Genomic DNA, 57671 nt, shown 5'->3' on the forward strand with positions numbered 1-57671 from the left:
TCCGGATGACTTTTTGTGGGGAGCTTCTACGTCCGCATATCAGGTCGAAGGGGCTTATGATGAAGATGGTAAAGGCCTGTCCGTACAGGATATCTATGAGACCCCGGAAGGGATCACCGATTTCAAAGTGGCAAGTGACCATTACCACCACCGGACGGAAGATGTTAAGCTGATGGCGGAGATGGGGCTGAAGGCATACCGGTTCTCCATCGCATGGACAAGGATTATTCCGGATGGAGACGGTGAGGTCAATACGGCAGGCATTGCATTCTATAATGATCTGATTGATGAATTGATTTCCAACAGGATTGTCCCGATTGTAACGATGTATCATTTTGATCTGCCGCTTAAACTGCATGAGAAAGGCGGTTGGAGCAGCCGGAACACGGTCGATGCGTTTGAACGGTATGCGAGAGTATTGTTTGAGAACTTCGGTGACCGGGTGAAATACTGGCTGACCATAAATGAGCAGAATGTGATGATCAACCATCCAAACGCCATGAACCCCGGAACGATTCCCTCGAAAAAGGAACTGTATCAACAGTGCCATCACATGTTCTTAGCCGGGGCAAAGGCAGTCATACTCTGTCACCAGTTGTGTAAAGATGGCAAAATTGGCCCGGCGCCAAATATCACGGCCATATATCCGGAGACGTGTGCCCCGGCGGATGTGATTGCTGCCGATGACTGGGAAAGTATCCGCTGCTGGCTTTATCTGGATATGGCGGTTTATGGAAGATACAACTCCCTGGCGTGGTCTTATCTGGAGGAAAAGGGATATGCACCAGTGATGGAACCGGGGGATATGGAGCTCCTTGAAAAGGCAAAGCCGGATTATCTCGGCGTCAATTACTATGCCACAGCCACCGTGAGCGCAAGCCGGAATGATGGAACGGACTGCCAGCCGCGTGGCGGCGACCAGCAGGTCATGATCGGTGAGGAAGGCGTCTACCGTGCGGGCCAGAACCGGTATCTGGAGAAAACGGAATATGGCTGGATTGTAGATTCCATCGGCCTGCGTGTCACACTCCGGCGCATCTATGACAGATACCATCTGCCGCTCTTAATCACCGAGAATGGGCTGGGAGCCCGGGATTTGCTGAGCGAGGATGGCAGCGTACATGATCCATATCGGATCGATTATTTGAAGCGCCATTTTGAACAGGCACAGATGGCTATAACTGATGGCGTGGACTTGATTGGTTACTGCCCGTGGTCTTTTCTGGACTTAGTCAGTACACATCAGGGATATGGAAAGCGGTATGGGTTTGTGTATGTAGACAGGGATGAAAGTGATTTGAAAGATATGAGAAGAATAAAAAAAGACAGCTTTTACTGGTATCAGAAGGTAATTCGGTCGAATGGGATTTAGGTTTTTGCATCGGTAACCGGAAAAAGGAAGGTGTTTGAAAAAGATTGGGTGAGCGTTTTCTCCTGGTCTTTTTTATTTCACAATTTCACAGGAAAGTTCATCTTATGAAATATCCCCGGGGGATGCATACTACGCGCTATGGAAATATGGCCGCTGAAGCGACCGCGCTCCGGCGCGCAAGTCCGGTTTGCCGGACTCTTTGTTTTTGCAGTTGAAGATAGAGGAAATACTTCCCCTTAAATTGCCTCATGAATGAAGGACAGAGGCGTTGGAGTGCCGACAATAAATTCTTATGCCATATACCACAAATATGGAACTCTGTATTTAAAAATAACTGGAAATAGCATATAATTGCAGTAAGGAATAAGAAGGGAACTTACATTTATTCAGGTGCGGTGTACCGGGAACAGCGGCTCCTATATGAAGAATAGCACTTTAAAGAAGCGTCTGCCTGTTGGAGATGGATGGAGGAATGGATGGAGCGGAGAAAAAGATGGGATGCAGCAGCTGCTAAGGAAACCGTGGTTTTCAGAAAATACGAAAAACGGTATTTTCACAAAAAACTGGCGTACAGGATCGTATTGGGACTATTTTTGTATGGCTTCGGGGCATGCCTTATTCTGTCCCTCTATCTGACGGCGGAAGAGCAGTATAGGAACCGAAGATACGAAAATATATTTATGACCGCATTGTTAAATCAGAAAAATATGAACGGAGACACGGAGGTTCAGGAGACACAGGGATCGGTCGATCCAGGCAGTTATATCGCCGGGACGGTCATCTGGAGTGTACTTTTCCTGGGCGGGTACGGTTACTATCTTTGTTCCCTGGTTCAGAGCCATCAGGAATTTCAGAAAAGATCCCTGTATTGCAGGAGAACAGCCTGCGTTGGAAAAGAAGATTTCAGAATCAGCGCCTGTGTGGATTTGATGACAGAGGAGGGGAAGATCCTGGAGGGACTCACAGTTCCGCTGTATGTGCTGTCGGAACTTGAACTGCATAAGCCCGTTTATCTGGTAACCACTGACCCGAAAGCTTTCTATGAGCAGGCAGACATTTACCCTTCGCCGTATTCAGAAAAAAATCCGTTGGATTTACCGGATGCCGCTGAGTTCTTTTTCCGGAGGTGATCATATATGGGAAAAATAGTGCTGTTTCTTACCCTGCTGTCGATATTTTCCTGTGCAGTACCGATTCGGACCTCCGATTGGTTCATGGGAAATGCGGAAGCAGTTCCTGAATACAAAGATCCCCAATTCTCCGAATATCGTATCCTGGCAGTCAACAACCTTCTTCTTGGCGGATATTGCGATGGAAGATGGATCGAATGGCCGGAACTTTATCCCATGATGGCGGAAACGAATGATTATAAAATGTACATAGACGGCCTTTATCAGGGGACCGCATCAGGGCAGAAGGAGATGGAACACAGTGCGGAATTATATTCCGGCGCGGAGGTGCATTTTCCAGATTTCGAGTATACGAGCGATGAGTATCACAGTATCGTGTCATTTTCAGGAGAAGAAGATATGGAGATTTTGAGCGGCAGTAAAATTACTCCTGAAAATGAAAGATATCGTCAGGTACTGAAGGAGTATCTGGCGGGGATCGGTGTGAAAGAAGAATTCCGATTAACGGATGTTACTAAAATTGATTTGGATGGGGACGGACAGGACGAAGTATTTGTCCAAGCATACCATGATGCAGATATGATCGGGAATTCGGAAGGTATCCTTTATATGCGGAAGGTGATGGAGGGGGAAGTTAGATCATTTATAATTCCGATTACCGAGCCAACGGCTGCCGCGGATCATTTGAAAATCGAAGGCTTTTTCGACTTAAACGGCGATGGGATGAAGGAACTGCTGATTTCGACTATGGGAATCGGTTATCACAGCTATCTGGTATATGAGTTTAAAAATAACGGGTTTACAAGAGTATTTGAAAATGGGGGAGATCATTGAAACGAACGGAAAAAAATGAGAAATGTCTGACAGGGTTACGGGGAACTGAGAGTATTTGGCGATTGGAGGAAGATAGATGAAACGTGAGAGTATTATTAAGCTGATGTGGATCTCTTTGGGAATTCATGTGGGACATTTTCTGTTAGAGGGGATCGTGGCTATGGGCCAGAGGCAGATTATGGCGTTGTCCATGGCGCCGGATTTTGAGGGGACCGTGTTCCCTGTGCCGTATCTTTTGGCTGGCAGCGCCGTGTATCTGGTGATCCATGGAATTTTGACGGTCATTTTGGCAGGGCAGTTGAAGAAAGGCGGGAATTCCATTGCGAGTGAGGTGCTTGTAGTTATTCTGTTTGGAGGTGCCCTCGGCTGGTTCTCCATAATTGGAAACGGACTGGTCTCACGTCTGGTCGGGGCATATCTGGGGAGTATCGGACTGGCAAGCTTCTCCATTATCAATCGGGCGCTCTCATTTTTCAGTCCGATTCGTACAGTGGCCATCAGCCTGCTGATACTGGCGAGCGGGATGTCGATGTATTGTAAATTGGAGGATAGAAAGCTGCATATGGGGGAAGTGTGACTGGAGAAACCTGTTTAATGAAAATCTTCAGGTGACGGTGGTAAATGCTGCAAAGGATTTGGATGGTGCAGTTTGAGCGAACATTCTGAAAATGGACCGGCCGGAAGTCTCCCGAAGCCTCTGGAAATCCAGCTGGCTGTGAGGGAGACTTCGTTGGCCGACAGTGCACGATTCCGCTGGCACAGCAGCAGCCATCTTGCCGGGGTGCTTGTCTTTGTTATCCTTCTAATATTTTAATTTCGTAATATCTCTTATCTGTTTATCGCTGCTCACGTGTCTTGCAAAAAATGTAGAATCTCCTGTTCCATGCCGACTAAAGAGTGCCCCTTTTCCGGATATTGTCTGACCGTGCAGTGGCTTATGAAACGAACGGCGCGTTCTTTTGTTTCCTGTGACTGAATCATGATATCTTTTTCACCGAGCAGGATCATACATGGCATTGATAACTTTTTTAGGTCTTCGTCAGTAAACAGGGGAATGATTTCCTGTCTGGCATTGAATACGGACGTAATTAACTTTTGGTATTCCAATTGGTCTTTCGGTATAGCAGTACCGCCATTGATTTCAGTAAATAATTCTGTGACACCGGTATCACCTTTGGGGAGCAGCTGCATCGCTCTAACTGCAAATTCCGGATTCTGTGAGCCAATCCCTGCGGGTGCCAAAAGCACAGCTTTTTCTACACACTCCGGATAAAGAATGGAAAATTTCAGAGCGATCCAGCCACCTAAAGAATTTCCGACCAGAAAAGCCTTGCCGATTTTCAAAAGGGAAAATACTTCAGAAAGCCAATAAGCATAATCATCGCTTTCGAACGAAAGCTGGCGTTCATCACTTTTCCCCGGTTCTCCTGGGATATCAAGCGCAATTACACGATAATAATGTGAAAGCGTCTGAATATCATCTATCCACATGGCCGAGTTCATACTGCTTCCATGCAGCAGTATGACGGTCTGTCCGTGTGCTTTTCCAGAAATCAAGGCAAATGTATCGCCATATTGCGTAGGTAAAAGGAGCTGCTCATAAGACACAGATAGACTTTCCAGGATCCTTTCGTAGTATGCTGTAACAGCAGTCTTTCCTTCTTCCGTTATAAATGCTTTTTTCATAATATTTCTCCCCCTGTTTTTTCATCAGAACTTCCCGTTACGACGGCAATGAGATCCAACATTTCCTGCATAAATGGAAGTTGTCCCCACAGAGCAACGCGAACTTTGCTTTCGTGTTCCAAATACTGCGTATGCATAGTAGACTTCCCATATTTTTCGGGCTTGCAGTTCATGGCCGCTGTCAGCAGGTTTACGATCCCTATTCCCTCGTCGGTCCTATCTGTCAAAATGTCAACCACACAGGAAATATTGATTCTATCTTGCGCACTTTCAAGTGTAGCCTGCCCTGTCAAACCAATATTTTCCGTAAATACACTTAAATCATGTCCTGACACACGCCAGCTCTTCCCGACCTTACTGGCCCGCAGTTTCCCTTCGCGTATGTATCTTTGAATTGTTTTCGGGTGCATCGTAAGCAGCTCAGCTACTTGCTCAACCGTATAATATTTGTCCATTCCTAATTACTCCTCATTATTTCTTAATAATCATTATAAGGTGATTATAGGTAATAATAAGAAATATGTCAAGACTTATTAATAAATGTAAATAAAAACCAAAATAATATTCGCAGATGTCATAACAACACTTAAATTGGCTTTCTGCATTTTCTTTAAAAAAGACTCGATATTTGCAACTTTTTGCCCTCATTATTTGTCTAAAAAAGAAGCAGGAATTTACAAATGAGAGGGAAAACATGGTATTCAGCAGTTTAGAATTTATATTTCGGTTTCTTCCGCTATTTTTGATGATCTATTACATAATCCCATGCAGCTGGAAGAATTTTTGGCTTTTTGCGGGAAGCCTTGGTTTTTATTTTTATGGGGTCAGGGATACCCCTTTTTATTTTGTTCTCCTGGTCCTTTCTATTCTGGTCAACTACAGAATCGGGATTTTGATAGGACGGCGGAGGCTGGGGAGGATGCGAAAGAGGTGGCTGGTCTGCGGTATAATCTATAACCTTTCCTGGCTGATCCTTTTCAAATATTCCGCATTCATCGCCCAAAACGTAAATCTGCTTCTGGGAAGAGCGGGGATTCCATTGCATTTGCCGGTTTTTGCGCCGGTACTCCCGGTGGGAATCAGTTTCTATACTTTTCAGGCAGTTTCATATCTGGCGGATATATATCGAAAAACGGTTCCCTATGAGCGGTCTATGGTTGGCTTCGGCATGTATATCAGCATGTTCCCACAGCTGATCGCAGGTCCGATTGTGACGTATTCCTCTATGCGGGCACAGATTGGCAGAAGGAAGGTTACCTTCCGCGCCATTGAGGAGGGGCTGAGGGAGTTCACCATTGGTTTGGGCTTTAAGGTGCTCCTGGCAAATCGGGTCGGCGGCTTATGGACTGAAGTGCAGACGATTGGTTATGAGAGCATTTCCACCCCGTTGGCCTGGCTCGGTCTTGCAGCCTTCAGCCTGCAGATTTATTTCGATTTTTGCGGGTATTCACTCATGGCAAAGGGACTGGGTACTATGATGGGGTTTAAGCTTCCGAATAACTTCAATCATCCATACATGTCTCTGTCCATGACGGAATTCTGGCGAAGGTGGCATATAACTCTTGGCAGCTGGTTTCGGGAGTACGTATACATTCCCCTGGGAGGGAACCGGAGAGGGGCCCTTTTGACCTTTCGAAATCTGCTGGCAGTCTGGCTTTTAACCGGATTCTGGCACGGAGCCAGCTGGAACTTTATAATATGGGGGCTTCTGCTGTTCCTGATCATGTCCATCGAGCGAATTGGACTGCATCGGGTGCTGGAACGGCGGCGGGTAATCGGACATCTCTATATGATGCTTACGATTCCTTTGACCTGGCTTGTATTTGCCGTTACGGACATCAGACAGATCCTGCTGTATTTTCAGAGACTGTTCCCCTTTTTAATGAAACAGAGCCTTTTCTATTTCAGCGGGGATTATCTGAAGTATGGAAAACTTTACGCGGTCTCCATTGCGGCTGGGCTTGTGTTTATGACGGATATCCCCTGTCGAATTTATAATCGGCATAAATACTCCCTGGTTACGGCAGTTGTGCTTCTGGCCGTATTCTGGGCTTGTGTGTATTGTATACGTATTGGAATGGACGATCCGTTTTTATATTTCAGATTTTAGAATTATGATTGAAGGCGGAGGTGTGGGATGAGAAGATATTGGTACAGTATTCTTTTGACAGGCAGTATGATTGTCATGGCAGCCACGAAACTGTCAATGGATATACCGAAAAACGAACCGATAGACCGGGAGACGGCGGCAATACTTGCGGACAACCGTATGGTGGAGGCACAGAGCACAGAAATGACGGGGGCTATGACGGTGGAAGCGGAAGAGACGGAAAAGATGGAAGCAATGAACGCAGAGGAGAGTACACCATCATCTCCGGAGACAGAAGAAAGGGCTGTAAGTGAGAGTGATATTAATGAAGATTTTTCCAGTGTGTTGTTTATAGGAGATTCACGGACTGTGGGGCTTTCCGAGTATGGTGATTTAGGGCAGGCGGATGTATTTGCGAATTCCGGTATGTCGGTATTTGATCTCTTTGAGGCTCGGGTATCCGTGAAAGGCGGCGAGAAAAAGACGCTGGAGGAAGTGTTCGCGTCGGAAAACTATCGGACGATTTATCTCATGCTGGGTATCAACGAGCTTGGATATGAAGATAAGGCGATTGTCAATCAATACCGCTCTGTCGTGGAGAGAATCCGCGAAGAACAGCCTGCGGCAGCCCTGGTGCTTGAGGCCAATTTACACGTAACAGGGGAAAAAGCCGCCAAAAGCAATATTTTTAATAACCAGAGAATTGATGCCCTAAATAAAGCTATTAAAAATATAGCGGAAGATACCGGCTGTCGTTATATCGATGTCAACAGCCTCTTTGACGATGAGAACGGAAATTTGTCTGTGGCTTACTCCACTGATGGCGCACATATTCTGGGGAAATATTACTCGGTATGGGTGGAGTGGATTCGCAGCGGCGGATGAACTGCGTAATATTCTGCAGTTCCCTGGCGATGCTCCTGGTCTTTAAAAAGTAAGTTTATCCTTGATACAATTCCATATAAAATACTTCCGGCCAGTGATAAGCTGATGATAAAGATCAGAATATCACTGGCTGTCTTTGATTAGTTCCTCTCGCCTGATTATACTCGATTTTGCTTACTTTGGCAGTACATGCCCGGTTTTACTAACAGTTTACGTAAAGATGATTACAGATTTTACTTCCTCTCTCTATAATTAAAAACATAAAAGATGTCTGACAACTATTGCGAGACATAAAACGAAAACAGGAGAGTACAGGATGCAGTACCGTTATGAACAGATAGCAGGAATTCTGGAAAACAAGATAAGAAACGGAGAATGGCAGATCGGCCAGAAGATACCAGGGGAGTTAGCGCTTGCAGGAGAGTTCCATGTGGGGCGATCCACCATAAGGGAAACCTTGAATATTCTGCAGCAAAAGGGAATGGTGGACAAGCGTCACGGTTCAGGAACTTATGTAAAAGAGAACAAGCAGAAGATGGAGAATCCAATAATGTTTTTAAGCTCCATCGGGCAGATGATTGAAAATGCGGGATATGAAGCGGGAAGTATATTCTACAGCGTCACCCATGAAACGCCGGATCTGGTGGTTTCGGATCGGCTGGGGCTGACACAGCAGGATCGGATCGTTGTGATGAACCGAGAGAGAACGGCCAATGGGGTGCCGGTTGTATTTTCCTATAATATATTTCCGGAGAAGCTGGTGGGTGATATCTTCGATGAGGGGTTAAAGGGCAGTATCTTTCAGTTGTTGAGAGATAAATGCGGTGTCACAATTGCCGGTGCGGATACCTTCATTAAAGGAGTTAATCCCAATAACACATGGGACGAGCTGGCGCTTGTGTATCTAAAAGAGCCGGTAGTGCTTCTTGAACAGCTGCATGTAAATGATGAAGGAATCCCTGTCCTGTTTTCCTATGATTATATCAGAACAGATATCATGAATCTTCATCTCAGAAGAAAGATGTAGAAAGAGAGGTATTCAACATGGAAATGACAGAGCGTACGCTGCCGGTAAGAACAAAAGCAGCAGCTGAACGGGATATAAGCCGGGTGAACAGAGGGCTTATGAGAAAAAAATGCATATTTTTATGGAAGGGAATCGGTTTGACCGTCTTACTGTTTGTCACACTGTTTCCGATCTATTGGCTGATAATCATGGCAATCCGTCCGACGGCGGAAACCAGTGCGGGAGCGGGACTATTTCCTCAACAGCTTACCATTTCCCATTTTACAGAACTGTTTACTCAGAAGTCATTTGGTACTGCCCTTCAAAACAGCCTGATCAATGCGGGCACTGCGCTTGTGCTGTCTCTGGCGCTGGGGCTTACCACAGCCTACGTATTGTCGCGTAAACGCTTCCGGTTTCGTCTGAGGCTGCCTGTAACCGGGTGGGTGCTGCTGATCAGAGTGCTGCCGCCGGTAGCATTTGTCATTCCGCTGTATACCCTGTTTACCAGGATGGGGGTGATGGGTACGAGACTTCCGATAATCTTGGCGTGCATGCTGGTTAATATCCCTCTGGTTATCTGGTTTATGGTGTCCTTCTTCGAGGAATTGCCGGAGGAAGTGGAAGAGAGCGGTAAGATCGACGGTGCAACAGAGTGGCAGCTTTTCACCAGACTTGTACTGCCTCTGGTTTTGCCGGGGATTGCGGCGATTGCCATGCTTTCCTTTCTGTATGCATGGAATGAATATACATACAGCGTGATTCTGACACGCTCCCCATCCAATTATACGATTCCTTTGGCCCTGGCGGTGCTGAATACAGAAGATAATGTTACAAACTTTGGATTGGTGGCAGCAGGGGGCGTAAGCTCGTTTATACCGGTGGCAGTCTTTGTGATCTTTGCACAGAATTACCTCATAAGCGGATTATCAAGTGGGGCTGTGAAAGAATAGAGTAAAGAAAAGTGAGCATGAAAGGAAATGAAGAAAATGGAGATGAAAAAGATGAAGATGAAAATGAAAAAGATGAAAATGAAAAATTTGAAACTTCTGGCTGCGGGCCTCGCGATGACGGCCTCGCTGACCGCGTGTGGAAGCAGCGCCCGGGAGACTGTGCAGTCAGCAGACAGCAGCACGGAGACACAGACGAACAGCGCCATGCAGACTGAGAACAGCCAGGCGCAGGAGGCGGCTCCGGGAGAAACAGCAGAGATGACGCTTATATTAAGAGGCGGTTCCTATGCAGAGGTCATTAAAAAGGCTCTCCCGGATTTCGAGGCGGATCATAACTGTAAGATTGAGGTCCTGGAAATGTCATTTGACGACTTACATACGGGAATCGCACTGGATGCGGTCAATGAAACGGGAACTTACGATTTATGTATGGTAGATGGAAGCTGGATGGCAGAATTTACGGAAAACAATGTACTGGCTAATTTATCAGAGATGGGATACCAGTTTGATGATGATATTATTCCCAACACTACCAGAATCTGTATGGTAGGAGATGATATCTACCTGGCGCCGTATTTTGGCAATGTGACGGTTATGCTTTACAATAAGGCAAATGTGGAGGCGGCAGGCTACAAGCCGGAGGAAATTACTACTTTAGAGGACATGCTTGCTGTAGCGAAAGCGTCGAAGGAATCCGGTATTAATGGTTTTGCCTACAGAGGAGATACCGGAGATAATATTGTATCTGATTTTCTGCCGATCCTGCTGGCATACGGCGGCTGGGTAGTCGATGATAACAATAAGCCATCGGTAAATACAGCAGAATTTTCAGAAGCTGTGAATTACTATACAGAACTGATTAAAACCGGCGCCGCAATGTCCAAGGATGATGTGACAGCAGCCGTAGATAATGGTTCCGCAGCACTTGCGATCGGCTGGCCTGGCTGGTACGTGCCAAGCGCGGACAGTGCGGCCAATTACATGGTCAGCCCTGCAAAGGCATCGAAGGATGGCCAGGTATACAATACCTCGGAGTATGGCACATGGACAATCGGGATTCCGGCAAACAGCCCCCATCCGGATCTTGCATATGAACTGCTTCAGTACATCATGGATCCTCAGGTACAGCTGGAGAGTATTGCAAACGGAGGGGTACCATGCAGATACAGCTGCCTCACCAATGAAGAGATACTGAATGAATACCCACACCTGGAAACCGTATGCAAAGCGCTGGAGAGTGGAGTCTATCGCCCGGCCATCGCTGAGTGGACAGAATTTACGAACATTCTGGGCGCTGAAATAGGAAGCATTATGGCAGGCGTCAAGACGACGGAACAGGGGCTGGCGGATGCACAGGCACAGCTGGAGCTGTTAATGCAGTAAACCGTACAAAATTAGAATTATGGAAAGGCATGGTAATACATATATGGTCAGACGGGAATTTGGAAAGAGGGAAAAAGGAATCTTCGTCAGTCAGATGACGGCGCCAACGATTGTTTTCCTGCTGGTTATGACGGTATATCCGGTACTATTTACAATATATTACAGCTTTACAGATTATAACTATTTAAAGGGGACGCACCCGTTTTCCGGCCTTGCCAATTATACCGCACTGTTTCAGAACATGTATTTCCGGCAGGCAGTGTCAAATACGGTGAAATTTACAGTGATTGCGGTGGTACTGGAGGTGGTGCTGGGACTTCTGACGGCTCTCTTTGTCAAAAGTCTAAAGCGGGGGCAGAAGGTGGTCAGAACCCTTCTTCTGCTTCCCTACCTGCTTCCGGCCGTCACCGTCGCGCTGATCTGGCGTATGATGCTGTCGCCGAATTATGGAATTATAACCGATGTATTTACCGCACTTGGACTTCCGGTATATAACTGGTTTTATGATGGAAAGACTGCTTTTGGTACGCTGTTGGTGATTGATGTCTGGCAGAATGTTCCATTTGCCTTTCTGCTGATCTATGCCCATTTACAGGGCGTGCCGGAAAGCCAGTATCAGGCGGCCAGTATCGATGGAGCGGGAGCATTGCAGCGCTTTCGCCATATTACGCTTCCCAACATTGGCGGTGGGATTGCGCTGTGTGCCATGCTTCGTACGATTGATACGTTCCGGCTGTTTGAAAAGGTAAATATTCTGACGGGCGGAGGCCCGGCTAACACGACCACTACTATTACACAGTTCATGTATACATACGGTATAAAAAGCCTGAAATTCGGTTTAGCCAGTGCCTGTGCCATAGTTATGACCGTATTTGTGTTGATTATGAGCAGTATTTATATGAAAAAGGCGATGAAATAAAATGGAAGAATGGACAGCGCAAGTCACTTTTATGAATGTGGGAAATGGGGATGCAATTCTGATCGAAGCGCCGGATCCGGAGCGCCGCGACGGCCTGTTTGTAATGGTCATTGACGGTGGAAGCGGAGAGCAGGCAGAGTATGCGGATCGGTCAACAGGCAGGTTAAGAGCAGTCGATTATATGGAGAAAAGAGGCATTAAGCATATCGACGTAATGGTATGTACGCATATTCATGAAGACCATACATGCGGTCTGCTTCCGATTGCTTTAAAATGGTGTCCTGAATTTCTGTGGCAGCCTTTTCCCGCTGAGTTATCAGAAATCATGAAGCTTCTCAATGACGGGACTGGAGAGGAATCCGGCCGTAAGCTAATTGCTGCTCTGAACGGCTACGCCGCTTTATGCCGTTATGTGAAAGCGCAGGGAGGCCGTGTTATTCAGGCGAAACCAGGTTATCCGGACAGCAGCACCATGTTCCCGGCAAATGGAATCCGGATTCATATTCTTGGGCCGGCAGAAGAGGCTCTGGACCGGCAGACGGCGCGGCTAAAAGCCTTATACCAGGAAGGAAGACGGGATCTGCTGCCGGCTCTTGACAGATGCATGAACAGCTCCAGTATGATTCTGCATATTGCCTGCGGCGAAAAAACATTTTTGCTGGCTGGCGATGCGGAGGCCTCTGACTACGAAGCATGCAGGGGGGATATAAAGGCAGACGTATTTAAGGTGGGGCATCATGGTCAGGCCAATAGCCTGACTCCGGAAATACTGCATGCGGTATCGCCCCAGTATGCCGTGATCTGCGCTTCCAGTGACAGGCGCTATGAGAGTGCGGCTCCGCCAGTTTTAGAGCAGCTTTACAAATCCGGCATACCGGTTTATTACAGCGATTGTCCGACGGTGGCCCCATTTGCGGATAAAATAGAACCGCACACAGCAGCAGTATTTCGGGTAATGCGGGCTGGAAGGCTGTATGCAGCATATAATCAGGAAAGGTGTATTACGGATGGAACTGGCAAAAGTTAATATTGAGGAACTGGAAGCACTTCTTCGGCAGGCGGGGGAACTGTTTCAGGATAGGGAAGCCGCTGGCTGTGTGAAGATAAAAGGAGAGGCGGATTACGTAACCGAGGTAGATTACAGGGTGCAGCAGTTTATACGCGGGCGTTTGGAAGCGGATTATCCCCAGGTTCAATTTTTGAGTGAGGAAAAGACGAATCAGGAGATAGACAAATCCGGCCTTGTGTGGATCCTCGATCCTGTGGATGGAACCACCAATTTGATTCATGACTGCCATGCCAGCTGCATTTCACTGGCACTGATGGAGCGCAGTGAGGTAGTGCTTGGCTTTGTATACAATCCATACAGTGAGGAGCTGTTTATGGCACAGAAGGGCCGGGGCTGCCGGCTCAATGGAAAGAGTACAGCGGTAAGCCGCGCGGCGCGTATGGAGGATAGTCTGATCGCCATAGGGACTTCCCCGTATTACAAAGAGACCGCGGATAAGAACTTTGATATATTCAAGCGCCTGTTTATGGATTGTCAGGATATCCGAAGAAGCGGATCCGCGGCCATGGACCTTGCGTATGTTGCGTGCGGACGATTAGACGGTTATTTTGAACGGAACTTAAAAATATGGGACGTTGCGGCAGGGATGCTTCTGGTGCGGGAAGCCGGCGGAAGTGTTTTAGCTTTTAACGGGGCCCAGGCGGGCAATGATATGGTAAGCGATATTGCAGCAGGCAATTCCGTTATAGCCGGGCTTTTGACGGAAGAGTACTTGTAGAGAGGTATTGGCGGTTCGGAAAAATATTATTTCTGATGATGATTCCTCTTGCGGCAGAATGAAAACCGGGATGTTCGTATTGGCAGGATCGTATTACTCTTAGATGAAGTAAAAGTCTTTCTGGTACAGAGGCATAGATATCTGTTTTGTAAAGAATTCTGGTGAAAGATGTGGTGGGCAGAACTGGCGATTTTCGCCATATCTGTCCACCAGTTGTTATGTGTCCTATTATGTGGCCGGGTTATGCGGTCTGTTAAATGGTCCACTATTCCGTCTAACCAATCCACCGCCGCAGAATTTCCATAAGAATTTCGATATCGATGGGCTTGGCAATATGGTCGTTCATTCCCGCGCTGTGAGCCTTTCCGATGTCGGAGGCGAATGCATTGGCCGTCAGGGCAAGAATTGGAATGGTGCGGGCATCCTCCCGTTCCAGTGACCGGATCATTTTCGTTGCCTTGTATCCATCCATCACTGGCATTTGTATATCCATCAGAATACCGGCATACTCTCCGGGAGCGGAGGCTTCAAATTTGTTGACTGCGATGGAACCATTTTCCGCCGTATCGATCAGGAGGCCGTGTGTTTCCAGCAGTTCGACTGCGATTTCACGATTGAGTTCATTATCCTCTGCCAGCAGGAGCTTCTTACCGTCCAAGGCGGCATCTGACCTCTCACGCAGGGCGCTCCGGGCGTCGGAACGGTCAATTCTGCAAAATTTATGGAAGGTATGTACCATTTTTGATTTAAACAGCGGCTTTGTGATGAAGGCATCTGCGCCCGCCAGACGGAATTTATCCTCGATTTCAGAGAAGTCATAGGCGGATACGATGATAATCGGCATGTCGATGCCAACCTTTTTTCGTATTCGTTTTAAGGTCTCCAGACCGTCGATATCGGGCATGATCCAGTCCAGGATTACAGCAAAGAAATCCGCCGCCGCTTCATGAGCCGCGGCGACACGGTCGACGGCTTCCCTTCCGGACAGCACCCAGCTGCACTGCATACCCAGATCGTTCAGAATTTCGGAAACACTTTCGCACAGGATCTGATCATCATCCACGACCAAAACCGGCAGCCCGGCCAGTTCTGCATCATCTGTCTCTGGCTCTCCGCATAAATCAAAGGTAACGGCAACGATAAACTGGCTGCCTTTCCCCGGAGTACTTTTTACCTCAATGGTGCCATTCATCATGCGGACGATGTTCTGGGTAATTGCCATGCCGAGGCCGGTGCCCTGGATATTGTGAATGCTGGCGTCGTCCGCCCGGGTGAAGGGCTCAAAGAGATGCGGGATAAAGTCTTCATTCATACCGATTCCCGAGTCGGTTACGACGAAGGAATACTGTCCCTTTCCCTTTGCAAAAGAGGGCGTTTCCTGGATTCGCAGTCCGATGGTTCCGCCTTCCGGCGTATATTTGATGGCATTGGACAGAAGATTGACAAGCACCTGCTGCAGGCGGCCGCCGTCTGTCACCACCTTTTCATGGCGGACACGATTGGCATTTACCTGAAGCGTCTGATGTTTTTCCCCGACCAGGGGACGGAATACATCCATCACATCTTCAATCAATTTTGGCAGCGAGACTTCCTCCGATGACAGATCGATCTTCCCGCTTTCAATTTTAGACATATCCAGCACCTCATTGATCAGATTCAGAAGATGGCGGCTGGCTGTGTTGATTTTTGTAAGGCAATCCTGTGTCTTTTCCGGAGAGTATAAGTTTGCCTGGGCGATGACGGACATGCCTATGATGGCATTCATCGGCGTACGGATATCATGAGACATGGAGGAGAGGAAGTTAGTCTTGGCCTCGTTGGCAATCTGGGCTGTCTTGCAGGCATCCTCCAGCACCTGTCTCTGCCGCGCCTGCTCCATGCGTTCCCTGGTCACATCGAGTCCCACACTGTAGTAGGACGGGATGCCATCCCAGCTGTCCTCGGCACTGACAAAGCTGAAGGACAGCGCCAATATCTTAAGAACCCCATGAAAGGTGACGATACGTCCTTCTGCCGCCGTGGGCCTGCCGGTGAACCGTGACTGCTCCATGATATCGGAGATCTGTTCAATATCCTCCGGATGTACATAGGTACATTGGGAATGCAGCTCCTGTTCAAATTCTGTCTTCGTATAGCCGATCAGGTCGAGGAACCCGCCGCCATACCAGAGGATTGTCCTCCTGTCTCTGGCGTCTACCCGCGCAAATCCGCCGTGAACACTGTTAATCAGCGCGTCCCGCTCCTGATCCTTCTTTGCCAGCTTGTATTCCGCGCTGAAGGTGTCATGGGAGAGCTCGAGGCGTGCCCGGCGTCCCTCCCAGTTAATTTCCAGATTTCTGATCATAAATGTCCGGCCTAAAGTGGGATTATAGAATTCCCATTGATAGAATTCTTCCCTGCATAGTTTGTCGTTGGTACAGAAGGGACAGGGGGAGGTCCGGCCCTGAATGATCTCATAGCACTTTTGGCCCAACACTTTTGAGGCCGGCATGCCAAGCACCTCGCAGGAGGTCTGGTTCAGATAAAGAAGCTCATAGGTGTCGATATCACTGACATAAGCATTGCCTTCGTAGGTATCCAGCACCGATCGAAAGCAGTGCTGCTTCTGTTCACACAACCGGGCCTGTTCTTCTTTTTCGGCAGCCAGAGCACTGATATCGGCTAATTCCATTTGGAGTACCGGTCCCTCTGCCGCCGGATCAGCGATTACTGACCCCAGAAGGCGCACCCAGGAATAACCATCTGTCTGCCGGGGCAGCCGGATGGTCATATCGATATCAGATCTTCCGGCTTTCACTGCCTGCTCCGCCTCACGACGGATCGCTGCAAAATCATCAGGAAACTGAATATAGTATTCCTGCAGGCTCGGGAAGAGACTCAAAAATTCTTCCATTGTATAACCTGTAAGGCGGAAAAAGCTGGAGTTTCCCCATAAGAATGTGAGAGGGTCATCCATCAAACAGCAAATAACGCTGACTTTCATGAAATCCATTCCTTCTGGACATTTCCCTGCTGGATATTTCCTTTCTGGACATGTTCCGCCTGCCGTCTGCGGCAAACAGGAATTGCTTTGTTTCTTTCTTTCGTTGAAATCCATACTGTTTACACCTGTCCTAAAATTTCATTATTCTTTGCTCACATACATAATAATATAGAAGTACATTTTTTGTTACCGCTTAAATTGTTCCGGCGGAACAGGTTTTCCGATGAGATATCCCTGGATATAATCACAGCCAATATCCTTAAAGAAACGGTATTGTTCTTCCGTCTCGACTCCCTCCGCACAGCATTCGATGCCCAGCTCATGGCACATTTCCACGATATGTTTGACTAAAATCTCACATTTGCCGGCTGTTCCGTACCGCTGTACGATACTTTTGTCTATTTTCAGGAGATCAAAGTCCGTCATCATTAAAAATTCATAGGAGGAGTATTCGACACCGAAATCATCAAGAACGATGCCGAATCCGTGGCTCTTCAGCTGATCGAGGAGCAGGGCCATCTGCTTTTTGTTGAGCGTCTCCTGCGTCTCTGTAATTTCGATCTCCAGCTGTTCCGGTTTGATCTCGTAACGCTGAAAGATATCCCGGAATTTATCGAAAAAGTGATTGTCAAACAGGGTAATCCTTGAGAAATTGATCGCCAGCCTGATGTCTGAGAACGCCGTTCCTTTCCAGCTGGTCAGAAGCCTGCATACCTCTTCCAGGACAAAGAAATCAATATTTGATATCAGCCCCTCGCTCTCAAGCATGGGGATAAACTGATAGGGTGGCATGATGGAACCATCCGTTTCTCTGTAACGCACCAATACTTCGGCGCTGTCGATCCGTCCTGACTTTAAGTTAATCTTAGGCTGAATATAAATCAGGTACTCTTTATTCAGAATTGCGTTTGTCAAATCCAGCAGCATAGGCATTTTTTCGGGCGCAATCGTCAGGAATTTCCTGTAATACTCCTGTTTTCGCAGATACATCAGCCGGTCTGCCTTATGTAACGATTCGTATAAGTCGGTATAGATATCATTCCAGGTGGTGCCGATTGAGATGATACAGAAGCCATTATCTGATAAGGATTCTTCCAGCCGGTTCATCTGCATCATAAATGCTTCATAGGTCAGTCCCTCGGATACAATCAGAAATTCATCCCCGCTGAGCCGGAATTTCCGGGCATTGGGAAAATTCTGTTTCATCTGATCGGATACCCGGGTGATCAGCATGTCTCCATACAGATGGCCTTTTGTATCATTGAGCCGCTTGAGGCCATTGATATCCATGTATAGGACTCCTGTGGGAGCCGGCATACGTTTTGAGAAGTCACCGCAGTATTCCATGAAACTGTTACGGTTTTCGAGCCCCGTCATGGAATCCTGATAAATCATGAACTCCATGCTTTTCTTCAGCGCATTTTTAGCGAGTTCGCTCTCGAGAAAATAGGATAGCCCTCTCAGATAATGGAAATTCTTTTTATTCTGTTTGGGGTCATCCACACCCAGGAATCCGCAGAAGCCTCCCTGTCCGGACAGCGGGATCGCCATAAGGCTGTTGATCCCCTGCTTTTTCAGAATGTCGTATTCCAAATGGCGGTCTTTTCCCAGTTCTTCAACATTATCGATTTTGATATAGCCTCTGACTGCAAACTGTTCCATCCAGAAGGACATCGTTTCAAGCGGAAGATCCTGAAGGATGTCTTTCTGCGGGGCTACGCCTTCCGCGCAGATTTCATAGGTATTGTTTGCGGTATTGTGTTTTACATCTACCTCAATTAAGTACACACGGTCAGACTGGTAATAATTCTGAACGATACGCAGAACGTATTCTATGGCATCCTCCTGATATACGGAGGAGGTCAGCCATTGGAGGCAGTCTGCCAGGTTTTTTTCAGTCAAAATGGCGGAGGTGTTCCCTTCCGGAGCAGTTATTGCGTCGGAATCTGTGCGCAGGGATAAGAGGTACGCGTCATTACCAAGCCATTTCATGGCAGACGCGTGTAAGACTGCCTGCGTGCCGCATTCAGGGAGCTTCAGTAATCCCGATCCTCCATTTAGAAGCGGGCAGAAATCACAGATGTTGTCTTTCCCAAAGATTGCCTGATAGCAGGATTCTCCCAGCTGTACGTTGGGCTTTAATTTCTTGGCTTTTTGACTTAAGTACAGTAACTCAAAGGAATCCTGATCGATGACGTAAATGCAGGAATCGTCCGAATCGAGAATCGTATGCAGCTGATGCTCCATATCGCTGTACCAGTCCATCGCCCTTCGTTTCTGCAGAAAAACAGTCATCATCTGAGCGATCAGCGACAGAATATCCACTTCCTCCTCCGTCCAGAGGCGCAGGCCTGTACATTCGTCAAAACCAATGAAGCCTGCAAGCGCTTCCCCTTTCCAGAAGGCGCACTGCAGTGTGGAACAGATCCCCTGTTCTTCCAATAACTCTCTCTGTGCCGGGTGCAGCGCCGTGATATCACGGCAGTAGAAGATCGACTGATCCTCGAATAAGGTGTGGTAATCCCCAAACTGGCTGTAACTTAAATTCTGCAGAAGATCGATCTGCGGAGAAATGCCGTCATGGCACCATTCGTAAGTATTGGAGGTGTATTTGCCGTCTTCGGTGGATTCAAATATGTAAGCCCTGCTCACATCAAATTTTTTGCCGACGATTTCCAGTATCAGATTAATCGCCTGGTCTGGATTTTCCATGCGGTAAAGAATCTTAAAAATATCAGTCAGAAAGTCCCCGAGTCCCTGAGCCGTTCTCGTTTCGGAATCAATGCGTGCGCCGATGGAAGAGTCTCCTGGCTTTCCCTGCTGATAGTTCTGCTTATCGTTATATATGACATATTTATTTTTTCCGTTGGTCTTAGCGTGGTACAGGGCCTGATCGGCATGCCTGTACAGTGTTTTAAAATCACGTCCGCCTTCCGGATAGACAGCCACACCGATGCTGCAGGATATCTGAACCGAGTATTTTTCATGTTCAAACATGTGGCGGAACAGGTCTGCCAGGCGTTCTGCCTTCTTTTCGGCGGCCTCTCCGGAGGGGATGTTTTTCATAAAAACAATAAATTCGTCGCCGCCAATCCGGCCCACGATATCGGTTGCGCGCATCAGAGATTTCATGGCGCAGGCCGCTTCTGTCAGGACCACATCCCCTACCATATGCCCCTTTGTATCGTTTATCAGTTTGAAGTTATCCATGTCAACCATAAACAGGGCGCTGGGAAGCTCCGGCTTACTGTCCAGAAACTGTTTTATCCGCTTTTCGGTTTCTTTGCGGTTGTATAACCCGGTCAGAGAATCCTGCTGTGCCTGAGAACGCAGCCTGTCCATCGCCTGCATTTCATCATCTATGTTGAAGATAATCCCGATGGCGCTGGAAGACTTTCCCGTATCATCAAATTGTGTGAGGACAAGCAGACGGTACCAGCGGGCTGCCCCGTCTTTTCCAGGAATACGAAATTCTGCCGTAGCATATATTTTTCCCTGCGCGATCCCCGCCTGCAGGGATTGAAATACCGATAGATCCTCTTCGTAAATACACGACGACAGACGGTTCTTAAAACAATGTTCCATATCCTCTGCCGTGTACCCTGACAACTGAACAAAACCGTCGTTCATCTCTTCGATGGAAAGATATTCGTCAACTCTGCATTTCAGTATCCCTACCTGGAGGTTATCTGACATCATTTGAAACTTTAAATTGGCCTGGTTTGTTATTTTAATCATGTTTTCCTTTCCAAACGTCTGAAAAGACTTCTTTGCTCATATACAGAATAATTGTGCTCAGGATAAGTATAACAAAGGAAATTGTAAAGATCAACCGTAAATGAAGACAGAAGAGGCAAGGTATGATATGAAAAAAAGGAGAGCATGTCAGGGATATTGAAACGGCTTTGCCGCCCCTGACACGCTCTTCTTTTTTCTAAGGTCCGGTGGTTTCTGTTACAGGTCTGGAATAAGAAGTCCTTCTGCCTCGACAATCCCCAGCTGAACCAGTTTGGTAATTGTAAGATGAAACTCATGAACCATGAGTTCCTCCAGTTTCCTGGAAAAGCGGATGGAATCCGTTTCTTTCAGCGATTGCAGTAAGGCTTTATAATACGAAATATAAGAATCCGTTGGAGCGTCGTCTTCTTTCCACATACTGCGAAGACCATACCCCCAGAACAGCTGCTTCAGGAGTTCCCCGTAGATCGTGCGGATCGCTTCATAGGGAGCAAACTTCCGCAGCAGATCCAGGCAGTCATAAGAGACCAGCTGATACATCTGACGCGTCTCCATGGTGGTCAGGAACTCGGTGCCTGCCTGTATTCCGGCGGCATCCAGTGACGATATCGTAATCTCGGAAACCGCTTTGCAGGACAGTGTCAGGATTTGCAGACTCTGCGCCATATCCAGGAGGCGTTTGCGGACTACCGGGTTGGTAAAATCACAGTTACCGGCCGTCTCGTGAAACGGAAGAACCCTGGTTCCAATCCGCTTGATTGACTTTACCGCGCCAACACCGTTTAACAAAGAGAGAGTACGGCGCGCTGTGCTCACGGAAACTTTTCTCTCTCTGGACAGCTTGTTCAAGGACGGCAGCAGTGTATCGACCGGATAGCGGCCGAGGCTGATGTCAATCAGTAAGTCCATGGCAAGAGAGTAGCATATCTGTGATGCTTTTTTATAGGAATTCCATGTAAAAGGGATCTCCTCCTGTGACTGCAGCGTGATCCGTTCCTTATAAAACCGGCATAAGGACACGGAAAGGAAATCCTGTGCCTGGCATATTAATTTCTGAAGAGAATCCCAGTCCTGCTTAAGACAAAGGTCCAAGGACTGCGGAGCAAATTCCTGGACAGCGAAATCACACCATGGATTGTCGGGTACACATAAATAAGGGGCTTCAAAAAACATATAGACCTGCCAGAGCAGCCGGGTAAGGAGGTCGTTGCCCAGAGAATCGTATGCCTGCATCATATGATTAAATGCGATAAAAGGCTGCAGGCCATGATCCTTCCTGAGTTCCAGCATGTTGTTGTAGATTTCCGAAGGGGCATTCTTTAAGCCAATCCACTGGGCATTGGTGAAGAGCGGGCGCAGAGATCTGCTTAAATCGATGAGCGCGCTCTTTCTAAGGGAAAAGAAAAGCTGGACATTCTGTTCTATTTCCTGTTCGCTGTAATTTTTTATTACCGTAGACCCTACATTTTGAGAAAGGGTTATATATCCCTCCCGTTCCAGCTGGAGATAAGCACTGCGTATAGTATCGAGTGATACAAGGAAGTTTTCAGTGTTGTTTTCCATCGTAGGGAGCACATCGCCAAAACGATAGGCGCCAAATTGAATATGGGTCTTCAGAACATCATAGACGACATGACACCTTTCCATATCATTTTTCACGTATTCACCTCATTTTTACTATTTAGGATATTGTAACCAGTATAACATGACTGCGGCCGCTTTGCCATAAGAAACAGGCAGGACAGAGGGGGAAATGGATTGTGAATCCTCGTAAAACATTGCTATTCGATGCGGAATTTGCTATACTGAACGTATTATTATGAATGTGAACACAGCAAAAACTCAAGCCTGCAGGGATTCAGCCGGAACGGCGTGAGAGGAGGATTCCAGCAATGACAAAAGATACATCGATCTCCATGGACCAGCTAGAGGCGATCCTGGACAATTCACCAACGACAGTGATCATCAGTGCTCTGGATAACCGGGAGCTTCTTTATGCCAATAAGGCCGCGCGTTCCGGAATTGCTCCGGAATGCCTGGGACGGAAGCTGACCTGTTATCAGGCGTTCGGCCATGACAGCCCCTGTCCGACCTGTCCGGCCGGGACGCTCGGGCAGGAGGACAGCGCACTCCGCGAGCTCTTTAATCCGGGGAACGGCCATACCTACCGGTATGTCGGAAAGGATATTGACTGGTCCGGCCGCCCGGCACATATTGAATATATTTCCGATATCAGCAAACAAAAACTGCTGGAACAGGAATTAGAACACCTTGTAAACTCCATTCCCGGAGGGATTGCAAGCTATGAGATAAGAGAGGGCCGTTTTATCCCTGTCTACTATTCCGACGGCGTGATGGAAATCTCCGGCCACACCAGGGAAGAGTACAATGAGATGGTGAAAAACGATGCATTGGGCGCCATCTATGAAGCGGACCGGGAACGGGTCCTGTCGGCGGCTGCAAAAGCACTGGAAGGCGGGGAGGTTCTGGACGTATCTTACCGGATGCGCCATAAAAACGGCCGTCTCATCTGGATTCACTTAAATGGACGGCAGATCAAAACCTCCTCCGAAGCAGCCATGTTCTACGCAGTCTTCACGGGAATGTCGTCGGAAAGCCGCTTATATCAGAATATTACCAACGAGACGGCGGACAGCATCTATGTCATCGCCAGGGATACCTTTGAGCTGCTCTATGTCAATGAAACCGGCGGCATCTTTTCCCCCGGACCTGACTGTCTTGGGGAAAAATGTTACGCTGCGCTGCATAACAAAAAAGCAGCCTGCGAATTCTGCGGCATTATGGCGGGCAGGCTGGACGGCGAAGAGTATGAGATAAAAGAGGACGGAACCGAGCGGATTACGTATACACGTTCCCGTGAGACGGACTGGAACGGCATTCCTGCTTACGTAAAATACGTAAGGGATGTCACGGAAGCGGTTCAGATCCGGAGGGAAAAAGAGCGTCTCGATCTCTACTTCCGGAGCATCGTAGAACAATTCCCCGGCGGTATTTCCATGATGACGTATCATCCGGATGGAACGATGAGGACGGAGTTCATCTCACCGGGCCTTGCTGCGATGACACAGCGGACCGTGGAGGAGGCCGGACACTTGTATGATGCGGATATCTTTGCGGGGATGCATCCGGAGGACGCTGAAAAGAATCGGCAGAAGTTTCAGGAATTTTTGAAGCGCGGAACAGGAACCTGTGAGCTGACGGGGCGTATGCAGCGAAAGGACGGGAGCTATCTCTGGACGTGCAGTACGCTGTCCATGCTGCCTTCCCCGGATGAGATCCGCCGGATATATATTGTGTATACCGATATTACCAAGACGATCGAGGAGCAGGAACAGCTGCGGCGCCGGTACGAGGAGCAGCTTCTGGAGCATTATCATAAGAACGGGGCCAATGAACTGATTCTCGGGCACAGCAGCATTTCCCGGGACCGGGTGGTGGAAATGCGGGACTCCACAGATTCCGCACTTGTGGAACGGTTTGGGAGGCGCAGGGACGCATTTTTTCAGGGTCTCGCGGGGCTGATTACAGACAGGGAAGATCAAAAGGCATTTTTGAAAATATTTATGAATGAATCCATGCTGGACGCATATGCCCAGAATAAAACGGAACAGGCGATGAGCTGCTTTATCCGTCTTCCCGAGGAAAAATACGGCCGCTTTGTCCAGTTCAAGGTCAATCTCCTGACAGGTCCGGAAGCAGGTGAGATCATTGGAATCCTTACGGTTACTGACATTACGGAGGAAACGATCTCTGAACGGATTTTCCATCAGCTGTCGGTCACGAGCCATGACTTTGTGGTCGATGTGGACCTTCTTCATGATTCCTATGCGATACTGGCCTGCAATGAGAATGCGTCCTACATCCCTGCTCTCCATGGCTGTCATTCGAGACAGACGGCAGAGATGGCTGATTCCATCGTACTGCCAAAGGACAGCAGACAGTTCCGCCATGCGCTGGAAGCGGATGAGATACGCAGAAGCTTAAAAAAGGGCCCCTATACGTTTACCTTTTCCACGGAAAATCATGGAGATATCCGCATAAAAAATATGACGATTGCCTCCATTGAACCTCTTTTAGAACGCTACTGTATGGTGTGTACGGATATCACGGATTCGGTGCGGGAGCAGCAGGGGCTGCTGCATATGATGGCATATACGTTTGAACTTATGGGGCTTTTAGATGTCGGCAGCGGGAGCGTCACCGTGTATACCCGGAATATGGTACTGGAAAATCTGCCGCCGGATACCACAGAAGATTATGCGGAGGCTGTCAGAACGTTTACCGATCACGATATTGCGTCTGAATCCGCTGAGAATGTGCAAAATCAATTCAGGCTGGAAACGATTCTTCAGCGGCTGGAGCAAGAACCTTCAGGCTATGATTTTGTTGCTGCCTGTGTGGGGACGGAGGGGATTCGGTATAAGCAGTTCAGCATGCTTTGGGGAAACCGGAACCACGATACCGTCTGTGTGGTCCGGGCTGATGTCACGGACATGATAGCGGCAGAGCGCGAGGTAAAGAAGGAACTGGAGCATGCGCTGGCGGATGCGGAGGCGGCCAACGAGGCAAAGAGTAATTTCTTATCCGCCATGAGCCATGATATCCGCACTCCGATGAACGCAATTGTGGGCATGACAACCCTGGCTTTCGCCCATATCGATGACCGGGTCCGGCTGGAAGACTGTCTGCAGAAGATTACCGTATCCAGCAGGCATTTATTGAGTCTGGTGAATGATGTGCTGGATATGAGCCGGATTGAGCAGTCGAAAATATCGTTCAATCACATAAGGCTCCAGCTTCCCGACCTCGTGGACCAGCTGACAGCCATCCTGGTTCCCCAGGCCAGGGAGCAGGGCGTGCAGCTGTCCATATGCGCAGAACAGGTTACCCGTACTGCTTTTTACGGTGATTTCCTGAGAATCAACCAGATTCTGATTAATCTGCTGGGAAATGCAGTTAAGTTTACACCTGCAGGCGGCAGAGTGGATTTTCGGGTGGAAGAGATTGTAACGGAACATACACCGTCAACTGTCCGGTACCGTTTTACCGTGCAGGATACGGGAATTGGAATGAGTGAAGAGTTTCTGAAGCATATATTTGAACCTTTCACCAGAGAACAGGCGGCAGAACGTATCGAAGGAACCGGTTTGGGATTGAGCATTGCCAAAAGGCTGGTTGATTTGATGGGAGGGACCATCTCCGTAGAAAGCGGAATCAATCAGGGAACCAGGTTTATTGTAGAACTGGAGTTTGAAGAGGCAGAACAAACCTTGGCTGCGCATAAGGACAGCGGGGAAGAGGCCGATCCGAAAATGGCAGGTATCTTTCATGGACGCCATTTTTTAGTTGCCGAGGATAATGAAATCAACGCGGAAATCCTCTGTGAGCTCCTCCATATGGAAGGGGCGTCCTCCGATCTGCGGGAAGATGGGGCCAGGATGGTGGAGGCATTTACGTCCGCGGAACCGGGGACTTATGATGTCATACTCATGGATATCCAGATGCCTGGTATGAATGGATATGAAGCAGCCCGCGTTATCCGCAGCCTGGACCGCGCAGATGCGAAGGAAATTCCGATCATAGCCATGACGGCCAATGCATTTGCAGAAGATGTCCAGGCGGCATTGGAGGCCGGGATGAACGCACATGTGGCAAAGCCGATTGATATGAATATGCTGCGGGCCGCGTTAGGGCGGGTTTTGTGATGCCCGGGGCCGTAGCTTTCCATAATTATGGAATTGATCCGGGAATGAAAGGACATAGACACTAATATAATGTTTAAAAAGTGTGGAACTGTATGAAGACGAAACGGTACAACATCATTTTTGCAGGCTTGGATCAGGAATTGTTTTCCGAAAACAGATTGTCAGAGATTTGGGAAAAGGAAGCAGATGCTGTTTATCTGGAAAGCGGAATATACATAAGCGCGAGGCTGGACATATCGTATTTCATATGCGGTAAAATACGAAACTGTGATTTAGGCGGATTAAGTGCCAGCTTTGTATCACTCAAGGATCCTCTGGGGGCTGAGACAGAGGAGCAATTTTACAGCGCATTATTAGAGGTGGTCCGGAGAGTCAGGAAAAAACTGGATAACCCATATATGGGGGTATCCGCGGAGGCGATAGAGTTTTACTATTTTGTCAGTGTCTAAGCATAAGGACGCGGATGGATTGTACAGAACATACCGTACATAAAATTGCAATCCAATAAAAAAAGAGTTATAATAGGACTATACGGAGGTGAGCAAAATGAAGGTAGTATTTGATCTTGATGACAAGTTGATCGTTACGGAAGCCCAGGAATTGATTGGGCAGGAAGGAGAGCTTACCATTATTGACAGCCGCCATACCTATTATATTGAGAACCTGAGTGAAGAGAGGGCCAAGAAGCTGGTCATGGAGGCGTATAACAGTAAATGCATGAATCTGACAGGATTTATTACAAAAGTCAGAGATTAATGGTCCCAACAGTGAATGTCAGGAAATCGATTTACGGATAACCGGTTTCCTGACATTTTTTTGTAAAATTTTAAAAATATACTTGACTCCAACCTAAGGTAAGACTTTAGACTAAGGAGTTCCTATGAAGACAGAAAAAATGTTTGCCGGTCTGAATAAAGAAGAGTGGGGAGAGGCCCTTAAGGACCAGAACGAGTATTTACAGAAAGAGTATGGATACTCTATCGACGCGGAGGCGGTTGACGCTGCTGTTATGAATGAAAACGCGGAGGAAGCAGCACAATTTATGGCTTTTATGGCCAGATCGCTGAAAGACGGGCTAAGTGCCCAGGATGAAACGGTGCTGTCTGCAATACAGAAGCATATTGCCTGTTTGAGAAGAACTATGGAGATTGATGCAGCAGGGTTCGCCGCTCAGTCCCGTTTTTTTCTTACAGACGATTTTCACCGCAGTATGCTGGAAGGGCAGCAGACCGGTTTGAACTATTACCTCTGCATTGCCGCCGATCATCTGGCGGCGAGAGAGACGGAATAAATGAGAACAGCGGGCGTCTTTGATTTTTCAAAGCCGCCCGCTGTCCTTACTTAATCCGTACGCAGCTACTATTTTTAGTGTATTCTGCGAATTCTCCGTGTGTCACGCAGAGGTGATAGGATTTTTCACAAAAAGCTCTTCGAAATCCTCAACTGACATGGGTTTATAGTAATAAAATCCCTGCACGTAGTCACAGCCCAGCTCTTTTAAAAAGTCCACGTATCCCTTCGTCTCAATTCCCTCTGCTACGGTCGTCATGTTCAGTTCCTTAGCGGTTTGGATGATATAGCGGATCAGCGTTTTCTCACGAAGGTCATTTTCGTTTTGGAACAGAGAACGGTCGATCTTCAGCGTGGTGATACGCGGGTTGATCAGTACGCTGAAAGAAGAGTAGCCGCTTCCGAAATCGTCCACGGAGCACGAAAAGCCAAACTGAGTAATAGCATTGACAACCCGGTTTACCTGATCTACCTGATTGAGAATAATACTTTCCAGAAGTTCGAATTCGATACAGTCCTTCTGGCATGGATTCCGCTCGTAAACTTCCTTGTAATCGTTAAAAAAGAACTCATAATTAAAAGCACTTTCATTCAAATTGACGCTGATATGAATCTCTTTTCCATACTGCTGCTTCCAGCGTTCCACCGTGCGGCAGACAATGCCAAACAAATAGAGATCCACGTTCTGAATCAAACCATTTTCCACAAGAGCCGGAAGAAACTCGCTGACCGGTATCATCCCCTTTACGGGATCGATCCAGCGGACCAGCGCCTCAGCCTTTGTTACCTCCCCGGTTTTTAAATCCACTTTCGGCTGAAGGTACAGCTTAAAATCGCCGTGCTCCAGAGCCGGTTTGATCTCCTGTTCCAGATCGAAATAGTGCAGATTCAGATCATGGTATGTCATGGAGTATATTTCAAAATGAGAGTTGCGGTAAGCTCTCTCCGGGCACTCAGCTCGGCACACATCGGCATTGTACTGGGCCGTATAGAAGTCGGTCGAATCGTCTTCCAGCGGGTAGATGCCTAACCCGATAAACACATGTCCAAATCCCTCATCGTCCTTCATATCCCGTATCATATGGCTGAAATCGGTGACGTACTGGACGATCGTGCTGTAATCGTGAGGCACCTTCACCAGCATATTGTAATAATCGAGATAGAGATGGGCCGCGTATTCCTCTTCCCCGATCCAGCCCTGAATGGCTTCATAGACCCTCTCGAGCAGCCGATCCCCGGCCTCCCGTCCAAACAGCCGGTTAAATATGCGAAAACGTTTGATTTTGAGGCTGATTAGAACGTAATCGGCCGGATTTTGCCTGCAGATCTCTTCATATTTCTCTTTTATCCATTGTTCATCATGAATCGCTTCCATCGTTCCAGTACCTCAGTATTTTATATAATCGAAATAGAGCCTTGATATTTCATTTTAACATTTATTACGTGATTAGACAATAGAAAGCCTCGCTTTATAACGTAACAGAGCATTGGCAAAAGATGAAATATCGACATAATCTTTCGCTATGTGGTTTTCACAAGACGATTAACTATGGTATAATCTTAGCAGGTCAGCCGGGGCGTTACTGTTCCGGAGCGGTTATTACGAGAGAGCTTCAGGATATGAAACATAATCAATAGAGAAACATATGATTCGTGTATCATTTCACGAGACACATCAGAAAAGGAGAAACTATGCAGAAAAATGGACAGATTTGGTATGATGATTCAGGTAAGCCGATTCAGGCGCATGGAGGAATGATTCTGGAACATGAGGGGACATGGTACTGGTATGGTGAGAATAAGGGTCAAAGCAATACACCAGGGCTGACAAGAGTGGATGTAATCGGAATCAGCGTATATTCCTCCAAAGATTTAGTGAATTGGCACGATGAGGGACTGGCATTATCCGCGGCGGATCAGCTGCCGGGCAGCCTGGTGAAGCCGGAGAATGTCTGCGAAAGGCCCAAAGTATTATATAATGCAAAGACCAGCACATTTGTCATGTGGTTCCACCTGGACACGCCGGATTATGTATATGCCGGAGTCGGAGTCGCTGTTTCCGATACGCCGGTTGGACCCTTTAAAATTATTCATGAAAAGCAGCCAAACAGACAGGACAGCAGAGATATGACGCTTTTTGTTGATGAAGATGCTTCTGCATATTTAGTGCACAGTTCCAACTGGAATAAGACGCTTAATATTGCTGAGCTGACCGGGGATTACACGGATGTAACCGGATTTTATCAGTCGGTGCTTATCGATCAGGAACGCGAAGCACCCGCGCTTATCTATGAAGACGGCATGTACTATATGGTTACATCGGGCTGCACAGGCTGGGCTTATAACAGCGCACTCTATGCAAGATCGGAGTTTCTGCTGGGTAAATGGAAATTAATCGACAATCCCTGTGAAGGCGAGAGGTATCGTGAAACCTATGGCGGACAGTGCACCTACATGTTTCGGGTGAAAGAGCAGATCTATATTATGTTCGATCACTGGATTCCCGATAATCTCCAAAATTCCGGCTATTCGATTTTGCCGGTTACGATTCGGGATGGGAGTCTGACGATTCGGTGGAAGGAAGAATTTGAGGGGATTGGAGTGAATTAAAGAGGACGAAATGGAAAAGATCAGGTGGAAGCGTGCGCCTGGTCTTTTTTGTGATCTCGTCACGGAATTGATTTTATTTATAGGATATATTGAGTGAGCGGCTGCAAGATGCAAAAATTAAAAAAAAGAAACGAGGTTGGTTTTATGAAATGGATGAAAAAACAGAAATGGATGGGCGCAGCGGCATTATTGGGTATCGTATTTTTCCTGGCTGTGCTGTTAGTAAAGCCGATTGGCGTATCTACACAGTTTTCAGTATTGAGCGGCATCGTTCACAGTACCGTTGACTCTGCGGTTATAACCGGGGATGACGAACGGGATTCTGGCTATGGAAGTACGAATGCTTACTATGACAAAAGCGAGGGCAGGCTGGCGGCAAACATTAAACATCCAATGAACTATGATTTTATATTTGTTTTGGCAATTCCGTTTGGCGCATACGCTGCCCATTTGTTACGTAAAAAGAAGTATGGGACACAGTCCATGGAAAGTGCAGAGTCGGAGTCCTGTCCCCTTACAGGGAAGAGCCGCTGGAGACAGTATTTCGCTCCCTTCATCGGCGGTTTTATTCTTCTGTATGGCGCGAGAATGGCGGATGGATGCACCAGCGGACACATGATGAGCGGCATAATGCAGGGCAGTATCAGTGGTTACCTGTTTGCAGCAGCTGTGTTTTCCGTAGCGATTCCGACAGCTGTTCTGGTTCATAGAAAACGTTCATAGGAGGACAAAAAATGAATATATTACTTGCAGTTATTCTTGGCGGCCTGTTTGGGTTTGCACTCTATTTTACGGGAGCATCGCATCCAAAAAAACTTGTATCAATGTTAAAGCTGCATGACATTTCCCTGATGAAAATTATTCTCTTTGCCATTGGACTGTCCAGCGTTCTGCTGTCCATTGCAAATGCACTTGGCATTCTTGATCTATCTCATCTGAGCATCAAATCGACAAATCTTGGTGTGCTTATCGGCGGACTTATTTTTGGAGTTGGCTTTGGCTGGATCGGCTCTTGCCCGGGCACCTGCGTGGCGGCTTCCGGCAGCGACGGCATCAAAAAGGCCCTGATCACTGTGCTGGGCGGCCTGGCGGGCGCCTTTGCCTTCAGCGCGACCTATGGCTTCTGGAAATCAATCGGGCTTTTTGGCGTCATGGATCTTGGCAAAATGACATTATTTGGTCTCTCAGAGAAATATCCTTCGCTTTTCGAGATTGGTTTCAGCGGGCTGCTGATTACCGGATTACTCTTTATGGCCCTTGCAGCAGGATTGCCGAACCAGCTTAGAAAAGAAAAGCAATAGTCTCCGTATTCCGGCTTTTATTGCTTTGCCGGCTGTGCTGCGATTGCCTGGAGATACTTTTTATCGAGCACAGTTACGCGGCCTCGTGTTAAGGCTACTGCGCCCTCGTCAACAAAGTAGTGCAGCATTCGGGTGACCACTTCACGGGCCGAGCCGATATACCGGGCAATCTGTTCATGGGTCAGCTGCAGCGTGTTTTCTCCGGTTTTGGCAGTTTCATCAAGGAGAAAGATAGACAGCCGCGCATCGAAGTTCAAGAAAAGGATCTGTTCCATCGCCCACATTACTTCTGAAAACTTCTCAGCGGCAAGGCGCAGCGCAAATAGTTCGGCATGGATGTTATCTTCCATAAGTCTGGAGAATACCGCCGAGTTCAGGACCAGAATTTCACTGTCCTGCTCGGCTTCAATGTGAACATCAAAGGTTATGCTCTTGAGTATGCAGGAGGCCGAAAGAACACAAATCTCGCCTGCCCCCAGACGAAAAAGTGTGACCTCCCTGCCTTCCTCAGACAGGATATAGGTTCGGATTTCTCCGTGCTGCAATATTAAGATTCCCACGCACTCATGTTCCGCACTGTATATGGTTTCTCCTTTGGAGTAGGAAGCAGCGGCCGTATTACGAATCAGCAGTTCCCGCTGTTGTACGGTTAGCATATCCCAGAAGGTCAGATACTTTTTTAAGTAAAATAGTTTTTCTTCCAATGTTTTCCCCCGATGCATTTCCTTCAAAACGTTCCGTTCCATGAAATGGTACCCCCACATATATGATTTCATTTTTATTAGTATGGTACAATCATACAGATAAAAACACAGGGGACGAATTAAATTTGCATATCGGATTACGAAAAGTCTTATAGAAGGTGTCTTGTAATAAGTCAGAAGATATAGTACAATTATGGTAATATATGGAAGATTTTATCAGTTCTTATAATGCAAATTATACGAATTGCAATGGTAAGATTACTGTATTACATAAGACGTTTTGCAGATCTGGTCATCAGGTCTGTTTTTTTAATCTCTTTTTCTGCCAGGAAAATGATTTTTCTTTCATTATCCGATGTGATTGGTAAATATAATTTGCATTATAAGATACACGCTGTCATCCAACTGATAAAGGAAAGACGGAATATGAAGCAGAATGACTATTTTATAGAAGAATCGGAGCGTGTAATACAAGAGAGAACGGCAGATGGACAGTTTTATATACTTTATACCGACATCACGGATTTTCATCTGGTTAATTACATTTACGGAAATGAAATCGGGGATTCCCTTCTGCAGGAAATGAATCATTTCCTGGACAGCCGGCCCAATATTCTGTTGTGCCGCCGCTTGTTTGCCGACTTTTTTGTAGGACTCTATTTCCTGGAAAATGGACAGGAGATCAGTGAAATAATCAGCGGATTGGACAGAGAACTGCAGGAATTCCTCACGGATTTGCAGTCGAGATATCCTGCATGCCGTTTAAAAGCAGCCTGCGGCCTCTGCCTCATTGAGCATGATAATATCGCGCAGGCCATCGACAATGCAAATCTGGCGCGCAAAATATCAAAAAATCAGTATTCCTTCAAAACCGTGGTTTACGATCATTTCATGAAGGATCAGATCACAGCCGTGCATGAAAATGAACTGGAAATCTACAATGCGCTCCATGAAAACCGTTTCTGTTTCTATTTGCAGCCGAAGGTGGATCTGACGAACGGGATGATCATAGGGGCGGAGGCGCTGGCAAGGCGTATCGGTGATGACGGGACTGTAATTCCGCCCGATAAATTTATGGATCTGATGGAAGCGAAGGGATCTGTGATTGAGTTGGATCAGATCATCTGCCGACAGGTCTGTGAGTTCCTGAAAGACCGGATGGACCGGGGATTGTCGGTTGTTTGCATTTCGGTCAATTTGTCGCGTCTCCATATACGAAATCCCGAATCGGCAGATGTGTTCCACCAGATTGCAGCCGAATATGGGATTCCGCCTGAGCTTCTGGAATTTGAACTGACGGAGACCATTCTGCTGGAGGAATTCGCCGGAGCCAAGCATTTGATCGATCAGCTGAGGGCTTACGGCCATCACGTCTCCATCGATGATTTCGGTTCCGGATACGCGGGAATTAATGTATGGCAGGAACTGAACTTCGACTGCCTGAAGCTAGACCGCAAGTTTTTGTCCGATGATGAGCTGTTAAAAAAACGCAATCAGGCGCTCGTTCCCAATATTATCAACATCGCCCACCGTCTCCATGTCCAGGTGCTGTGTGAGGGAGCGGAAACGGAGGAACAGTGTCTCTATCTGCTCCGGCTGGGCTGCACCGTCGTGCAGGGATTCTACTTTTCAAAACCGCTGCCGCCGGAGGAACTGTGCCAGGTCTGTGAACGCCAGGGCGGAAAATATCCGCTTCCCGCGCTGCTGTGCTCCGATAAGTCAGAACACCAGTCCGAACAGACGAAGGAGGCGGATGACGGAGGCGGGGCGCAGAGTAAGATTAAAAGTTATGTTATCGTCATTCTTTGCTGTGCACTTTTCCTGGGAGTCTGCATCACCGGTGTCATGACCGTGAACCGAAACCGGACGCAGAAGGAATTTACCAGCATGATAATCGAAACGCTGAATGCTTACACTGCGGGACAGCGCGAAAATACCCTGACGGAAATCGATGGTGTTGTGAATACACTGCAGTCATTTGCCGTGTTGATTATGGAAAATGACGAGCCGGAATTTATCAATACATTTTTGAGTGCGCTGAATAAGGTGAGTCCGAAGATTCAGTATACCTATTATACTTACGGGATGTATCAGGAGCTGATTACGAGCGGGGAGGCAAGACCGGAGGACAGTGAAATTTTAGAACGCCTGAAACTGGGCGAGACAGTGGTGACAGATATCATTTATTCTGAGCGGCTGGGAGACATCTACTGCGTCGGAGTCGGAGTTCCTGTGATGAAGGATGGGGTGTTCATTGGCACGGTGCAGGGGATTATCAACGCAGAGGCGCTGATATCTACAGAGCTGTTTGACCCGGGGCTGGGAGAGATATGCAATGTATTTCTTACTGACGGGGACAGCAGGATTCTTCCGATCCGGGAACCGAATGGAAGAGGCGTTGGTGAGAGTCTCCTGGAACTTTTAGATATCTATGGAGTAAAAAAAGAGGTGATAGAGGAGCTTCATGACGCCTATGATGCAGGGGATTCCCAGGCAAGAAGCGTCCGGGCAGGCAGATTTGACGGGAGTCCGTATTACTTATCCATGACCGGGCTGAGATATAACGACTGGTATCTGGTCGTCTGTTTGAAGGCCGATGCCGCAACCATGCATTTGCGCTACATTGTGAACAATATGATGTGGAGTATCGCCGGGCTGATTGCGGCGGTTGCCCTGGTTTCGGCGGCAATGATTCTTTTCTGGGTGAGAGTTCAGAACAGGATTTCCTTAGAACAGCAGCGCTATCTTCTGCTGGAACACTTTTCAGATACGGTACTGTTTGACTATGACTGCAGGCACGATACCATCCGATTCACCTCCAATGCATCGAAGCTTTTAAAGATCCGGGAGCTGACACAGAATCATTTTCTGAATGGGCTGGACCGGGCGTTTATTTACGCGGGAGATCAGGAGGAGGTTCAGCGTGTACTGAGCGGTCAGACTGGCGGGGAATACGGCGAAATCCGAGTGCGCGTGATGCGCCCGGATACCGAAGAATACTTCTGGTGTCTGGTGCAGTATCAGAATCTGTATAAGAGCAGCGCCATAGATTCCATTATTGGAAAAATAACGGATATTGACGAGCGTATGCCGCATGAATAAAAGCAGCTGGCAGAACAGGAAAAGCGGCAGGCAGAAATAAAAAGTAAATGATACCCTAATCGTAAGATACAGACTTTCTTCTGAATCCTGTGATTAGGGTATTTTTATTATGCTCTTATAATTGATGAAGATCAAGAAGATGGTTTTGCAGCGGTTTTCCGCAGTTCGGGCAGTTTATTTTCCTGAAAATGGACGGAATCGCCGGATCGTTGTCTTTCGTGCCGCTGTAGTATATCGCATCGGCCTCGGCCATGGGCATAATGATCGGAGCCTGATACAGATAACCGCATTCTCTGCACAGCCAGGAGCTTCGAAAGAACACATGGTAAAAATGTTCCCCGTTTTTAAAGCAGTGCAGCGTTGACCATTGATAATTTTCAATCCTGTTTGGATGGTGGGTCAATGCCAGATATAATTGTTCCGGGGCAGCTTCCCTTGCCTGTTTGATGAATGTTCTCAGCTCTGTCGGAGACTTCTTTAAATAACTTAATAATTCGTGATCCTCGAGAATATGGTCATAAAATTGAGGAGAGATGATGTATGTATATAAACCATCGATATAACCGATTTTTAAACAGTATTTTTCTAATAGCTTCACATGATTCCGCCCTTTCAAATATAAATTTATTTCATTATAGCAGAGAAGGGCTGAAAAATGAAGTCTGCTACGCTGGTGGTATCCTTTCTATTGATACAACCAGGGTATAGAATCGCCCGCTTTCCTGTGCTATAATAATTGAAAATCTATCAAGGAGTGAATTCTATGCCTGATCACATTGAGATACGGGGTGCCCGTGTTCACAATCTAAAAAATATAGACCTGGATATTCCGCTGGGGAAGCTGGTGGGGATCGCCGGTGTGTCTGGATCCGGCAAGTCGTCGCTGGCTTTGGGCGTGTTGTACGCGGAGGGGTCCCGCCGTTATCTGGAGGCGCTGTCCACGTATACCCGGAGGCGGATGACACAGGCGGCGGAGGCCAGGATCGACAGCATCGAGTATGTTCCGGCTGCTCTGGCGCTCCATCAGCGTCCCGCCGTACCGGGGGTACGAAGCACCTTCGGTACCTCTACGGAGCTTTTGAATTCTCTCCGGCTCATGTTTTCCAGGCTGGGAAGCCATCGGTGTCCCAATGGTCATTTGCTTCAGCCGACGGTGAACACTGCCATAGGAAAACCGCTTCGCTGTCCGGAATGCGGGGCGGCATTTGACGGTCCCAGCGCTGAGAGCTTTTCTTTCAACAGCCAGGGAGCCTGCAAAAACTGCGGTGGGACAGGCATCGTGAGAACTGTGAATGAGGCCGTGCTGGTTCCGGATGAATCCATTTCCATAGACGATGGGGCCGTCGCGCCCTGGAATTCTTTAATGTGGTCTTTGATGACGGATGTATGCAGGGCGATGGGTGTCCGCACAGATGTCCCTTTTTCAGAGCTTACAAAATGGGAACGAGAGATCGTCTTCCATGGCCCGGCTGAAAAGAAGCACATTCTATACAAAGCGAAGAAAAGCAATCAGGCAGGGGAACTGGATTTTACCTATTTTAACGCGGTTTACACCGTGGAGAATGCGCTGGCGAAGGTAAAGGATGACAAGGGCATGAAACGGGTGGAGAAATTTCTGAAGCAGGAGCTTTGTCCGGTCTGCGGAGGAACCAGGCTGAATGAAAGGGCGCGCTCTTCCCTGCTCTGCGGGATAACACTGGGGGAAGGCGCCGCTATGACATTGGATGCCCTGATTCCCTGGGTGAAGGCCGTTCCTGCATCCATGCCGGAAGAACTGCGGGACATGGCTGAGAGCATCTGCGGCCAGTTCCTGCATACGGCCAGGCGGCTGACCGACCTGGGGCTGGGGTATTTAAGCCTCGACCGGGCGGGAGATACGCTTTCTACCGGGGAACGTCAGCGGGTTCAGCTTGCCAGGGCAGTGCGAAGCCGGACGACGGGAGTTCTCTATGTGCTGGATGAGCCCTCGATTGGACTGCATCCGGCTAACGTGGATGGACTGCTCGGTATGATGGACGATCTGATCGCTCACGGCAATTCCGTTGTACTGGTGGACCATGACACACGGGTATTGAAGGCCTCCGACTGGCTCATTGAGATGGGACCCGGAGCGGGGCAGCATGGGGGAAACGTGCTGGCGCAGGGAAGTCTGGAAGACGTGGCAGAAACGCCGGACTCGCTGATTGCCGGATTTCTGACCGGAGAGGAACCGGTTCTAATCCGTAAACGGACTCCTTCGGAGAGAATGTTTGAACAGGGACATATCAGAATATCAACCGCTCCGCTCCATACGGTTCACGCCCTTAATCTGGATATTCCGAAAGGCCGGCTGGTGGCGGTTACCGGCGTATCCGGTTCCGGTAAGACGACCCTGATTTTGGAAAGCCTGATCCCTGCTTTGCAGGCGTCCTGCGGCGGCACACGGCTGCCAGATCATGTGAAAGCCGCTGACGCGCCCGGAATCAGGCGGGTCAGCCTCATTGACTCAACGCCGGTTGGAATCAATGTCCGGTCAACGGTGGCGACCTACAGCGGCGTTCTGGACGAGCTGCGAAAACTTTACGCGGCCACTCCTGAGGCAAAAGAACAGGGATGCAGGGTCAGTGATTTTTCCTACAATACCGGTTCCCTGCGCTGTGCAGGATGCGAGGGCACCGGGCAGATCACCATGGATGTGCAGTTCCTGCCGGATGTGGAGATTGTCTGCCCGGACTGCGGCGGTTCCCGATATGGAAAGGAAGCGGCTGCGTTCCGCTCCCACGGCATATCCCTGCCGGAGCTGATGGGCATGACGGTGGAACAGGCGCTGGAGCGGTTCTGTGATGTGAGAAAGGTCAGAGAACGGCTCCAGGTCCTGGCTGATTTAGGCCTGGGTTATCTGACCTTGGGGGAGGCGACGCCTGCCCTGTCCGGAGGCGAGGCCCAGCGTTTGAAGCTGGCATCGGAGATCGGCAAGGCCCAGGATGATGCCGTGTTTGTGTTCGATGAGCCTACCATCGGCCTGCATCCCCTCGACGTGCGGGTGCTGATCGGCGTATTCCAGAAGTTCATCGATGCCGGAGCCACAATTATTGTCATCGAACACGATCTGGATATGATCGCCAATGCCGACTATGTGGTGGATATGGGGCCGGGCGGAGGTGATGCAGGAGGCCGGATCGTGGCGGCCGGTACGCCGGAGGAAATATCGCGGAGTGAGGAGAGCCTTACAGGGAAGTATCTGAAAAAGATTATGAAATAGAGGTGCAGATTTCCGCGAATATTACGATTCTGGGAAAAATGGGAAGCCAGTAAAAGGAGATGGAGATGGATATTCGTATATTGTCGTATTTTCTCATGGCTGCAAGAGAAGAAAATATAACGAAGGCTGCCCAGCTTTTGCATATTACGCAGCCAACCTTATCCCGCCAGCTCATGCAGCTGGAGGAAGAACTGGGAGTAAAGCTGTTTCAGAGAAGCAACCATAGTGTTTATCTGACTGATGAAGGTATGATTTTCCGCCGCAGGGCACAGGAACTGGTGAATCTTGCAGAGAAAGCACAGGAGGAACTGACTCAGAAAGAAGAAACTCTGTCTGGTGTCATCGCGATTGGCTGTGGTGAAATACGCAGCGTGCAGGAAGTGGCAAAGCTGATAACCGGTTTTCAGGAGTGCTGTCCACTCGTAAAATTTGAATTATACAGCGGAGATAATGAAGACATCAAAGAACGGATGGAACAGGGTGCTCTGGATATGGGGCTTCTTTTAGAGCCGGTAAGTATTGTGAAATACGATTTTATCCGTATGAAAATGAAAGAACAGTGGGGAGTTCTGATTCATAAGGATAACCCGCTTGCCTCACGGAATGTCATACAGCCGGGGGACCTCGTGGGAACACAGGTTGTAACCGTTCATCTGAACACTCCGGTACATCACGAACTTGCGGGATGGTCCGGAGATTTTGCAAAACAGATGGAATCCTGCGTAAATTATAATCTGCTTTATAATGCAGTGATCACAGCCAGGGAACGGAAGGGGGCAGCAATCTGTGTAAAATTGGACTGCTATTATGAAGATATGAAGTTTTTACCGTTTGATCCAAAGCTGGAACTCAGTTCCGTACTTGCATGGAAAGATCAACAGCCCTGTTCAAAAGCAACAAACGCTTTTATCCGGTACGTGAAAGAAACGTATCGATAACAGTCTTATTAGTCATACGAAATAAGCATTCCTAATAATGAATTATAAGCATTAGACATAATAGAAAAATGGAATTAATATATAGGTGCAGCATAGAGAATAATGAAAAATCTTTGCGGCATCTATTTTCAGAAGGAGGTAATAGAGAATGGAATTTTTTGATGTAATTAAGAATCGCTACGCATGTAAGAATTTTGATGGCCGTCCAGTCGAAAGGGAGCAGCTGAATATGATCCTGGAGGCCGGCAGACTGGCACCAACGGCGAAAAACCTGCAGGAACAGCGTATCTATGTTGTTCAGTCAGAAGCAGGACTCTCCAAAATTGACAAGGTGACTCCCTGCAGATATGGCGCAGCTACTGTCATGGTGGTGGCATTTGACAAGAATCATGTTTTTACCTACCCCGGTGAAACACGTAATTCCGGCGTAGAAGATGCAGCTATTGTGGCGACTCATATGATGCTGGCTGCAAAGGCGGCAGGCGTCGACAGCTGCTGGATTAATTTCTTTGATCCGGAAGTAACAGCAAAAGAACTGGGACTGCCTGAGAATGAGGAGATCCTTATGATTCTTGATATTGGATATGCGGAAAAGGGATCAAAACCGCTTGCTGCGCATACACAGCGCAGGAAAATATCAGAAACAGTTACATATATTTAGAAAACGGAGGATTTAAAAATGAGCAGAGTATTAGTTGCATATTTTTCGGCCAGCGGTGTAACTGCAAGGCTGGCAAAGGCGCTGGCCTCCGCTATAGGGGCAGATTTACATGAGATTGAACCTGCTGTGAAGTATACTGCCGCAGATCTGGACTGGACTAATAAGAAGAGCCGCAGCAGTGTGGAAATGAGCGACAAGTCTTTCCGGCCGGAGATCGCGAATAAAGTTGAGCATATGGGGCGGTATGAAGTTATCTATGTGGGATTTCCAATTTGGTGGTACGTAGCTCCTACTATTATAAATACATTTTTAGAACAGTATGATCTGGAAGGAAAAAAGATTATTCCGTTTGCAACATCGGGTATGAGTGGTATGGGAAATACAAATGCAGAGCTGAAGGGGTCCTGTAAGGGTGCTGTTTTGATGGAAGGCAGGCGATTTAACGCTGAGGCAGGAGCAAAGGAACTGAAGGACTGGGCAGAGAAATATAATTAAATTCATGACTATGTAATGTCATGTTTCCTGTGATACAATGTCATAGGGTGATAAAAATATGAAGATCGAACGCTTAATTGGAATTATTACAATCCTGCTGCAGCAGGACAAAGTGACCGCTCCGGAGCTGGCGGCGCGTTTTGAGGTTTCGAGAAGAACCATCAACAGGGATATTGAAGCGATCTGTAAAGCCGGGATTCCCCTGGTCACGATTCAGGGATTCGATGGAGGCATCTCCATCTCAGACAGCTATAAGATAGACAAGACGCTCTTTACGCAGGATGAACTGCAGACCATTTTAACCGGTTTAAAAGGCATTGACAGCGTATCCCCAGGCGCATACCTGAGTGGAATTATGGAAAAGCTGTCGAGCAGGGAACGGCAGATTGTCGTTGACGATACCATGGTGATTGACCTTGCGTCCCATTACCACGACGCTTTGACACACAAAATCGGCCTGATTAAAAAAGCAGTCCGGTGCAGGCACATGATCTCTTTCCAGTACTACAGTGAAAATGGGGAAAGCCAGCGCAGAATTGAGGCATACCGGCTGATTTTTAAATGGTCCTCATGGTACGTTTTTGGATTCTGTCACAGCAGAAACGATTACCGTCTATTTAAGCTGAACCGCCTATGGGACTTGTCCGTCCTGGAGGAACACTTTGTTCCGCGCGAGATTCCGGAGAAACGGCTGGATTTTGATGCTTACTTTTCCTCCCATACGATTCGCTTGAAGGCGATATTTACAGAAACGGAAAGACACCGTCTGATTGACGAATACGGTAGGGACAGCTACGTGCCTTGCGAGAGCGGGGGACTGCTGTTCGAATGGGATTTTGCGGGCTATCAGAACATGCGGCAGTGGATTCTCAGCTTTGGCGATCAGGTGCGCGTGTTGGAACCGGAAGAACTGAGGACGGATATCCGACGGCAGTCTGAAAATATTTTGCAGAGATACCGGGAGACATGACCCATAGCTGTCATGTTCCCTCTGCTATAATGGAAATCAAAAAGGAGATTTTATAATGATTGAATCCAGATGCGGTATCCTGTGCAGTTCGTGCGGTTATAAGGAGGAAATGGGGTGTAAAGGCTGTGTACATATTGATAAGCCATTTTGGGGTGACGGATGTCCGGTAAAAACCTGCTGCGAGACCCGGGAGCATGAGCATTGCGGCCAGTGCGGGGACTTTCCCTGTGAGCTGCTGAAGCAGTTTGCATATGATGAAGCGCAGGGAGACGGCGGCAGGCGGATTGAACAGTGCAGGTGCTGGAACCAGGGAAGGTAAATGTTACATTCATGAAAGAAAATAGATGCAGACGTAAGAGCGGACGAGTCTGTCCTCTTAATCTTACGCCTGCATTTTATTATTACTCTGACAATTTTTACTTAGAAATTGATTGTGATATGTTACCGTGAAAGCGCGGACAATTTCGCGTCTTCCACATACACACCATCCACCTTTTCCTGCTCTGCAAAGGAGATCACTTGGCTTACATTTCCCTGAATCATAACGCCGAAAATCTGAATGCCATGATCCTTCACATAGGAAGCCAGTTCTTCGTAATATTCCTGGCTGATCCCGTTTACATCGGCCATGGCTGTTAAAAACTGCGGCCTGTCAGACATATACTGCAGCATGGAAGTGAAATGCTGTTCCCAGATTTCTTCCAGTGCTTCTCCGTCGTTCAGTTCTCTGGCCGTCGTTGGCCTCAGATATGGATACGTTTCTTCCGGATAGACGCCTGCTTCTGAGAATACACCCGTTCCAGCGGGATCAAATCCGGCGACGTTCATGTTATACCCTGGTTCGCTGCACGTTACGGCTGCATAGGTGATATCCAGATTGCCCTGATCGGCCACCCACTGACGGTACAGACTGCTGAAGGCCTCCAGGGACATAGGGGCGTCAAATGTGATATAGGCGGCGGCCCAGGAGGAGGAAGGAAGCTCTTCCAGCTGCTCTAGCTGGCTGTCGATTTCCTCCTGCGGCTGCCGATACACATCGTTTCCAGCCTCATCCGTAGTGCAGAAGGTTTCTAATTTTCGGCCAAATGCATTTATAGGAGGAAAATGCCAGTACGTCTCCAGTACAGATCCTGTCCGGTTTAAAATATTAGAATAGTAACCGGTCAGGGAAGCTTCGCTGCCCGCCATTTTCCCTCGCACGATTCTGCCGGAAAATGTTTCTTCGCGACCGTGGAAGAGATTGCTCTGGCGTATCTCCACATGATAGCTGCCCGGAAAGCCGGGGACCGCCTTGGCCCAATTCGTCGTATAGCCAGGAGAGTGCAGCTCGGTAAATACCGCCGCATCAATAAAAAACTGACCGTCTCCGCCATACGTTTCCTGATAACCGCGGTTCGGATTATAGAAAATACGGCTGCATATGGGACCGGAGAGCAGAACCAGGACAGCCGCTGCCAGAAAAGAAATCAAAATGCTTTTCAGCAATTTCCGGTTCACCGTCTTTTTAATTCCCCTGATCTCATTTTCATCACTTTCAGTCATGAGTTCCTGAAGTCCCGGGCAGCTGTCATCGACCTGCGCCAGGGTGTATTCTTCCAGAAGCTCGAATTTCTCAAGCTCCTCCTCTACGAATTTTATCTCTTCCAAAGAGGCGGTTCCTTCTTTGTATCGCTGAAACACTTCCTTAAATGTCATACATTTCCTCCTTCAGACTTATTTTTAACTGCTTGCGTGCCCGGCAAAGCGCTGTCTTTACCGCACCTGGCTTTTGACCGGTCAGAGCTGCTATTTCTTTAATGTTGTAGTTTAAAAAGTAAAACATAAAGATGGCTTCCCTGTATCTGGGCGGAAGGCCTAATACAGCGCGGTAGAGTTCTCTGGCCTCTTCACCTTTCAGCATCTGCTCCCACACGATGTCGGAAGATCCGCTCAAAGGCGGCTCATCCGCCAGTTCAGGCAGAAGCCGTGCATCTTTGCGCAGCCGGTCATAAAACAGGTTTCTGCTCACTTTAAACAGCCAGAACTTTACATTCTGCCGCTGGCCTTCCAGGGAGAGCAGCGCTTTATAAAATGTCTCGCTGGTCAGATCCTCGGCCATATGGACATTGCCGCACAGGGAAAGCGTATATAAGTAAACCTCATGGTAATAAGTAAGATAAATATTTTCCAGCGTCTCGTTCTTCACCGCGGCCCCCCTTTCTTTATTTTCCTTATCATCCTATAAACGTTTGTGATAAAGAAAGGTTACACGAAAAATACTTTTTTATCAACAGTCTGGTTTGTGATTGCGAAAGGTTCTCATGTACAGACAATAGACATCCGTGCGGTCTTATGGTAATATATGGTTAGTATATACTAACTTGCGTTCCGCAGCAAAAACTGGAAAGGACAAATAAAGAAATGACAGCAAATCTTGGAGTTGTACAGGAAACTATGTTGATCCCCCTGGTAATTAAGGCCAATGAGACCCTTCGACAGAAAGCCAGGATCAGAGATGAAAAAGCAGTGGAAATCATGAAACAGCTGCAAATGGACACAGAAAAATACGATAAGTTTATGAGTCATGAGGGCGTCGTGGCCAGAACCATCATGTTTGATCAGGCGCTAAAGCAATTTTTGGAAAAATATCCGGAGGCGGTTTGCGTGAATCTGGGCTGCGGCCTGGACGCGAGATTTTACCGTGTTGATAACGGAAGAATCCTGTGGTATGACATTGACCTGCCGGATGCGATGACGGTGAGAAAGCAGTTTTTTACGGAAAGTGACAGGGTTCATCAGATTGCAGGCTCTATCCTGAAGGCGGATTGGACCCAGGCTGTTGAAACGGGGAGACCTTTGATTTTTATTATTGAAGGAGTGCTGATGTATTTTAGCCGGGAACAGGTGAAGACACTGCTTTCCATACTCGCCGGTGCATTTTCTGAATTTGTGCTGCTGGCGGAATTAATGCCGCCGATGGCCGTAAAGCAGGCCAAACATCATGATACCTTAAAGAGTACCAATGCTACTTTCCGTTGGGGCACCAAGTCGGGAAAAGAGCTGGAGGCGCTGTGTCCCGGACTGACCTTGCTGCGGGAAAACAGCTTTAATGATGTGATGAAGACTTATACATTTCGCGGATGGCTGTTTGGCTCCCTGCCTAAACTGAAGGATTGCAACGACAGACTGGCTGTTTATCGATATAAAAGACGAGATGCATAAAGGCGCATGAAGCCTGTAACCTGTTTTTTATATCCGGATGTGCTGTGCGACAGAAAGAAAGGCGGGATCAATATGGCAAAGAAGAAAGAGAATGTATTTCTGGCAGAGATGGCACCGTTCCTCTCTAAACGCTATGAAGGTGAAAAAGCGGCATCGATTATGGCAATGGCGTGGAAGCGGTACCGGGAGATCTGTGAAGAAAACGCACAGGAGCCAAAGGCCATGTATATGCATACGAGAGAACGTATTTATCCGGGGATAGCGGCCTTTGATGCACTGACTGCCAACGGAGAAGCGAGAGAGCAGGCTGCGGATTTCATCGAGGATTATTATGCATGGAGAAGCCGGCGCATGGCGGATATGCTTCATAAGCTGATGAAGATACCCGGATGCTGCAGGCTCGTTCCAAAGTTTTTCAAATCCATGACCCGCTCGAATTTCGGTCCGAAGGCAGGCTTTCAGGCGGTTTACTATGAGACAACAAATAAGGTACTGAGATTCGACATGATAAAGTGTCCATATTTCGATATCTGTAAAGCCTATGGCTGTGAGGAGATTGTAAGGGCATACTGCCATGCGGATGATGTATGCTATGGCAGCATGCATCCCAGGATTGAATGGGGAAGAACCCAGACGATGGGAGACGGAGGGACCTGCTGTGATTTTAAGATTACAGTAAAAAATATGTGATTTTCAGGGGCTTGAGTTCCTGCAGCTTTTCCAGCTCGTCCCTCGCCTTATTTTTGCACTTTCAACTGCGCCCTCCACGGCACGTCCGGCTCCGGAGATGCAAGTGAGATAGAAAAAGTTATATCCAAGCTTTGCTTTGTCTAAACGGTGGATCTGCTTTATAACATCCTCGGCCCTTATTCAAATGACGGGACAAAATAACAATAGAATAAAGAGTCCGCCAAGCGGGACCCGCTGTCCTCTGGAGCTGTTGTTTCATGGGACGAACGATTCTTTGAAATAAGAAATGCAGGCTGATTGTCATTCAGTCTGCATTTCTGTATTCATAGCCGCGGAAAAGGGGGGCCTTGCTGCCGGATTTGTTCAAATAATCGGATCCCCAGCTGCACATAGCCTCCAGAACCGGTAAGATCGTTTCCCCAAAAGGAGTGAGCTGATACTCCACCTTTGGGGGAATAACAGGATAGACGGTGCGGCTTAACAAACCGTCCGTTTCCAGCTCGCGCAGCTGCTGGGTCAGCATTTTCGGTGTCGCCTGTGGAATCAGGCGGTGAAGCTCGCTGAAGCGGAGGGCGCCTTCCACCAGATGAAAGAGTATCAGGGCCTTATATTTTCCTCCGATCAACACAAGCGTGGCCTCAACTGGACAATGGTAAGTGCTGGGACATCTCATGAGAAAGCTCCTTTCTATCGATTCCTTTTATACGGATAGACAGTATCTTTTTGGGTACTACATACCCTAAAAGTGCATACTTGTTTAAAGGAAAATCAGTGTTATAATTATAGCTGAAGTTGATGGAAACATCAACCCACTGCATGCAGCTATATCAAACAGGCCATATAGAAGATGAAAGGAAAGGAGCGTGTTACATATGAATTTTTTAGACAACGCGAAGAAACGGTATTCGGTACGGAGCTATAAGTCTCAGAAGGTGGAACAGGAAAAACTGGATTTGATTCTGGAGGCGGCCCGCGTTGCACCGACAGCGGCGAACCTGCAGCCGGTGCGGCTGATTGTCGTACAGGAAAAGGAGGGCCTGGCGAAAATCGAAAAGGCCGCCAACATATACAATGCACCTCTGGCTGTTATCGTGTGCGCCGATCACAGCACAGCGTGGACCCGTCCGTTTGATAAGAAGCAGACTGGAGATATCGATGCCTCTATTCTCACCGATCACATGATGCTGCAGGCTTCAGAATTAGGACTGGGAACTGTCTGGGTATGCTATTTTAAGCCGGATATTCTTTCACAGGAATTCAACCTTCCTGAGAACCTGGAACCGGTCAATATCCTTGTGATTGGATATGCTGATGAAGAACCGGCGGATCCGGACAGACATGGGAAGACACGGATTCCGTTGGATACGCTGGTTGCATACGAGAAAATATAATTGCTTAATTAGTGAATAAAAATGCCGGAAATAAGATTTAAATCAGGAACACAGGCTGTCGGGTCTCTATCTTTCTTTGATAGAGACCTTTTTTTGTTGTGCAGCAATCCTTATGTTCTCAAGAATACACATATAAGGTTCTATAAAAAGACTGATATCCAGTAAAATACTCAAATGCTTGCTTAAAACAAATAAAATAGTTGTAATAAACAAGTAAAAGAGTTATATTAATGATAGTAATATTTGAGGAGGACTGTATGATGCAAAGTAAGAGAGAAAGTGAAGTAAGTGCAATCAGAGGATTTAACCGGTATTATACGAATGTTTTAGGCCTGCTTAATCAGAACTTTCTTGACAGTGAATATTCGCTGTCAGAGGTTAGAGTGCTCCACGAAATTAATAAAATGGAGAAGTGTACATCTAAATATCTCGTGGATACTCTTAGCATGGATTCCGGTTATTTAAGTCATATGCTTACGAGTTTTCAGAAATCAGGTTTGTTGCAGAAAAAGAAATCCGATGAAGATGGAAGAGCTTATGAGTTGTCTTTGACAAGTGAAGGAAGAAAGGTTATGACAATTCTGAATGCACGGTCAGATGAGCAAATCAATGTTATGCTTAAACACCTTTCTGATCGTGAGCGTACTCAGTTGGTAAAGGATATGACATCTGTTGAATGTATTTTGACAGGGGGAAAAAATATTAGATTGGAAGATATTAAGATAAGGCATTCAATTAAGCCAGGAGATGCGGGATTCATTATCGGGATGCATGGTTGGATTTACAAAGAGGAATACGGATATACGACCGCTTTTGAAGCGTATGTAGCAAATTCATTTTATGAATTTTTGTTAAAGTATGATTCCGGTCATGACCGATTATGGATTGCAGAACATTATGGAAATATTATTGGGTGTATCGGTGTTGTAGGACGTGGTGAAAACGTGCAGATCCGCTGGTTTTTGCTGCATCCGAATTATCGCGGCCTTGGACTCGGAAAAAAAATGCTGAAAGATGCGCTGGATTTTTGCCGCGATGTTGGCTACAAAACCGCATATCTGGACACTACAAGCGATCTGGAGAAGGCAATTAGCATGTATCAGAGAATGGGGTTTGTTAAGATTTCAGAAAAAGAAAATCATACCTGGAAGGATGACTTAACAGAGCTGGAATTTGCAATGAAGCTATAGGTAAAAACTATGCCATTCTATATTTTTTAACGATTTTACATATAACCATCTTTACGGTACGATAATATCAGTTTTGAATTTAACTGATAAAGGAGAGCCGTATGTATAAAAATAATCATGCACCATTTAAATTTGATATTGTAGGAAGTTTTCTCCGCCCGGATTATCTGAAAGAAGCGAGAGAACAGCTGAAAAAAGGAGATATAACGGAAGAGCAGCTGAGAAAGGTGGAAGATCAGGCAATTCAGGAGCTGATTGATAAACAGAAAAAAGCTGGCCTTCCGGTTATTACAGATGGAGAATTTCGCAGAAGCTGGTGGCATCTTGATTTTATGTGGGGCCTCCAGGGCGTGGAGAAACTGGAAGTCACTCAGGGCTATACGTTTCATGATGAGGTGACGAGGGGGGAATCCGCAGGTTTATGCGGGAAAATCTCAGGAGAGAATCATCCATTTATAGAACATTTTAAGTATGTGAAGCTATTTGAGGATTCATCGGTCCTGGCCCGACAGACGATTCCCGCACCTGCCCAGTTCCTGGCTGAGCTGGAGAGAGGCGACAATCTGGAGAAAACCAGAGCCTGGTATCCGGACGAGGAGGCACTGCTTCAGGATATTGCAGCCGCATACCGCCAGGTAATAAAGGATCTTTATGACGCCGGATGCAGGAACGTACAGTTTGATGACTGTACGTGGGGCATGTTTTGCGATACAAAATACTGGGAAGCACGCCAGAAAGGGGAAACGTCGATTGAAGATCTGGCAGCCAGATATGTCAGGGTTAATAACCTTGCTATAGAGGGGCATCCGGAAGATCTGACGATCACCACCCATGTATGCAGAGGGAATTACCATTCTACATGGGCCTCCGCAGGCGGGTATGCCCCCATTGCTCCTTATCTGTTCGATCAGGAGAACGTGTCTGCATATTATCTGGAATTTGATGATGAGCGTTCCGGAGATTTTGAGCCATTAAAGTATGTAAGCAGCAATAAGCAGGTGGTGCTGGGGCTGGTCACCACGAAAAAACCGGAGTTAGAGGCGAAAGATGCTGTGGTCAGACGAATTCGTGAAGCTTCTCAGTATGTACCGTTAGAGCGCCTTTGTCTCAGCCCTCAGTGCGGCTTTGCTTCAACGGAGGAGGGAAATAAGCTGACGGAAGAGGAAGAGTGGAATAAACTGAGGCTGATTAAAGAGATTTCGGAAGAAGTGTGGGGCCAGACGGTATTTTCCTGAATACATAATCCATAATTATAATTCATAGCAGAAACGCCATTCTTATTTAAAAATGTAAGAATGGCGTTTTTGCGATTATACGCTATTATTTCTGCCAAAACATGTTATAATACTTGAGCAATATTAAGATATACTTAAAGACAAAGCAAGACAAGACAAATCAAGATAAGACAATGCAAGACAATGCAAGACACAAACACAGATCAAAGGGGGCCTTTTCATGCATAGAATAAAAAAGTATACGAAATCTACATGGCTTTTCCTGCCCCTTTTTCTATTGCTTATCATTCTGTTCGGAGTTTTTGCCGCTATGCTGCAGCAGGCGCTTCACTATGACCTCAGCTGTGATTGGAGCGGCGGCGGAGTGTATCCCGTAGCGGTCGAGGGCGAGTACAGCGAGGAGGGCGGCGAATGGAAGCCGCTTTCGAAAGAAACAGAATTCGATTACCGCGAACTGCGGGACATTGCGGTGCGCGGACATTTTACAAGAGATATTCCGGAGGGAGAAAAGATCTTCTTTAATATCTGTCAGCTATGGGTCACCATGCGGATAAACGGTGAGGAAGCCTTTTCCTTTGGCCCACAGGAGGGGGATGGAAACCCCGCACAGTCTATTGGAAACCTGTGGTATACCTTCGTATCACCCGGTATTACGGCGGAAGATAAGGTGGAACTCCATTTCGGCAATCTCTACCGTAATGCCTACTTTATCCAGTTTGACAATCTGCTCTGGCATATGTATACCGGCAGTGAGCGGGCCCTTGTTTTTGAGGCTGTACATAAAGATATAGGGCTGCTGGCTGTTGGAACGATATTTTTGGTCCTCACGCTGTTTCTGTTTATAGCCGGCATTCTCCTGGTTTTGCTGCACATTCACGGCAGCCTTCAGTTTGTCTGGCTGGGACTTTGTACGCTGTCTTCCGCCGTCTGGTTCGCGACGCTGGCGCCGGCGCTGTCTTTGTTCCTGCCATATCCTGTGCTCCTTAACACCCTGTACTCCTGCTCAATTCAGGGGATTGTAGTATTTCTTATCCTGTTTGTGAATGGAAATCTTACCGGATGGCGAAAAAAGACGATGTATGGCGCGCTGGGAGTTCTGTTGGCGGCCATGCTGGTTGGGGCCGTGTTCCAGATGAAAGGAATTCAGGATTGGTTCGGGAATATTGATTCCTTTTCCATGCTGGATATTGCCGTCGCGCTGGTCCTGATCTTCTGCCTGAGCTACGAAGTCCGGGTCCTGAAAAAACGGTCCCTCATCACTTCTTTGCAGGCGCTTCTGCCGCTCGGAGTGTTGGGAATACTGGAAATACTCAATGGTTTTGCCCAGTGGCTGGAGGCTGGCATTTTTTTCGGAATGGGACTTATTTTCTTTGCCGTGCTGGAAGGCTTATTTATTCTTCTCCGTATCCGCCGGAGTATGGAAAATGAAAAACGAGCATTAGAGCTGGAAAAAGAATTGTCACAGAGCCGCATATCCATCATGCTTTCTCAGATTCAGCCGCATTTCCTTTATAATTCGCTGGTTGGCATCAAGCAGCTCTGCGATACGGATCCACAGAGAGCATCGGACGCGCTGGAACATTTTTCTTACTATCTGCGTGGAAATCTGGATTCCCTTTCCAATACGGGGCTGATTCCATTTGAAAAAGAACTGGACCATATTGAAGATTATCTGTATCTGGAGAAAATGCGTTATGGAGAGCGCCTCCGCATCCGATGGGAGATCGGATACCAGGACTTTATGCTGCCGCCGCTGACTCTGCAGCCGATTGTGGAAAATGCGGTGAGATACGGCATCACTCAAAAGAAGGCTGGAGGCAGTCTGACAATCCGGAGCGGGCAGGCAGACGGTTCGGTGGTCATCACTGTGGTGGATGACGGCGTGGGATTTGATATAAGTGAAAAAAAGGAAGACGGAAGAACTCATATTGGGCTGGAAAATGTGAGAGACAGGCTGGATGCGATGTGCGGCGGAAGACTGGAAGTAAAAAGTGAGATAGGCACCGGTACTGAAATAAAACTTATCCTGCCGCAAAGGAGGAATCGTGTGAATGAAAATTATAGCGGTTGATGATGAACAGCTGGCTCTGCAAAATCTTGTCACCATGCTTAAGCGGGTCGAAGCGGCAGCGGAAATCGTCAGTTTTTCCGATTCTCAGGAGGCCCTTTCCTATCTGGCTGAAAATCAGGCGGATATCGTGTTTCTGGATATTGAGATGGGAGAGTTAAATGGGATTGCCCTGGCGGTAAAATGCAAGGAGCTGTGCTCCACGATCAACATTATCTTTGTCACGGGCTATTCCCAGTATATGCAGACTGCATTTCAGCTTCATGTAAGCGGGTATTTAATGAAGCCGGTGAGAGAAAAAGATTTAAGGGAGGAGCTTGACAATCTGCGTTTCCCTCTTCCGCATATCCCGGAACACCGGGTCCGCATACAGACATTCGGCAATTTTGAGGTCTTTGTGGATGGAAAACCGCTTGACTTTCCCAGGGCCAAAAGCAAGGAATGTCTGGCCTATCTGATCGATCGGAGAGGCGCCCGAATTACGGTATCAGAGCTGGCTTCTGTCTTATGGGAGGACCGGCCGTGTGACGGCACGGCTCAGAACAACGTGCATCAAGTCATTTTTACGCTGATGAAGGCGCTGAAGGAGGCAGGAATCCAAAATATTATCAGCAAGAGCCGAAGAACGATCGGCGTCAATATTTCTGAGATCGACTGTGACTATTATGCAGCAATCAGCGGTGATCTGACACAGTTAAACGCATTTGCAGGTGAATATATGACCAATTACAGCTGGGCAGAGTTTACGCTTGGTAATCTGGTAGAGCAGAATACAAATAGAAAATGACAGGTATGGAGTGAATTCCGGCAGACTGGCAGAAGCAGTCCTGCCGGAATTTTTTTTATTGCCATCAAAGATGCGATTTGTAAGAACTGTGTAAGGACTGCTTCCTATAATCAGACTTACAGGCATTCTATTGAACTGTTTGACGCAAAGGAGATAAACGGATGAAATCCATTCAAACGAATAAGAATAAACTTCTCAGGACAAACCTGCTGATCAGCATAATCCTGATTGCCGGATTTGTTACTACGGCTGTTTTCAGCTACCGGGCAAACTATCAGGTGTCTTTGAACAACATCGAACAGGTCTCTTCACTATCCACGGAGGGGATCTACTATCAGTTATCCTCCCTGTTTTCCAAGCCGGTTAATATATCACTGACGATGGCTCACGACAGCTTGCTGGTCGAGCATTTAATGAAAGAGCCGTCTCATCTGGATGACAAGGCCTATGAGGAGACAACAAAAGAGTACTTAAAGACCTATCGGGAAAAATACGGTTTTGATTCAGTCTTTCTGGTTTCGACTGTTTCCGGAAGGTATTATAACTTTAATGGGGTTGACCGTGTAATGGAACGGGATAATCCGGAAAATACCTGGTATTTTGATATGCTGGACAGCAATAAGGAGTATTCGCTGAATGTGGACAATGACGAAGTGAGCGGTGCGGACAATAAGATCACGACATTTGTAAACTGCAGGATACAGGACACAAACGGCGCGGTAATCGGCATCGTCGGCGTTGGAATCCGGATGGACTATATTAAGGAACTGCTTCAGAATTACGAAGATACTTACAACGTCAAAGCCAATCTGATCAATGAAAACGGCGAGATAGAGATTTCCACCTCCTATACCGGGTACGAGGCGGCCGACTGGTTTGAGATTTACGGTCAGGAGGGCATCCGGGATCAGGTTCTTAGCTGGTATGAGGATACAAAAAACCTGGAACTCTGGACAGACACCGGTACAGAGGAAAAAGAAAAGAGCTTTGTGGTAAGCCGGTATATACCGGAACTGTCGTGGATGCTGATTGTGGAACAGGATACCGGAAGGATTATACATGAGATGTATATGCAGCTCTATAAGACGTGTTTCGTTCTTGCGCTGGTTGTCATTGCCATCCTGGTCATTATCACGTCTGTTATCCGCAAATTCAACCTGCAGATTACAAAGCTGGTGGAGGAACGGCAGGCAATGTTTAAGGAGGCGACAGAACAGCTTTATGAAAGCATCTACGAACTGAATCTTACCAAAAACTGCTATGTGGGAAAAACAACAGAAGATTACTTTTCGAATCTTGGCGCAGGCGGTGTCCCGTTTGACCAGGGCCTGCGAATCATCGCTGAAAAGCAGATTAAAGAGGAATACCGAAAAGGTTACATAGAGATGTTTTCCCCGAAAAATGCGATCAGGGAATACGAGGCCGGGAACAATCATTTAAGCTATGATTTTCTGTTTACACTGGATGGATCCGATTACCATTGGATGCGTGTGGAGACCTATCTGTTTTATTCCGAGGAAGACCGCAGTGTGCATATGTTTTCCTACCGGAAAAATATCGACCAGGAAAAGAAAAAAGAGCTGATGGCACAGACAGACGAAATGACTGGATTTCTTACCAAGACGGCCACGGAGCGTCTGATCGAGAAACAGCTGATAGAAAAGAAGGAGGAGAAATACGCATTTTTTATCTGTGATATCGATAATTTCAAGCAGGTGAACGACCAGTTCGGCCATGCCTTCGGGGATTACTGCATCTGCAGTTTTACCAAAGCCATACGGGAACATTTTCGAAAGGATGATATTCTCGGCAGAATCGGCGGCGATGAATTTGTTGTCTTCATTCCATACTCGAGTGTAAGCTGGCTGGAAGAGAAAGCAGCTGAATTATCGAAAGCGCTGGAGATGGTTTGTACGAAAGAGCAGTCAAGCTGCCAGGTGTCGGCCAGCATCGGGATTTCGATATCTTCACAGGCGGGGAGCCGGTTTGATCAGCTTTATCAAAGTGCAGATGCCGCACTGTATCAGACGAAGAAGAATGGGAAAAACGGATTTACCATCATGGAGCTTACAGGAGAGAAAGTAGCGGACAGTACAGACCTGTGATACGGAAGCAATGGCGGACAGCACAGAGCGGTGATACGGAAGCGGCGGCGGAGAAATCCGCCGCCGCTAAAGCATCCGCCAGGCTTACTGTATGCTGCTGTGATAAATATAACTTCCGGCACCCACGAGGAAGGTTTTTCCGTCTATCACAACTTCGGCGTCCACCGGTGTTGTGATCTCATAGCGCCAGAGTGAATCCTGCTTCTTCCACCGGGAGATAATCCGGCCATGCCTCGTGTCGAGAGAGGCCTCAAGCCAGTCGAGACGTGCATCGGGGGCGGGGGCGATCCGGACTTTACTGTATCCCGGATATCCCTCTGCCGGGGTAATTCCCGCCGCACAGCAGTATACCCAGTCCGCCACAGCACCGTAGGCATAGTGATTGAAGGAATTCATGTTCCTGCTCCAGAAATCCCCGTTTTCCATAATTCCATCCCAGTGTTCCCAGACGGTGGTGGCCCCTTTTGTTACTGGATACAGCCAGGACGGATACTGTTCACGCAGCAGCAGGGAGTAAGCCAGATCCGTATGGCCGTAATCGCTTAGCACGTGCAGCAGGTAGGGCGTTCCGACGAAGCCTGTCTGGAGCTTCGTTCCGCATTCTCTTATCATCAGCGCAAGCTGATCCGCCGCGGCCTGGCAGTCTTCAGCCAGATGAAAATGGGCGGCAAGGACACATTCCGTCTGTGTCGTGTAAGTCGGATAGGCCCTGCGGAAAGCGGATACAATGTTTTGAAGGAGCGCTTCATACGCTGCCATGTCTTTTCCCAGAACGAATCCGGCCTTAATCACCAGGGAAGCCGAATGCGCGTAAAATGCGGAGGCAATAAAGTCTTCTCTGGAGGAACCCTTATAACTGCCGGTGGGGGCATCGAGTCCCAGCCAGTCCCCGTAATGGACACCGCCGGTCCACAGATATTCCGTCGTGGTATGCGCCGTGATATAATCTACCCATTTTCTCATAGACTCAAACTGGCGGGAGAGAATCTCTGTATTTCCATATGCCAGATATACTGCCCACGGACAGATCACGGCTGCGTCGCCCCAGGCGGCGCTGGCAGGCTGTGTCTTTAGCAGATCCGGGATTACGTGGCCCACATAGCCGTCCTCCCCCTGGTCGGAAGCCAGATCAGCCAGCCATTTTGTGAAGAATTTTTCGGTATCATAGTTCAGGCATGCGGTGCGCACAAATACCTGGGCATCTCCGGTCCAGCCGAGGCGTTCATCCCTCTGCGGGCAGTCGGTAGGGACGTCGACAAAATTCCCCTTCTGCCCCCAGATGATGTTGTCAAAGAGACGGTTTAAGAGAGGATTGGAACAGCTTAAGCGTCCCGTTCGCTTCATCTGGGAGTGGAGGACCACCGCCGTGAAATTTTCCGGTTTCGCCGCACCGGGACCTCCGGGAAATGCATCGATCCGAATATAGCGAAAACCAAAAAAGGTCAGGAGCGGATGGCAGCTCTGTTGTCCATCACGGCATATACAGCAGTATTCCGCCCTGGCGCTGCGGTAATTTTCCGTATAAAAACAGCCATCCTTATCCAGAACCTCTGCGTGGGAAAGCCGGATCTCTTCCCCGGCTTTGGCATTTACGCTGATTTCCACGTAACCGGTGATTTCCTGTCCGAAGTCTGCCACAACTTCGCCCTTGGGAGTCGTAAAGATGCGGGCCGCCGCAATCCGTTCCTGCTCGCGGATTTCTTCGCCCTGCTGTTCGATCAGCGTTTCATATGGCCCGTCAAAGGTCTCGGCTGTCCCGGAGCATGGAGGGATAAAGGAAGCGTCGTAAATCTCTCCGTCATAGATTTCAGAGAAGCGGACCGCACTTTCGGAAACGGACCAGCTTTCATCAGAGACGATGAAGCTGCGCTGTCCGTCCTCATAGGTGATTTCCAACTGTGCCAGCAGCCCCATGGGGCGGGCGGCCAGGCCCTTCTGGAAGTCCGATGCGGAAAATCCGGGCATGGGACTGTGATACCAGCCCTCTCCGACGGTGACAGTCAGACGGTTCTCCGCCCTGAGTAAATCCGTCACATCATACTCCTGATACTGAAGCCTTTTGTAGTAGGTAGTCCATCCGGGAGCCAGCACAAACTGACCTATCCTGCGGCCGTTAAGTGCAGCTTCATATACGCCCAGCGCGGTGATAAAGAGACGGGCCTGTTTTACAGTCCGTGACAACGCAAAATCTGTGGAAAATACGGGAGCCGCATTTCCGAAATCGCTTGCTGGCCTGAGCCATTTTGCTTTCCAATCCATAATTAATTCCTCCTGCTTGTGTTTGTCTTGACTTCTAGGATACCAGATTGTAATATGAATAAAAAGAACTGTTTCAGACTAAAAAGGGGGGTGAATTTAACCTTTTATGAGAGAACGGAATACAATTGAACTGAAAGGACTGACAGCGGAGCGGGAGGACAAGATCGTGGTCATGCCTTTCTGCCAGCAGGACGTGGAGATGCATGACCACGATTTTTTTGAACTGGCCTATATTACAGGAGGCAGCGCGCTGCATACGATCAGTGATGCGGACGGAGAGGTGAGATCCGGGGAGGTGAAGGCCGGAGACTATTTTATCATCGATTACGGCAGCAGGCACAGCTACAGGGAATGCAGGGACTTTACTCTGATTAACTGCCTGTTTCTGCCCGAGATGATTGACGATACACTGGCGGACTGCCGGTCCTTTGAAGAAGTGCTGCGGGTGTCCCTGATCCGTTACTATAAATGGTGCTTCGGGCAGCCCTCCGCGAATCGGGTGTTCCATGATGAGGAGGGGAGTATTCTGCCTTTGATCCTGGGAATTCAGGAGGAATACCAGGAGAAAAAAGTGGGATACACAGAGGTATTCCGGTGCCGGCTGACCGAGATCCTGATTCTGACCATACGCAAAATCGTCTGTGACAGCAAAAAGGATGACAGGGAGAGACAGCCGCGGAGCACGGCGGTGCTGGAAGCGATCCGGTATCTGGATAAAAATTACAGGGAAAGGGCCGTACTGAAGCAATTTTGCCGGGAATACCATTACAGCCAGCAGTATATCAGCCGGAAATTTCGTCAGGAGACGGAGATGACCGCGCTGGAATACCTGCAGAAGATCCGGATTGAGAAGTGCTGTGAGCTGCTGGCTGGCAGTGATCTGTGCATTCAGGAGGCCGCGCGGTCTGTAGGGTATGAGGATGTAAAATTTTTCTGTACGCT

General features: G+C 47.8%; 47 protein-coding genes (2 of these 47 only partly in view). 35 read left to right on the top strand and 12 right to left on the bottom strand.

The window, feature by feature from the left end:
* The 4 genes from H8S80_RS05230 to H8S80_RS05245 form a co-directional block, all read left to right on the top strand.
* A protein-coding gene (locus H8S80_RS05230) for a glycoside hydrolase family 1 protein (protein ID WP_002599889.1) crosses the window boundary here: on the top strand, window positions 1–1372 show its 3' portion. 26 nt of this gene lie to the left of the window's left edge; only the last 1372 of its 1398 coding nucleotides appear in the window; its start codon lies off the left edge, out of view; its stop codon occupies window positions 1370–1372.
* A gap of 476 nt (window positions 1373–1848) precedes the next feature.
* Window positions 1849–2502, top strand: a complete 654-nt coding sequence (locus tag H8S80_RS05235) for a hypothetical protein (protein WP_147338525.1) — start codon at window positions 1849–1851, stop codon at window positions 2500–2502.
* A 6-nt stretch (window positions 2503–2508) separates the two neighbouring features.
* Window positions 2509–3336 carry an FG-GAP repeat domain-containing protein gene (locus H8S80_RS05240; protein WP_117630444.1) on the top strand — a complete coding sequence of 276 codons (828 nt, stop codon included), beginning with the start codon at window positions 2509–2511 and terminating at the stop codon, window positions 3334–3336.
* 76 nt (window positions 3337–3412) lie between these two features.
* On the top strand, window positions 3413–3913 hold the full coding sequence (locus H8S80_RS05245; protein WP_117630445.1) for a hypothetical protein: 501 nt from the start codon (window positions 3413–3415) through the stop codon (window positions 3911–3913).
* A 269-nt stretch (window positions 3914–4182) separates the two neighbouring features.
* Here H8S80_RS05245 and H8S80_RS05250 read toward each other — a convergent pair whose 3' ends face one another.
* The gene (locus tag H8S80_RS05250; protein WP_117630446.1) at window positions 4183–5022 is read right to left on the bottom strand and encodes an alpha/beta fold hydrolase; all 840 of its coding nucleotides are present in this window, start codon (window positions 5020–5022) and stop codon (window positions 4183–4185) included.
* On the bottom strand, window positions 5019–5477 hold the full coding sequence (locus tag H8S80_RS05255) for a helix-turn-helix domain-containing protein (protein WP_117630447.1): 459 nt from the start codon (window positions 5475–5477) through the stop codon (window positions 5019–5021). Before H8S80_RS05255 ends, H8S80_RS05250 begins: the two co-directional genes overlap by 4 nt.
* A 239-nt stretch (window positions 5478–5716) precedes the next feature.
* Here H8S80_RS05255 and H8S80_RS05260 point away from each other — a divergent pair, with 239 nt between their 5' ends.
* The 8 genes from H8S80_RS05260 to H8S80_RS05295 all read left to right on the top strand — a co-directional run bounded on the left by H8S80_RS05260 (window position 5717) and on the right by H8S80_RS05295 (window position 14044).
* A complete protein-coding gene (locus H8S80_RS05260) occupies window positions 5717–7132 on the top strand; it encodes an MBOAT family O-acyltransferase (protein ID WP_117630448.1) in 1416 nt (471 codons plus the stop codon).
* A 27-nt stretch (window positions 7133–7159) separates the two neighbouring features.
* Window positions 7160–7996, top strand: coding sequence for a GDSL-type esterase/lipase family protein (locus H8S80_RS05265; RefSeq protein WP_117630449.1), 837 nt, complete (start codon window positions 7160–7162; stop codon window positions 7994–7996).
* 316 nt (window positions 7997–8312) lie between these two features.
* On the top strand, window positions 8313–9023 hold the full coding sequence (locus tag H8S80_RS05270) for a GntR family transcriptional regulator (protein WP_117630450.1): 711 nt from the start codon (window positions 8313–8315) through the stop codon (window positions 9021–9023).
* Window positions 9024–9040: 17 nt separating this feature from the next.
* A complete protein-coding gene (locus H8S80_RS05275) occupies window positions 9041–9955 on the top strand; it encodes a carbohydrate ABC transporter permease (RefSeq protein ID WP_117630451.1) in 915 nt (304 codons plus the stop codon).
* 51 nt (window positions 9956–10006) lie between these two features.
* The gene (locus H8S80_RS05280) at window positions 10007–11338 is read left to right on the top strand and encodes an extracellular solute-binding protein (RefSeq protein WP_243010323.1); all 1332 of its coding nucleotides are present in this window, start codon (window positions 10007–10009) and stop codon (window positions 11336–11338) included.
* Window positions 11339–11381: 43 nt separating this feature from the next.
* Entirely contained in the window at window positions 11382–12257 is an 876-nt protein-coding gene (locus tag H8S80_RS05285) for a carbohydrate ABC transporter permease (RefSeq protein WP_002599880.1), read from the top strand.
* A gap of 1 nt (window position 12258) precedes the next feature.
* Window positions 12259–13284 carry a ComEC/Rec2 family competence protein gene (locus tag H8S80_RS05290; RefSeq protein WP_117630452.1) on the top strand — a complete coding sequence of 342 codons (1026 nt, stop codon included), beginning with the start codon at window positions 12259–12261 and terminating at the stop codon, window positions 13282–13284.
* Entirely contained in the window at window positions 13265–14044 is a 780-nt protein-coding gene (locus H8S80_RS05295) for an inositol monophosphatase family protein (RefSeq protein ID WP_117630453.1), read from the top strand. Before H8S80_RS05290 ends, H8S80_RS05295 begins: the two co-directional genes overlap by 20 nt.
* 274 nt (window positions 14045–14318) lie before the next feature.
* Here H8S80_RS05295 and H8S80_RS05300 read toward each other — a convergent pair whose 3' ends face one another.
* The 3 genes from H8S80_RS05300 to H8S80_RS05310 all read right to left on the bottom strand — a co-directional run bounded on the left by H8S80_RS05300 (window position 14319) and on the right by H8S80_RS05310 (window position 22424).
* Window positions 14319–17027 carry a PAS domain-containing hybrid sensor histidine kinase/response regulator gene (locus tag H8S80_RS05300; RefSeq protein ID WP_243007820.1) on the bottom strand — a complete coding sequence of 903 codons (2709 nt, stop codon included), beginning with the start codon at window positions 17025–17027 and terminating at the stop codon, window positions 14319–14321.
* A 186-nt stretch (window positions 17028–17213) separates the two neighbouring features.
* The gene (locus H8S80_RS05305; RefSeq protein WP_117630454.1) at window positions 17214–20765 is read right to left on the bottom strand and encodes a bifunctional diguanylate cyclase/phosphodiesterase; all 3552 of its coding nucleotides are present in this window, start codon (window positions 20763–20765) and stop codon (window positions 17214–17216) included.
* Window positions 20766–20981: 216 nt separating this feature from the next.
* A complete protein-coding gene (locus H8S80_RS05310; RefSeq protein ID WP_025531844.1) occupies window positions 20982–22424 on the bottom strand; it encodes a GntR family transcriptional regulator in 1443 nt (480 codons plus the stop codon).
* A 233-nt stretch (window positions 22425–22657) separates the two neighbouring features.
* On the opposite strand from H8S80_RS05310, the gene H8S80_RS05315 reads away from it, so the two are divergent.
* The 4 genes from H8S80_RS05315 (at window position 22658) to H8S80_RS05330 (ending at window position 27782) form a co-directional block, all read left to right on the top strand.
* Window positions 22658–26491, top strand: a complete 3834-nt coding sequence (locus H8S80_RS05315; RefSeq protein ID WP_117630455.1) for a PAS domain-containing hybrid sensor histidine kinase/response regulator family protein — start codon at window positions 22658–22660, stop codon at window positions 26489–26491.
* Between the two features lie 92 nt (window positions 26492–26583).
* The gene (locus tag H8S80_RS05320) at window positions 26584–26940 is read left to right on the top strand and encodes a hypothetical protein (RefSeq protein WP_117630456.1); all 357 of its coding nucleotides are present in this window, start codon (window positions 26584–26586) and stop codon (window positions 26938–26940) included.
* A gap of 97 nt (window positions 26941–27037) precedes the next feature.
* A complete protein-coding gene (locus H8S80_RS05325) occupies window positions 27038–27247 on the top strand; it encodes a hypothetical protein (protein ID WP_002599872.1) in 210 nt (69 codons plus the stop codon).
* 124 nt (window positions 27248–27371) lie between these two features.
* Complete coding sequence (locus H8S80_RS05330; RefSeq protein WP_117630457.1) at window positions 27372–27782, top strand: TipAS antibiotic-recognition domain-containing protein; 411 nt, start codon at window positions 27372–27374, stop codon at window positions 27780–27782.
* A gap of 102 nt (window positions 27783–27884) precedes the next feature.
* Here the strand turns inward: H8S80_RS05330 and H8S80_RS05335 are convergent, their stop codons facing one another.
* Complete coding sequence (locus H8S80_RS05335) at window positions 27885–29156, bottom strand: EAL domain-containing protein (RefSeq protein ID WP_117630458.1); 1272 nt, start codon at window positions 29154–29156, stop codon at window positions 27885–27887.
* 317 nt (window positions 29157–29473) lie between these two features.
* Here H8S80_RS05335 and H8S80_RS05340 point away from each other — a divergent pair, with 317 nt between their 5' ends.
* The 3 genes from H8S80_RS05340 (at window position 29474) to H8S80_RS05350 (ending at window position 31692) form a co-directional block, all read left to right on the top strand.
* Window positions 29474–30391, top strand: a complete 918-nt coding sequence (locus H8S80_RS05340; protein WP_002599869.1) for a glycoside hydrolase family 43 protein — start codon at window positions 29474–29476, stop codon at window positions 30389–30391.
* 108 nt (window positions 30392–30499) lie between these two features.
* A complete protein-coding gene (locus H8S80_RS05345; RefSeq protein WP_117630515.1) occupies window positions 30500–31114 on the top strand; it encodes a YeeE/YedE thiosulfate transporter family protein in 615 nt (204 codons plus the stop codon).
* 11 nt (window positions 31115–31125) lie between these two features.
* Window positions 31126–31692: a DUF6691 family protein gene (locus H8S80_RS05350; protein WP_117630459.1), complete on the top strand. Its 567-nt coding sequence runs from the start codon at window positions 31126–31128 to the stop codon at window positions 31690–31692.
* Window positions 31693–31709: 17 nt separating this feature from the next.
* Here H8S80_RS05350 and H8S80_RS05355 read toward each other — a convergent pair whose 3' ends face one another.
* Window positions 31710–32414, bottom strand: a complete 705-nt coding sequence (locus H8S80_RS05355; RefSeq protein ID WP_117630516.1) for a Crp/Fnr family transcriptional regulator — start codon at window positions 32412–32414, stop codon at window positions 31710–31712.
* A gap of 408 nt (window positions 32415–32822) precedes the next feature.
* Here H8S80_RS05355 and H8S80_RS05360 point away from each other — a divergent pair, with 408 nt between their 5' ends.
* Entirely contained in the window at window positions 32823–35498 is a 2676-nt protein-coding gene (locus H8S80_RS05360) for an EAL domain-containing protein (RefSeq protein ID WP_117630517.1), read from the top strand.
* A gap of 115 nt (window positions 35499–35613) precedes the next feature.
* On the opposite strand, the gene H8S80_RS05365 is transcribed toward H8S80_RS05360, so the two are convergent.
* The gene (locus H8S80_RS05365; protein ID WP_117630460.1) at window positions 35614–36096 is read right to left on the bottom strand and encodes a hypothetical protein; all 483 of its coding nucleotides are present in this window, start codon (window positions 36094–36096) and stop codon (window positions 35614–35616) included.
* A gap of 165 nt (window positions 36097–36261) precedes the next feature.
* On the opposite strand from H8S80_RS05365, the gene H8S80_RS05370 reads away from it, so the two are divergent.
* The 6 genes from H8S80_RS05370 to H8S80_RS05395 all read left to right on the top strand — a co-directional run bounded on the left by H8S80_RS05370 (window position 36262) and on the right by H8S80_RS05395 (window position 42122).
* A complete protein-coding gene (locus H8S80_RS05370) occupies window positions 36262–38739 on the top strand; it encodes an excinuclease ABC subunit UvrA (RefSeq protein WP_117630461.1) in 2478 nt (825 codons plus the stop codon).
* A 65-nt stretch (window positions 38740–38804) separates the two neighbouring features.
* Complete coding sequence (locus H8S80_RS05375) at window positions 38805–39677, top strand: LysR family transcriptional regulator (protein WP_110326517.1); 873 nt, start codon at window positions 38805–38807, stop codon at window positions 39675–39677.
* Window positions 39678–39825: 148 nt separating this feature from the next.
* Window positions 39826–40338, top strand: coding sequence for a nitroreductase family protein (locus tag H8S80_RS05380; RefSeq protein ID WP_002599856.1), 513 nt, complete (start codon window positions 39826–39828; stop codon window positions 40336–40338).
* Between the two features lie 18 nt (window positions 40339–40356).
* Complete coding sequence (locus H8S80_RS05385) at window positions 40357–40833, top strand: flavodoxin (RefSeq protein ID WP_002599855.1); 477 nt, start codon at window positions 40357–40359, stop codon at window positions 40831–40833.
* Window positions 40834–40891: 58 nt separating this feature from the next.
* Window positions 40892–41803, top strand: coding sequence for a helix-turn-helix transcriptional regulator (locus tag H8S80_RS05390; RefSeq protein WP_117630462.1), 912 nt, complete (start codon window positions 40892–40894; stop codon window positions 41801–41803).
* 55 nt (window positions 41804–41858) lie between these two features.
* Entirely contained in the window at window positions 41859–42122 is a 264-nt protein-coding gene (locus tag H8S80_RS05395; RefSeq protein ID WP_002599853.1) for a DUF3795 domain-containing protein, read from the top strand.
* A 122-nt stretch (window positions 42123–42244) separates the two neighbouring features.
* Here H8S80_RS05395 and H8S80_RS05400 read toward each other — a convergent pair whose 3' ends face one another.
* Window positions 42245–43498 carry an anti sigma factor C-terminal domain-containing protein gene (locus H8S80_RS05400; RefSeq protein WP_117630463.1) on the bottom strand — a complete coding sequence of 418 codons (1254 nt, stop codon included), beginning with the start codon at window positions 43496–43498 and terminating at the stop codon, window positions 42245–42247.
* Complete coding sequence (locus H8S80_RS05405; RefSeq protein WP_025531913.1) at window positions 43488–43988, bottom strand: RNA polymerase sigma factor; 501 nt, start codon at window positions 43986–43988, stop codon at window positions 43488–43490. Before H8S80_RS05405 ends, H8S80_RS05400 begins: the two co-directional genes overlap by 11 nt.
* Before the next feature lie 215 nt (window positions 43989–44203).
* On the opposite strand from H8S80_RS05405, the gene H8S80_RS05410 reads away from it, so the two are divergent.
* Together H8S80_RS05410 and H8S80_RS05415 are read left to right on the top strand one after the other, a co-directional pair.
* A complete protein-coding gene (locus tag H8S80_RS05410) occupies window positions 44204–45004 on the top strand; it encodes a class I SAM-dependent methyltransferase (RefSeq protein WP_117630464.1) in 801 nt (266 codons plus the stop codon).
* A gap of 72 nt (window positions 45005–45076) precedes the next feature.
* The gene (locus H8S80_RS05415; protein WP_117630518.1) at window positions 45077–45694 is read left to right on the top strand and encodes an L-2-amino-thiazoline-4-carboxylic acid hydrolase; all 618 of its coding nucleotides are present in this window, start codon (window positions 45077–45079) and stop codon (window positions 45692–45694) included.
* A 304-nt stretch (window positions 45695–45998) separates the two neighbouring features.
* Here H8S80_RS05415 and H8S80_RS05420 read toward each other — a convergent pair whose 3' ends face one another.
* Window positions 45999–46367 (bottom strand): winged helix-turn-helix transcriptional regulator, encoded by a 369-nt coding sequence (locus H8S80_RS05420; RefSeq protein ID WP_117630465.1) that lies wholly within the window; start codon window positions 46365–46367, stop codon window positions 45999–46001.
* Window positions 46368–46566: 199 nt separating this feature from the next.
* Between H8S80_RS05420 and H8S80_RS05425 the strand changes: the two genes are divergently transcribed.
* From H8S80_RS05425 to H8S80_RS05450, 6 genes are all read left to right on the top strand, one after another.
* On the top strand, window positions 46567–47085 hold the full coding sequence (locus tag H8S80_RS05425; protein ID WP_117630466.1) for a nitroreductase family protein: 519 nt from the start codon (window positions 46567–46569) through the stop codon (window positions 47083–47085).
* A 257-nt stretch (window positions 47086–47342) separates the two neighbouring features.
* Window positions 47343–48275 carry a bifunctional helix-turn-helix transcriptional regulator/GNAT family N-acetyltransferase gene (locus H8S80_RS05430; protein ID WP_243007816.1) on the top strand — a complete coding sequence of 311 codons (933 nt, stop codon included), beginning with the start codon at window positions 47343–47345 and terminating at the stop codon, window positions 48273–48275.
* Window positions 48276–48376: 101 nt separating this feature from the next.
* A complete protein-coding gene (locus H8S80_RS05435; RefSeq protein WP_029466190.1) occupies window positions 48377–49510 on the top strand; it encodes a 5-methyltetrahydropteroyltriglutamate--homocysteine S-methyltransferase in 1134 nt (377 codons plus the stop codon).
* 220 nt (window positions 49511–49730) lie between these two features.
* Window positions 49731–51581, top strand: a complete 1851-nt coding sequence (locus H8S80_RS34120) for a histidine kinase (RefSeq protein WP_243007817.1) — start codon at window positions 49731–49733, stop codon at window positions 51579–51581.
* The gene (locus H8S80_RS05445; RefSeq protein ID WP_117630468.1) at window positions 51562–52365 is read left to right on the top strand and encodes a response regulator; all 804 of its coding nucleotides are present in this window, start codon (window positions 51562–51564) and stop codon (window positions 52363–52365) included. Before H8S80_RS34120 ends, H8S80_RS05445 begins: the two co-directional genes overlap by 20 nt.
* A 161-nt stretch (window positions 52366–52526) precedes the next feature.
* Window positions 52527–54470, top strand: a complete 1944-nt coding sequence (locus H8S80_RS05450) for a sensor domain-containing diguanylate cyclase (RefSeq protein WP_117630469.1) — start codon at window positions 52527–52529, stop codon at window positions 54468–54470.
* Window positions 54471–54554: 84 nt separating this feature from the next.
* Here the strand turns inward: H8S80_RS05450 and H8S80_RS05455 are convergent, their stop codons facing one another.
* Window positions 54555–56729 carry an alpha-L-rhamnosidase gene (locus H8S80_RS05455; protein ID WP_117630470.1) on the bottom strand — a complete coding sequence of 725 codons (2175 nt, stop codon included), beginning with the start codon at window positions 56727–56729 and terminating at the stop codon, window positions 54555–54557.
* A gap of 106 nt (window positions 56730–56835) precedes the next feature.
* Here H8S80_RS05455 and H8S80_RS05460 point away from each other — a divergent pair, with 106 nt between their 5' ends.
* Window positions 56836–57671 carry the 5' portion of an AraC family transcriptional regulator gene (locus tag H8S80_RS05460; protein WP_029466192.1) on the top strand. It continues 70 nt past the right edge of the window, so only the first 836 of its 906 coding nucleotides appear in the window; it begins with the start codon at window positions 56836–56838; its stop codon lies beyond the right edge, outside the window.

Source organism: Hungatella sp. L36, assembly GCF_014288035.1.

Coding starts and splice junctions, on each gene's coding strand:
- H8S80_RS05235 (WP_147338525.1), top strand. CDS start 1,849: ATGGAGCGGAGAAAAAGATGGGATGCAGCAGCTGCTAAGGAAACCGTG.
- H8S80_RS05240 (WP_117630444.1), top strand. CDS start 2,509: ATGGGAAAAATAGTGCTGTTTCTTACCCTGCTGTCGATATTTTCCTGT.
- H8S80_RS05245 (WP_117630445.1), top strand. CDS start 3,413: ATGAAACGTGAGAGTATTATTAAGCTGATGTGGATCTCTTTGGGAATT.
- H8S80_RS05250 (WP_117630446.1), bottom strand. CDS start 5,022: ATGAAAAAAGCATTTATAACGGAAGAAGGAAAGACTGCTGTTACAGCA.
- H8S80_RS05255 (WP_117630447.1), bottom strand. CDS start 5,477: ATGGACAAATATTATACGGTTGAGCAAGTAGCTGAGCTGCTTACGATG.
- H8S80_RS05260 (WP_117630448.1), top strand. CDS start 5,717: ATGGTATTCAGCAGTTTAGAATTTATATTTCGGTTTCTTCCGCTATTT.
- H8S80_RS05265 (WP_117630449.1), top strand. CDS start 7,160: ATGAGAAGATATTGGTACAGTATTCTTTTGACAGGCAGTATGATTGTC.
- H8S80_RS05270 (WP_117630450.1), top strand. CDS start 8,313: ATGCAGTACCGTTATGAACAGATAGCAGGAATTCTGGAAAACAAGATA.
- H8S80_RS05275 (WP_117630451.1), top strand. CDS start 9,041: ATGGAAATGACAGAGCGTACGCTGCCGGTAAGAACAAAAGCAGCAGCT.
- H8S80_RS05280 (WP_243010323.1), top strand. CDS start 10,007: ATGAAGATGAAAATGAAAAAGATGAAAATGAAAAATTTGAAACTTCTG.
- H8S80_RS05285 (WP_002599880.1), top strand. CDS start 11,382: ATGGTCAGACGGGAATTTGGAAAGAGGGAAAAAGGAATCTTCGTCAGT.
- H8S80_RS05290 (WP_117630452.1), top strand. CDS start 12,259: ATGGAAGAATGGACAGCGCAAGTCACTTTTATGAATGTGGGAAATGGG.
- H8S80_RS05295 (WP_117630453.1), top strand. CDS start 13,265: ATGGAACTGGCAAAAGTTAATATTGAGGAACTGGAAGCACTTCTTCGG.
- H8S80_RS05300 (WP_243007820.1), bottom strand. CDS start 17,027: ATGAAAGTCAGCGTTATTTGCTGTTTGATGGATGACCCTCTCACATTC.
- H8S80_RS05305 (WP_117630454.1), bottom strand. CDS start 20,765: ATGATTAAAATAACAAACCAGGCCAATTTAAAGTTTCAAATGATGTCA.
- H8S80_RS05315 (WP_117630455.1), top strand. CDS start 22,658: ATGACAAAAGATACATCGATCTCCATGGACCAGCTAGAGGCGATCCTG.
- H8S80_RS05320 (WP_117630456.1), top strand. CDS start 26,584: ATGAAGACGAAACGGTACAACATCATTTTTGCAGGCTTGGATCAGGAA.
- H8S80_RS05325 (WP_002599872.1), top strand. CDS start 27,038: ATGAAGGTAGTATTTGATCTTGATGACAAGTTGATCGTTACGGAAGCC.
- H8S80_RS05330 (WP_117630457.1), top strand. CDS start 27,372: ATGAAGACAGAAAAAATGTTTGCCGGTCTGAATAAAGAAGAGTGGGGA.
- H8S80_RS05335 (WP_117630458.1), bottom strand. CDS start 29,156: ATGGAAGCGATTCATGATGAACAATGGATAAAAGAGAAATATGAAGAG.
- H8S80_RS05340 (WP_002599869.1), top strand. CDS start 29,474: ATGCAGAAAAATGGACAGATTTGGTATGATGATTCAGGTAAGCCGATT.
- H8S80_RS05345 (WP_117630515.1), top strand. CDS start 30,500: ATGCAAAAATTAAAAAAAAGAAACGAGGTTGGTTTTATGAAATGGATG.
- H8S80_RS05350 (WP_117630459.1), top strand. CDS start 31,126: ATGAATATATTACTTGCAGTTATTCTTGGCGGCCTGTTTGGGTTTGCA.
- H8S80_RS05355 (WP_117630516.1), bottom strand. CDS start 32,414: ATGCATCGGGGGAAAACATTGGAAGAAAAACTATTTTACTTAAAAAAG.
- H8S80_RS05360 (WP_117630517.1), top strand. CDS start 32,823: ATGAAGCAGAATGACTATTTTATAGAAGAATCGGAGCGTGTAATACAA.
- H8S80_RS05370 (WP_117630461.1), top strand. CDS start 36,262: ATGCCTGATCACATTGAGATACGGGGTGCCCGTGTTCACAATCTAAAA.
- H8S80_RS05375 (WP_110326517.1), top strand. CDS start 38,805: ATGGATATTCGTATATTGTCGTATTTTCTCATGGCTGCAAGAGAAGAA.
- H8S80_RS05380 (WP_002599856.1), top strand. CDS start 39,826: ATGGAATTTTTTGATGTAATTAAGAATCGCTACGCATGTAAGAATTTT.
- H8S80_RS05385 (WP_002599855.1), top strand. CDS start 40,357: ATGAGCAGAGTATTAGTTGCATATTTTTCGGCCAGCGGTGTAACTGCA.
- H8S80_RS05390 (WP_117630462.1), top strand. CDS start 40,892: ATGAAGATCGAACGCTTAATTGGAATTATTACAATCCTGCTGCAGCAG.
- H8S80_RS05395 (WP_002599853.1), top strand. CDS start 41,859: ATGATTGAATCCAGATGCGGTATCCTGTGCAGTTCGTGCGGTTATAAG.
- H8S80_RS05400 (WP_117630463.1), bottom strand. CDS start 43,498: ATGACATTTAAGGAAGTGTTTCAGCGATACAAAGAAGGAACCGCCTCT.
- H8S80_RS05410 (WP_117630464.1), top strand. CDS start 44,204: ATGACAGCAAATCTTGGAGTTGTACAGGAAACTATGTTGATCCCCCTG.
- H8S80_RS05415 (WP_117630518.1), top strand. CDS start 45,077: ATGGCAAAGAAGAAAGAGAATGTATTTCTGGCAGAGATGGCACCGTTC.
- H8S80_RS05420 (WP_117630465.1), bottom strand. CDS start 46,367: ATGAGATGTCCCAGCACTTACCATTGTCCAGTTGAGGCCACGCTTGTG.
- H8S80_RS05425 (WP_117630466.1), top strand. CDS start 46,567: ATGAATTTTTTAGACAACGCGAAGAAACGGTATTCGGTACGGAGCTAT.
- H8S80_RS05430 (WP_243007816.1), top strand. CDS start 47,343: ATGATGCAAAGTAAGAGAGAAAGTGAAGTAAGTGCAATCAGAGGATTT.
- H8S80_RS05435 (WP_029466190.1), top strand. CDS start 48,377: ATGTATAAAAATAATCATGCACCATTTAAATTTGATATTGTAGGAAGT.
- H8S80_RS34120 (WP_243007817.1), top strand. CDS start 49,731: ATGCATAGAATAAAAAAGTATACGAAATCTACATGGCTTTTCCTGCCC.
- H8S80_RS05445 (WP_117630468.1), top strand. CDS start 51,562: ATGAAAATTATAGCGGTTGATGATGAACAGCTGGCTCTGCAAAATCTT.
- H8S80_RS05450 (WP_117630469.1), top strand. CDS start 52,527: ATGAAATCCATTCAAACGAATAAGAATAAACTTCTCAGGACAAACCTG.
- H8S80_RS05455 (WP_117630470.1), bottom strand. CDS start 56,729: ATGGATTGGAAAGCAAAATGGCTCAGGCCAGCAAGCGATTTCGGAAAT.